The organism is Escherichia sp. MOD1-EC6300 (genome assembly GCF_002965045.1).
Classification (GTDB): Bacteria; Pseudomonadota; Gammaproteobacteria; order Enterobacterales; family Enterobacteriaceae; genus Escherichia; species Escherichia coli_F.
On the sequence record NZ_PTRH01000016.1, the window covers coordinates 1 to 57,671 of the forward strand.

The following is a 57,671-nucleotide window of genomic DNA, read 5'->3' on the forward strand; positions in this document are numbered from 1 at the left end:
GATGGCTGGGGTACCTGGATTCGAACCAGGGAATGCCGGTATCAAAAACCGGTGCCTTACCGCTTGGCGATACCCCATCCGTACAACGCTTTCTGGTGAATGGTGCGGGAGGCGAGACTTGAACTCGCACACCTTGCGGCGCCAGAACCTAAATCTGGTGCGTCTACCAATTTCGCCACTCCCGCAAAAAAGATGGTGGCTACGACGGGATTCGAACCTGTGACCCCATCATTATGAGTGATGTGCTCTAACCAACTGAGCTACGTAGCCATCTTTTTTTCGCGATACCTTATCGGCGTTGCGGGGCGCATTATGCGTATAGAGCCTTGCAGCGTCAACCTCTTTTTCAAGGAAAATTGCTCGAAAGTGACTGTTTGGTTAGGTTGCGAACAGCGTGGCGCTATATTCGTCAATTATTGTTTACTTTGTGTTTTTTCCCCACCCTACAGCCATTCTTTTGTCATACAGGATGAAATTCGGAATTCAACAATAGTGGTAGGAAATTAATCTATGAAATACTGGCCCGTTGCAACAGGACAGGGCAGGGATCGCTACGCCTGCATCTCTGCTACCACTTCAGGCGATTTATTGAGGGAATACTATGCTGCGTTTTATGACGGCGCTGATGGGGGCGTTATTACTCATGCAATCTGCGTTTGCCGATACGGTCAAACCGGAAATCGGGAAATATGTTTTTGGCTATCGTGGGCAGGAAGGCGCTGTGGTGTGGATGATGCGGATAGGGCCGAAAGCCTCTAATGAAGCCCTCATTCAGGTATCGCATGTTGATAATGACATCGATGGCCAGATTTTTCGCTGTAAAGTGAAAGCATTACAGGAAGGTGAAAAATCCTATACCGCCGTAATTAAGGGCAAATCTTTTGAGTTATTACGCCTGAAAGAGGGGAATGGCAGCCTGCATATTCCGGATGAGCAGGCGACCTGGTCGGTGGCCTACAGTGATGAGTTGTCAAACAGTGATGTGGCAAACCCGGAACATTTCCTTACTGCATATCAGAATCAACAAGCAGCTCAATAACTGAAACAGCCCCGGATTTCTCCGGGGCAGTACCGCATTTCTTACTTATACGCCGACTGGTGAACACCAACCGCACGACCAGACGGATCGTCCATTTTCTTGAACGCCTCATCCCATTCAATCGCTTTAGCGGAAGAACACGCGACGGACGGGCCGCCCGGCACGCACTCTGCGGCGCTCGGAAGCGGGAACAGTTCTTCAAAGATCTCCCGGTACAGATACGCTTCTTTGGACGTCGGCGTGTTGTACGGGAAGCGGAAGCGGGCAGTTTCCAGCTGTTGATCAGAAACCTGCTGCGCCGCCACTTCTTTCAGGGTATCGATCCAACTGTAACCGACGCCATCGGAGAACTGCTCTTTCTGCCGCCAGGCCACACTTGCAGGCAGGTACGACTCAAAACATTCACGCAGGATGTGTTTTTCCATCTTGCCGTTACCGCACATTTTATCCTGCGGGTTAATGCGCATCGCCACGTCGAGGAATTTCTTGTCGAGGAACGGAACGCGCGCTTCCACGCCCCAGGCGGACATCGCTTTGTTGGCGCGCGCGCAGTCATACATATGCAGGGCCAACAGTTTGCGCACCGTCTCTTCATGCAGTTCTTTAGCGTTCGGCGCTTTGTGGAAGTAGAGATAACCGCCAAACACTTCATCAGAACCTTCACCGGACAGTACCATTTTAATGCCCATCGCTTTGATCTTACGCGACATTAAATACATCGGTGTTGAAGCGCGAATAGTGGTCACATCATAGGTTTCGATGTGGTAAATCACGTCGCGGATGGCGTCCAGACCTTCCTGTACAGTGAAGTGAATTTCATGATGCACAGTGCCCAGATGGTTTGCCACTTCCTGGGCTGCCTTCAGATCCGGTGAACCCGGCAGACCTACAGCAAAGGAGTGCAGCTGCGGCCACCAGGCTTCAGAGCGTTCCTGATCTTCCACGCGACGGGCGGCGTATTTCTTGGTGATCGCGGAAATAATTGAGGAATCCAGACCACCAGAAAGCAGCACACCGTAAGGCACATCAGACATCAGATGGCTTTTAACGGAATCTTCCAGTGCCTGACGCAGCTCGTTTTTGTCGGTCACGTTATCTTTCACCGCATCGTAGTCGAACCAGTCGCGGTGATAATAAGAACGGATTTCGCCGTCCTGACTCCATAAATAGCTCCCCGCCGGGAACTCTTTAATCGTGCGGCATACTGGCACGAGAGCTTTCATTTCTGAGGCCACATACAGCTGACCGTGTTCGTCATAGCCCATATATAGCGGGATGATCCCCAGATGGTCGCGACCAATCAGATACGCATCTTTTTCGCTGTCGTACAGGGCAAAAGCGAACATGCCCTGCAAATCGTCGAGAAATTCCGGCCCTTTTTCCTGATACAGCGCGAGGATCACTTCACAGTCAGACCCGGTCTGGAACTGGTAACGATCGCCATATTCAGCGCGCAATGCCTGGTGGTTGTAGATTTCACCGTTTACTGCCAGCACATGAGTTTTTTGTTGGTTGTAGAGAGGTTGCGCCCCCGCGTTAACGTCAACAATGGACAGACGTTCGTGGGCGAGAATGGCGTTATCGCTGGCATAAATACCGGACCAGTCCGGGCCACGATGACGCATCAGGCGTGACAGCTCGAGTGCTTTCTTACGCAGCTCAACTGCGTCTGTTTTGATATCGAATACGCCAAAAATTGAACACATAACCTTCTCCGTTAACCTGGTATTTGTTGCTTGTTGTGTTTGCTTGTTTAAAAAAATGCCGCAAAGCAGCACTGTGCGCAAGCGATTTGGCAGGGGGAAAATAAAAAACGTAATGGTGATTGTCGATTGGTGAAAAAAGGTCTGGTGTGAGGATGTATTTATTGATGAATCGATAATTTTTAGCGGGTTTTATTAAATGGTTATATTTTACGGGGGCCAAATTGCTGACAAAGTGCGATTTGTTCATGCCGGATGCGGCGTGAACGCCTTATCCTGCCTACAAAAGCATGAAAATTTAATATATTGCAGGAGCTGCGTAGGCCTGATAAGCGTAGCGCATCAGGCAGTTTGGCGTTTGTCATCAGAGCCAACCACGTCCGCAGACGTGGGTGGTATTCAGATAACGTCGATTTCAGCGACTGACGGGTAAATCCAGCTTGGGCGGAACGGCATACTGTCGATATCGTCGAGCGATGAAACACCAGAAAGCACCAGAATCGTCTCCAGACCGGCCTGGAAGCCCGCCAGAATGTCGGTGCGCAAGTTATCGCCGACAATCACCGTTTCTTCCGAATGCGCCTGCATTTTGTTTAATGCTGCGCGGATGATCCACGGACTCGGCTTACCAACATAGAACGGTTTACGTCCGGAGATTTTTTCGATCCCCGCGCATAGCGCGCCACAGGCCGGATAAAAACCGCGCCCGTGGGTGTCCGGGTTGGTGGCGATAAAGCGTGCACCGTTAGCGACGAAATAGGCTGCTTTATGCATCATGTCCCAGTTGTAGGAACGCGTTTCGCCAACAATCACAAAATCAGGGTTCACATCGGTAATAGTGAAACCGGCTTTGTACAGTTCATGAATCAGTGCGCCTTCGCCCACCACATACGCTTTCTTACCTTCCTGGCGACGCAGGAAATCGGCGGTCGCCATCGCGGAGGTATAAAACACGCTGTCCGGCACATCGACACCCGCAGTGGCAAAGCGGTTCGCCAGATCTTGCCCGGTCTGCGAAGGATAGTTGGTCAGCAACACCAGCGGCAGGCCTTTATCCATAATCCCGTGCAAAAATTCCGCTGCACCCGGTACGGCGACGTTATCGTGCATCAGCACGCCGTCGATATCGCAAATTACATTTTTAATGGTCATGGACTACCCAGAATATTGACAACAATAAGCGCCACTATAAAAGCACATTAATTTTCCAGCAAATGCTGGAGCAAAATACCGTTGAGCATGGCGCGTTTTACCAGCGCAAAAGCGCCGATTGCCGAGCGGTGATCCAGCTCAGAACGTACCACGGGCAGATTGGTGCGAAATGCCTTCAATGCCTGGGTATTAATGCAGCTTTCAATAGCAGGGAGCAGCACTTTATCGGCTTCGGTGATCTCACCAGCGATAACAATTTTTTGCGGATTAAATAAGTTGATAGCAATGGCGATGGTTTTACCCAGATGACGACCAACATATTCAATCACTTCCGACGCCAGACCGTCGCCTTTGTTCGCGGCTTTGCAGATAGTTTTGATGGTGCAGTCGTCCAGTGGCACACGGCTCTGGTAGCCCTGCTTTAACAGATTCAACACCCGTTGTTCAATGGCAGCGTTGGCGGCGATAGTTTCCAGGCAGCCAAAGTTGCCGCAGTGGCAGCGTTCACCCAGCGGTTCGACCTGAATATGGCCAATTTCACCGACGTTGCCGTTGCGGCCAATAAAAATGCGCCCATTAGAGATAATCCCGGCCCCGGTCCCGCGATGGACACGCACCAGAATGGAGTCTTCGCAATCCTGGCTTGCACCGAAGTAGTGCTCTGCCAGTGCCAGACTGCGGATATCGTGGCCGACAAAACAGGTCACTTTAAAACGTTCTTCCAGTGCTTCTACCAGTCCCCAGTTTTCTACCTGAATATGCGGCATGTAATGAATTTTGCCACTGTCCGGGTCAACAAGCCCTGGCAGGATCACGGAAATGGCGATCAGCTCGCGCAGTTTGCGCTGGTAGCTATCAATAAACTGAGCAATGGCATTCAGCAGGGCATGTTCCAGCGTTTGCTGAGTGCGTTCAGGCAACGGGTAATGTTCCTCTGCCAGCACTTTGCTACTGAGATCAAACAGGGTGATGGTGGCGTCATGACGACCAAGCCGTACGCCGATTGCGTGGAAATTGCGGGTTTCGGTGACAATGGAGATAGCGCGGCGGCCCCCGGTGGAGGCCTGCTGATCAACTTCTTTGATCAGCCCGCGTTCGATAAGCTGACGCGTAATCTTGGTTACGCTGGCGGGGGCAAGCTGGCTTTGCTCGGCAATCTGAATCCGCGAGATTGGCCCGTACTGGTCAATCAGGCGATAAACCGCCGCGCTGTTAAGCTGTTTTACGAGATCAACATTACCTATCTGAGCTTGTCCGCCTGGTGTCATACTTTCTCTTATTGAGTTACGACCTCGTTACCGTTAACGATGGTCTTGGTGATTTTAAAATCAGGTGTGAATGCAGTCAGGTTGGCTACTTTACCTGCGGCGAGCGTGCCGAGACGTTTCTCAACGCCAATCGCACGCGCCGGATAGAGCGTCGCCATACGCAGCACTTCATCCAGTGCGATACCACAATGTTCGACCAGATTACGCACGCCTTCAATCATGGTTAAGGATGAACCGCTTAACGTACCGTTCTCATCCACACAAAGTCCGTTACGGTAGTATATTGTTTTACCCGCAAAAATGAACTGTTCAATGTTGGCACCTGCTGGTGCGGTGGCATCGGTAACCAGACACAGTTTGTCGCCTTTCAGACGTTTAGCGTTACGAATATTGGCGTAATCAACATGCAGGCCATCAGCGATAATACCGCAATAAATGTCAGCTTCGTCGAGAATCGCGCCCGCCAGGCCCGGTTCACGACCGGTAATATACGGCATCGCGTTGTACAGATGAGTGGCAAAGGTAATCCCCGCGCGGAAACCGGCTTTCGCTTCTTTTAACGTCGCATTTGAGTGACCAGCAGACACTACAATCCCTGCATTTGCCAGTTTACTGATCACTTCCGCAGGAACCATTTCCGGTGCCAGCGTCACTTTGGTAATGACGTCGGCGTTCCCACACAGGAAATCGACCAGCGCGGCATCAGGCTTACGCACAAAGTTCGGATTATGGGTGCCTTTTTTTACCAGATTCAGCCACGGACCTTCCAGATGCAGACCTAACGCCTGATTCGGATGTTTTGCCAGGTACTCGCGCATAACGCGCACGCCCTGTTTCATCAGCTCGTCGCTGGTGGTGATAAGCGTCGGCAGATAGTTGGTGCAGCCCGATTTCTCATTGGCTTTCTGCATGATTTCCAGCGTTTCTACGCTGACCGCTTCAGCAGTATCGTTAAACTGCACGCCGCCGCAGCCGTTTAACTGCACATCGATAAAACCGGGGGAGAGAATGGCCCCGTTCAGTGAACGTTGTTCAATCTCTGGCGGCAGTTCCGCTACCGGACAGACGCTTTTAATCAGGCCATCAGCGATAACAACCGCGTGGTCATCAAGAAATTCGTGGCCGGTAAAGATTCGGCCCTGGGTTAATGCATACATTCTGACCCCCGATTTAAAAAAAATATTGCCCTGAGCAATGCGTCAGGGCAGGGATAACAATTACAGACCTTTGATATTTTCTGCTTCTAATTCATTGAAATATCTTAAAGTCTTAACTTTCAGCTCCATGGTAGAAGGTTCATCGCACACCATGATGGCTTTCGGATGCAGTTGCAGACAGCTGATGGTCCACATGTGGTTCACGCAACCTTCAACGGCGGCTTGCAGCGCCAGTGCTTTCTGGCTGCCCAGCACCAGAATCATTACTTCTTCGGCATCCAACAATGTACCAACACCGACAGTCAGGGCATATTTTGGCACCTGATTGACATCGTTATCAAAGAAACGAGAGTTCGCGACGCGAGTGTCATGAGTCAGGGTTTTGATACGAGTACGAGAAGCCAGAGAAGACGCTGGTTCGTTAAATGCAATATGACCGTCGTTACCTACACCGCCCATAAACAGATGAATTTTTCCGTAAGAACGGATTTTTTCTTCATACTGGCGGCACTCGGCGTCGATATCCGGGGCGTTGCCGTTGAGAAGGTTGATGTTTTCTGCTGGAATATCAACGTGATCGAAGAAATTACGGTGCATAAAGCTGTAGTAGCTTTCCGGATGCTCTTTCGGCAGACCGACATATTCGTCCATGTTGAAGGTGACAACGTGCTTAAAGCTGACCTGGCCTGCTTTATGCATTTCAACTAACGCTTTGTAGGTGGTCATCGGCGTGCCGCCAGTCGGCAGACCCAGAACAAACGGACGATCGGCTGTCGGTTTGAACGCATTGATACGATTGACGATATGGCGAGCAGCCCATTTGCCGACCTGTTCAGCGGTAGTCAGGGGGATCAGTCTCATTATTCACCTCAGTAAGTAAAAAGTAAGCCGTTGGCGGATTAGGCATCTTTAAGCGTAACCTGGATTTGCGCAGACAGGCGTCAATCCGACCTGATTTTTTGAATGATAAAATAAGTTTTCTGGTTTAGCCAGTAAAAGGGAGTGATGATAACGATATTTGGTGACAAAACTCACAAAAGACACGCGTTTAATTTGCGATACGAATTAAATTTTCACACACTCTGTAGCAGATGATCTAACAATCTGATTACAGAACATCGGCAGTACAATTTGCAGCAAAATAAAAATACGGCTTTAAACGAGCCAAATAGGGTTCTCGTAGGGGGAATAAGATGAATATTTTAGGTTTTTTCCAGCGACTCGGTAGGGCGTTACAGCTCCCTATCGCGGTGCTGCCGGTGGCGGCACTGTTGCTGCGATTCGGTCAGCCAGATTTACTTAACGTTGCGTTTATTGCCCAGGCGGGCGGTGCGATTTTTGATAACCTCGCATTAATCTTCGCCATCGGTGTGGCATCCAGCTGGTCGAAAGACAGCGCAGGTGCGGCGGCGCTGGCGGGTGCGGTCGGTTACTTTGTGTTAACCAAAGCGATGGTGACCATCAACCCAGAAATTAACATGGGTGTACTGGCGGGTATCATTACCGGTCTGGTCGGTGGTGCTGCCTATAACCGTTGGTCCGATATTAAACTGCCGGACTTCCTGAGCTTCTTCGGCGGCAAACGTTTTGTGCCGATCGCCACCGGCTTCTTCTGCCTGGTGCTGGCGGCCATTTTTGGTTACGTCTGGCCACCGGTACAGCACGCTATCCATGCAGGCGGCGAATGGATCGTTTCTGCGGGCGCGCTGGGTTCCGGTATCTTTGGTTTCATCAACCGTCTGCTGATCCCAACCGGTCTGCATCAGGTGCTGAACACCATCGCCTGGTTCCAGATTGGTGAATTCACCAACGCGGCGGGTACGGTTTTCCACGGCGACATTAACCGCTTCTATGCCGGTGACGGCACCGCGGGGATGTTCATGTCCGGCTTCTTCCCGATTATGATGTTCGGTCTGCCGGGCGCGGCGCTGGCGATGTACTTCGCAGCACCGAAAGAGCGTCGTCCGATGGTTGGCGGTATGCTGCTTTCTGTTGCTGTTACTGCGTTCCTGACCGGTGTGACTGAGCCGCTGGAATTCCTGTTCATGTTCCTTGCACCGCTGCTGTACCTCCTGCACGCACTGCTGACGGGTATCAGCCTGTTTGTGGCAACGCTGCTGGGTATCCATGCTGGCTTCTCCTTCTCTGCGGGGGCTATCGACTACGCGTTGATGTATAACCTGCCGGCCGCCAGCCAGAACGTCTGGATGCTGCTGGTGATGGGGGTTGTGTTCTTCGCTATCTACTTCGTGGTGTTCAGTGTGGTTATCCGCATGTTCAATCTGAAAACGCCGGGTCGCGAAGATAAAGAAGACGAGATCGTTACTGAAGAAGCCAACAGCAATACCGAGGAAGGCCTGACTCAACTGGCGACCAACTATATTGCTGCGGTTGGCGGTACTGACAACCTGAAAGCGATTGACGCCTGTATCACCCGTCTGCGTCTGACCGTGGCTGACTCTGCCCGCGTTAACGATACGATGTGTAAACGTCTGGGTGCTTCTGGGGTAGTGAAACTGAACAAACAGACTATTCAGGTGATTGTTGGCGCGAAAGCGGAATCCATTGGCGATGCAATGAAGAAAGTCGTTGCCCGTGGTCCGGTAGCAGCCGCCTCTGCTGAAACTGCGCCTGCAACTACCGTGCCTGTAGCAAAACCGCAGGCCGTACCAAACGCGGTGTCTGTCGCGGAGCTGGTATCGCCGATTACCGGTGATGTTGTGGCGCTGGATCAGGTTCCTGACGAAGCATTTGCCAGCAAAGCGGTGGGTGACGGTGTGGCGGTGAAACCGACGGATAAAATCGTCGTATCGCCAGCCGCAGGGACAATCGTAAAAATCTTCAACACCAATCACGCGTTCTGCCTGGAAACCGAAAAAGGCGCTGAGATTGTCGTCCATATGGGTATCGACACCGTAGCGCTGGAAGGCAAAGGCTTTAAACGTTTGGTGGAAGAGGGGGCGCAAGTAAGCGCAGGGCAACCGATTCTGGAAATGGATCTGGATTACCTGAACGCTAACGCCCGTTCGATGATTAGCCCGGTGGTTTGCAGCAATATCGACGATTTCAGCGGCCTTATCATTAAAGCTCAGGGTCATGTTGTGGCGGGTCAAACGCCGCTGTATGAAATCAAAAAGTAATCTGCTTCATGCCTGATGCGACGCATGACGCGTCTTATCAGGCCTACAAAAGCTCAGTCCAGGTTGGATAAGACGCTTAAGCGTCGCATCCAACAATGACGCAGGACTGGCAAAAGCGGTGGAGATCTTCTCTGCCGCTTTTTTTTTCATCAATCATCCCCATAATCTCAGTGAGATTTTCGATTTTCACTAACTAACAGTTGTCAGCCTGTCCCGCTTATAAGATCATACGCCGTTATACGTTGTTTACGCTTTGAGGAATCCACGATGAGTGAGGCAGAAGCCCGCCCGACTAACTTTATCCGTCAGATCATCGATGAAGATCTGGCCAGTGGTAAGCACACCACAGTACACACCCGTTTCCCGCCGGAGCCGAATGGCTATCTGCATATTGGCCATGCGAAATCTATCTGCCTGAACTTCGGGATCGCCCAGGACTATAAAGGCCAGTGCAACCTGCGTTTCGACGACACTAACCCGGTAAAAGAAGATATCGAGTATGTCGATTCGATCAAAAACGACGTAGAGTGGTTAGGTTTTCACTGGTCTGGTAACGTCCGTTACTCCTCCGATTATTTTGATCAGCTCCACGCCTATGCGATCGAACTGATCAATAAAGGCCTGGCGTATGTTGATGAACTGACACCGGAACAGATCCGCGAATATCGTGGCACCCTGACTCAGCCGGGTAAAAACAGCCCGTACCGCGACCGCAGCGTTGAAGAGAACCTGGCGCTGTTCGAAAAAATGCGTACCGGTGGTTTTGAAGAAGGTAAAGCCTGCCTGCGCGCGAAAATCGACATGGCTTCGCCGTTTATCGTGATGCGCGATCCGGTGCTGTACCGCATTAAGTTTGCTGAACACCACCAGACCGGTAACAAGTGGTGCATCTACCCGATGTACGACTTCACCCACTGCATCAGCGATGCGCTGGAAGGTATTACGCACTCTCTGTGTACGCTGGAATTCCAGGACAACCGTCGCCTGTATGACTGGGTGCTGGATAACATCACCATTCCTGTTCACCCGCGCCAGTACGAATTCTCGCGCCTGAATCTGGAATACACCGTGATGTCCAAGCGTAAGCTGAACCTGCTGGTGACCGACAAGCACGTTGAAGGCTGGGATGATCCTCGTATGCCGACCATTTCCGGTCTGCGTCGTCGTGGTTACACTGCGGCTTCTATTCGTGAGTTCTGCAAACGCATTGGCGTGACCAAGCAGGACAACACCATTGAGATGGCGTCGCTGGAATCCTGCATTCGTGAAGATCTCAACGAAAACGCCCCGCGCGCAATGGCAGTTATCGATCCGGTGAAACTGGTTATCGAAAACTATCAGGGCGAAGGCGAAATGGTCACCATGCCGAACCATCCGAACAAACCGGAAATGGGCAGCCGTCAGGTGCCGTTTAGCGGTGAGATTTGGATCGACCGCGCCGATTTCCGCGAAGAAGCTAACAAGCAGTACAAACGTCTGGTGCTGGGTAAAGAAGTGCGTCTGCGTAATGCTTACGTCATTAAGGCTGAACGCGTGGAGAAAGATGCCGAAGGCAACATCACCACCATCTTCTGTACTTATGACGCCGACACCTTAAGCAAAGATCCGGCAGATGGTCGTAAAGTGAAAGGCGTTATTCACTGGGTGAGCGCGGCACATGCGCTGCCGGTTGAAATCCGCCTGTACGATCGTCTGTTCAGCGTGCCGAACCCAGGTGCTGCGGATGATTTCCTGTCGGTGATTAACCCGGAATCGCTGGTGATCAAACAGGGCTTTGCTGAACCGTCGCTGAAAGACGCGGTAGCGGGCAAAGCATTCCAGTTTGAGCGTGAAGGTTATTTCTGCCTCGACAGCCGCCATTCTACGGCGGAAAAACCGGTATTTAACCGCACCGTTGGGCTGCGTGATACCTGGGCGAAAGTAGGCGAGTAGTTTTAAGTTCTACCAGGCCGGGTGAGGCATTTACGCCACATCCGGCAAGAAACATAGAAACAGTTTCAAACGCTAAATTGCCTGATGCGCTACGCTTATCAGGCCTACATGATCTCTGCCATATATTGAATTTGCGTGCTTTTGTAGGCCGGATAAGGCGTTCACGCCGCATCCGGCAAGAAATAGCAAACAAACCCAAACGCCGCGCTCCGCGGCGTTTTTTTTCTGCTTTTCTTCGCGAATTAATTCCGTTTCACAATTTATCCATAAAACAAATTTAAAATCACAAAGCATAATTAAATAAAATGTAACCGCTTTCATCTTGCTGGAAACTCAGGCTTTTATTCTTTTGTAAACCTTTCAACTACAAACTTAAGCCTTGTAACAAAAATCATCAAAATATGTGCGGTTGCTCATGTTCTTACATTCTGGTTACAGAAAGAGATTGATAATTCGCGTCGCGAAAAATAGTCTGTTCCTGTAGTCAGCGAGACTTTTCTCAACGCTACTTTTTTAATTTTTATTTTTTTCGCTGTTCACCTTTGGTGCAGCAATTTATACGTCAAAGAGGATTAACCCATGCGTACGTTTAGTGGCAAACGTAGTACGCTGGCGCTGGCTATCGCCAGTGTTACAGCAATGTCGGGCTTTATGGCAATGCCGGAGGCTCGCGCCGAAGGATTCATCGACGATTCAACCTTAACCGGCGGTATCTATTACTGGCAGCGTGAACGCGACCGTAAAGACGTTACCGACGGCGACAAATACAAAACCAACCTTTCTCATTCCACCTGGAACGCCAACCTCGATTTTCAGTCTGGTTATGCTGCTGATATGTTCGGCCTTGATATTGCCGCGTTTACGGCGATTGAAATGGCGGAAAACGGCGACAGCTCTCACCCGAACGAAATCGCGTTTTCAAAAAGTAATAAAGCCTATGACGAAGACTGGTCCGGCGATAAAAGCGGTATAAGCCTGTATAAAGCAGCGGCCAAATTTAAATACGGTCCGGTGTGGGCGCGGGCAGGTTATATTCAGCCAACCGGTCAGACGCTGTTAGCGCCGCACTGGAGCTTTATGCCGGGTACTTATCAGGGGGCGGAAGCGGGGGCGAATTTTGATTACGGCGATGCTGGTGCGTTGAGTTTCTCCTACATGTGGACCAACGAATATAAAGCGCCGTGGCATCTGGAAATGGATGAGTTTTATCAGAACGATAAAACCACTAAAGTTGATTATCTACACTCCCTTGGGGCGAAGTACGACTTCAAAAATAACTTCGTACTGGAAGCGGCGTTTGGTCAGGCGGAAGGGTATATTGATCAGTATTTTGCCAAAGCCAGCTATAAATTTGATATCGCCGGTAGCCCGTTAACCACCAGCTACCAGTTCTACGGTACGCGCGATAAAGTTGACGATCGCAGCGTCAACGACCTTTACGACGGCACTGCCTGGCTGCAAGCGTTGACCTTTGGTTACCGGGCGGCTGACGTAGTGGATTTGCGTCTGGAAGGCACCTGGGTTAAAGCCGACGGTCAGCAGGGATACTTCCTGCAACGTATGACTCCAACCTATGCTTCCTCGAACGGTCGCCTGGATATCTGGTGGGATAACCGTTCTGACTTCAACGCCAACGGCGAAAAAGCGGTCTTCTTCGGTGCGATGTATGACCTGAAAAACTGGAATCTTCCAGGCTTCGCCATCGGCGCTTCCTACGTTTACGCATGGGATGCTAAACCCGCTACCTGGCAGAGCAATCCGGATGCGTACTACGACAAGAACCGGACTATTGAAGAGTCTGCATACAGCCTGGATGCGGTCTACACCATTCAGGACGGTCGCGCCAAAGGCACGATGTTCAAACTGCACTTTACCGAATACGACAACCACTCCGACATCCCAAGCTGGGGCGGTGGTTACGGCAACATCTTCCAGGATGAGCGTGACGTGAAATTTATGGTAATCGCACCATTCACCATCTTCTGATGCCCGACGCGGCAGGTTTTGTGCCTGCCGCACGTTTGAGGAATTTGCAATGAAAAAACTGATTCTCATCGCCATGATGGCATCGGGGCTGGTGGCTTGTGCACAATCCACCGCGCCACAGGAAGACAGCCATCTGAAAGAAGCTTACAGCGCCTGTATCAACACCGCGCAAGGTTCGCCGGAAAAAATTGAAGCCTGTCAGAGCGTGTTAAACGTGCTGAAGAAAGAGAAACAACATCAGCAATTTGCCGAGCAGGAAAGTGTCCGTGTGCTGGATTATCAGCAGTGCATTCAGGCAACGCAAACCGGTAATGACCAGGCGGTGAAAACCGATTGTGATAAGGTCTGGCAGGAAATTCGCAGCAATAACAAATAAGTGAGAGCTGTAACTCTCGCTTTTCTTATGTCCCTTGTATAAAAAAGCCAACCCGCAGGTTGGCTTTTCTCGTTCAGACTGGCTTATTTGCCTTCGTGCGCGTGCTCATCTTCGCGGCAATCGCCTTCGGCACAGTGACCGTAAAGATAGAGACTATGGTTAGTCAGGCGAATGCCATGTTTTGCGGCGATTTCACGCTGACGCGCTTCGATGGAATCATCACTAAATTCGATAACCTTACCGCAGTCGAGGCAGATCAGGTGATCGTGGTGATGTTGCTGTGTCAGTTCAAATACGGATTTACCGCCTTCAAAATTGTGGCGGGTGACGATACCAGCATCGTCAAACTGGTTCAGTACGCGATAAACCGTAGCCAGACCAATTTCTTCACCCATATCGATCAGACGTTTGTATAAATCTTCCGCACTGACGTGATGGTTGTCCGGCTCCTGAAGAACTTCCAGGATTTTCAAGCGAGGAAGCGTTACTTTCAGGCCAGCTTTCTTTAGGGCGGTATTGTTATCAGTCATGCGGAATCTGTCCTGTTACTAAGCGGTTCACTTCATTAGAAGAAGTGACAGAATTTGCTCTTGAGATAATGCGTATCATTATAGAATTGCCACGCCTAAATGAAAACCACAAGTCCCTGGCAAATATTGTTAATAAAAACGTGGCTCAGCTTACATTTACAACGGCAAGGCCACTTGAACACCGGAACATTGTACAGGTACCACGGCAAAAGTTACAAATTTGTAGCAATTATTTTGATTGGCATTATCTATTAATACGGCGTAGACATGAGTCTACGCCGTATTACATCAGGCATTGAGAATTTCGTCGAGATGCAGCTCTTCAGAAATCTGTTTAACCCATTTTTCTACACGTTCAGCGGTCAGTTCCGGCTGACGATCTTCGTCGATAGCCAGTCCGACAAAGTGGTCGTCATCTGCCAGACCTTTTGATGCTTCGAAGTGGTAGCCCGCAGTTGGCCAGTGACCAACGATAGTTGCGCCGCGCGGTTCAATGATGTCGCGGATGGTGCCCAATGCGTCACAGAAGTATTCAGCGTAATCTTCCTGGTCACCACAACCAAATAGCGCAACCAGTTTACCATTGAAATCAATCTCTTCGAGAGTCGGGAAGAAGTCATCCCAGTCACACTGCGCTTCGCCGTAATACCAGGTTGGGATGCCCAGCAGCAGAATGTCATATGCTTCCAGATCTTCTTTGCTGCTTTTTGCAATGTCATGGACATCGGCAACGTCTTTACCAAGCTGTTTTTGAATCATTTTTGCGATATTTTCGGTATTACCGGTGTCGCTGCCGAAAAAGATGCCAGTGATAGCCATGAGTGAAATAACCTCTTGAAACTTATTGAAATGGGGGTGGAAAATTGCCCACGGATAAAGGCAATCATAGCAGAACAGGCAGTCTTGCGGAATCAGCAAACGAGCAGGACTGCACACTGTGCTACATGAAAGTGGAAAATTAAACGATGCCCTGGCTACGCAGCGCCGCCAGTTGCTGCATTAACATCTCTTCGATCAGTTCGCTACGGCTCATATTGCGCGATTCCGCCAGCTCGTTCAGCGCCTCGACAGCTTCCGCGTTCAGCTTCAGTTCGACACGCTTAAGGCCACGTACTTTGTCGCGTTTTAGCTGGTTGCGTTTATTAATACGCAGCTGTTCATCGCGCGAAAGCGGATTAGTTTTCGGTCGTCCCGGTCGACGCTCGTGCGCGAACAGATCTAATGTCGTACGGTCCGTTTGTTCTTTGGCCATGATCTTGGTGACTTCGGGGGAAACAATCAGCCAGGCGCCTGCCCGGATGGATAGCGCGCCATAATACATCAGCGCGATGAGTCACGCCAACGCCCACGCGCGGAAAGCGACGCGGACGCTGGGTTTTTAATCAGTTACGTTAATCATTGAGATAGCGACGGATAGCGCGTAATACAGCATCCGGTTTTTCAGCATGGACCCAGTGACCCGCGCCAGCAATCACATGCGCTCGTGCCTGTGGAAATTGTGTCAGTAAATCATCACGATACTGCTCGCTAACATACGGAGAATTGCCGCCTGGGATAAACAGGGCAGGGTGATCCCATGCCGGGATTTTCTCCCAACCCACAATATGCGGATACTGATCCCACAATACCGGCACGTTAAAGCGCCACTCCCCGTCAACAAAAGATTTCAACAGAAACTGAATCACCCCTTCTTCATTAAGATGCTGGCGCATTACTGCCGCTGCTTGCTGGCGAGTTTGCGCGTCGGATTCACTGACTGCGTTGATAGCCGCGAAAATCTCATCATGACGGCGTACGTGATAGTCGACCGGCGCGATATCAATCGCCACCAGTTTATCGATGCGATCGGGGGCCAGTGCAGTCAGTGCCATCACCGCTTTGCCGCCCATTGAGTGTCCAATAAATGTCGCTTTATCGATCTGCAGTGCATCCAGGGTATCAACAAGATCCTGCGCCATCGCCGGGTAATTCATCACCGGATCTCTCGGGGAAAGACCGTGGTTACGCATATCAACCTGGATGATATTGTGATCGTTTACCAGATCGCGAGCCAGTACGCCAAGGTTGTCGAGGCTGCCAAACAGACCATGGACAAGAACGATGGGAGAATTATTGTGCTGGTTTTGTGCAGTTTGCGCGCGGATATTCAATTTCATGGCAAAGTTCTTTTTTTCGCGTTGTCGGGTTAGGGTATTATGTTGACCATTGTGCCACAGGGCTGCAACAAATAAGGTTTAATCCGAGTTTTTCTGCAAGCCAGGCTTGACGCTATCCGCTGCCGGGATTTATTCATATACTCCTGGCGACTTGTATTCAGCTAAGACACTGCACTGGATTAAGATGAAAACGATTGAAGTTGATGATGAACTCTACAGCTATATTGCCAGCCACACTAAGCATATCGGCGAGAGCGCATCCGACATTTTACGGCGTATGTTGAAATTTTCCGCCGCATCACAGCCTGCTGCTCCGGTGACGAAAGAGGTTCGCGTTGCGTCACCTGCTATCGTCGAAGCGAAGCCGGTCAAAACGATTAAAGACAAGGTTCGCGCAATGCGTGAACTTTTGCTTTCAGACGAATACGCAGAGCAAAAGCGAGCGGTCAATCGCTTCATGCTGCTGTTGTCTACACTATATTCTCTTGACGCCCAGGCGTTTGCCGAGGCCACGGAATCGTTGCACGGTCGTACACGCGTTTACTTTGCGGCAGATGAACAAACGCTGCTGAAAAATGGTAATCAGACCAAGCCGAAACATGTGCCAGGCACGCCATATTGGGTGATCACCAACACCAACACCGGCCGTAAATGCAGCATGATCGAACACATCATGCAGTCGATGCAATTCCCGGCGGAATTGATTGAGAAGGTTTGCGGAACTATCTAAAACGTTGCAGACAAAGGACAAAGCAATGGCAATCCACAATCGTGCAGGCCAACCTGCACAACAGAGTGATTTGATTAACGTCGCCCAACTGACGGCGCAATATTATGTACTGAAACCTGAAGCAGGGAATGCGGAGCACGCGGTGAAATTCGGTACTTCCGGTCACCGTGGCAGTGCAGCGCGCCACAGCTTTAACGAGCCGCATATTCTGGCGATCGCTCAGGCAATTGCTGAAGAACGTGCGAAAAACGGCATCACTGGCCCTTGCTATGTGGGTAAAGATACTCACGCCCTGTCCGAGCCTGCGTTCATTTCCGTACTGGAAGTGCTGGCAGCGAACGGCGTAGATGTTATTGTGCAGGAAAACAATGGCTTCACTCCGACGCCTGCCGTTTCCAATGCCATCCTGGTTCACAATAAAAAAGGTGGCCCGCTGGCAGACGGTATCGTGATTACACCGTCCCATAACCCGCCGGAAGATGGTGGTATCAAGTACAATCCGCCAAATGGTGGCCCGGCTGATACTAACGTCACCAAAGTGGTGGAGGACAGGGCCAACGCACTGATGGCCGATGGCCTGAAAGGTGTGAAGCGTATCTCCCTCGACGAAGCGATGGCATCCGGTCATGTGAAAGAGCAGGATCTGGTGCAGCCGTTTGTGGAAGGTCTGGCCGATATCGTTGATATGGCGGCGATTCAGAAAGCGGGCCTGACGCTGGGCGTTGATCCGCTGGGCGGTTCCGGTATCGAATACTGGAAGCGTATTGGCGAGTATTACAACCTTAACCTGACCATCGTTAACGATCAGGTCGATCAAACCTTCCGCTTTATGCACCTCGATAAAGACGGCGCGATCCGTATGGACTGCTCCTCCGAGTGTGCGATGGCGGGCCTGCTGGCACTGCGTGATAAGTTCGATCTGGCATTTGCTAACGACCCGGATTATGACCGTCACGGTATCGTCACTCCGGCAGGTTTGATGAATCCTAACCACTACCTGGCGGTGGCGATCAACTACCTGTTCCAGCATCGTCCGCAGTGGGGCAAAGATGTTGCTGTCGGTAAAACGCTGGTTTCATCTGCGATGATCGACCGTGTGGTCAATGACTTAGGCCGTAAGCTGGTAGAAGTCCCGGTAGGCTTCAAATGGTTTGTGGATGGTCTGTTCGACGGCAGCTTTGGCTTTGGCGGCGAAGAGAGCGCGGGGGCTTCCTTCCTGCGTTTCGACGGTACGCCGTGGTCGACTGATAAAGACGGCATTATCATGTGTCTGCTGGCGGCGGAAATCACCGCTGTCACTGGTAAGAACCCGCAGGAACACTACAACGAACTGGCAAAACGCTTTGGTGCGCCGAGCTATAACCGTTTGCAGGCAGCTGCGACTTCCGCACAAAAAGCGGCGCTGTCTAAGCTGTCTCCGGAAATGGTGAGCGCCAGCACCCTGGCTGGTGACCCGATCACCGCGCGCCTGACGGCGGCACCGGGCAACGGTGCTTCTATTGGCGGTCTGAAAGTGATGACTGACAACGGCTGGTTCGCCGCGCGTCCGTCAGGCACGGAAGACGCATACAAAATCTACTGCGAAAGCTTCCTCGGTGAAGAACATCGCAAGCAGATCGAGAAAGAAGCGGTTGAGATTGTTAGCGAAGTTCTGAAAAACGCGTAAACACATTAAATAAGAAAAAGGGCGGTCGGAAGATCGCCCTTTTTACTTATGATAGCCTGATACGCTACGTTCATCAGGCCTACGAGGATGGTGCAATATATTGAATTTGCACTATTTTGTAGGACGGATAAGGCGTTCACGCCGCATCCGGCATGAACAACGAGTACTTTGCCAACAAACTGAATAGCTCAAGGGAATTCCGAATGAAGACCAAAAGGAGTCTGGTCGTCAGAGTGGCATTAATTACCGCCACACTACTGCTGACAGCATGCGCCCAACCTGAACAATCATCATTAGCTGGTGACTGGTTACTGACCCCTAAAGATAAAACCAGAGGATTAACGGGTAGCATTGCGGTAAATATTGCGCCTTCCCGGTGTAAGACAAATTGCCGTGGCGATAACTTACCTGATAATACCCGCCGCTGGCAGTTGTCAGGCGGGAACGAAAAAGAACTTACTTATCTTCATGATATGTCAGCACAAGAAAAGACCGGTTTAAATCCTGAATGGCAATGCTACACCTCATTTTTTATGGGGATTTGCCAGGGTAAGCCCGGCACTCGACCGATAGTTAATGAGGATTATGTCAGCGAAAGCGGATTTTTTGGCTCGATGATGCATGTCGGGATTATTGAGTTGCGACGCTGTCAGTCAGAAAATTGCCAGCAAGAATTGAAAGCGATAAACACACATTAAAATAGCGAGTCCGGGAATGAAACCCGGACCTGAACATGTCTTATTGCGTGATTGTTTCTTTCATTTGATACTGCATTTCCCAGAGTTCAGTAAGCGAAATAACTTTTCTTGTTCTTGCTTCTTCACTTTGTACCCATAAGAAAGGGTAGAAAGTGAAGGCTTCCGTTGCCGATAATTTTATTACGTCTTCTTGCCATTGCGGCCAGCGTACATTTTCATAGAAGGTATCTAAATCACCGGATAATGCCCACTGAAGAAACTCAGAATATCCAACCTCCAGACTTTCCCAACTCAGCGTATCTGGCGCAAAATAATAAACGCAGCCAGTATCTTCCCCAAGATCGCCACCATTAAGAGCAAAAATTCCCCCTGCGACATCATCGGCGATGGGTAAAGCCCGCACGCTTGCGAATTCAGGGCGTTGTGTCCAACTTGCTGGATCTCGTGGTAACCGGGGGTGACCAGAGCCTGCTATGCGTAACCAACCGTTATCAATCAGCAGACCTCCGGAGCCATAGACAAGCGCACCCATCGGTGATTTTGTTGTAACCTGTAATTGATAAAGTGCGGTTTCGGCTAAATCTTTATTAACCGGTAAGAGTTCGGCATGGTTTGTGGCTTCTTTTAACCAATTCTGGATTATTGTCCAGGCTGAATCTTCAGTATTTACTAACTGACTCACTTCACGCATCGCTACTTGCTCCTTGTGTGCTACGGTGTCATTTATGATGAGGCATTGTATGGGACATTTTTTAAATATTAAGTTCCTTATATTTGAATAAAAAATGACTTTATCCATACATTGCCACTTTTTTCAAAGCATAAACCGATACCCAATACCGGTTTCAGTAATGAAATGGCGGGGCGGACGAGATCCTGTTCCAGTTTTTGTCGCAAATGCCTCATATAATTACGCAAATAGTTGCTGTGTTCGACCGCGTTTGGACCCTACACCTGCCGGATGCGGCATAAATAACGAACTCTTTGTCAACAAACAGAAAGGGCGATCATTCAATCGCCCTTTTTTATTTCGCTTTTTTTAACCGTGTTTGTTTTTCAGTTCAAAGCGTGGTGATACCAGACCATACAGTGTCCAACCAAGGAAAGTCACGATGGAACCGTACAGCATGGCTTCTTCCCCGGATGAGTACAGCGCATAGAAACTGTACATCGCACCAACAAAGGCAACAAAGTTTGCTACTTTCGCTTTTGATGGTGGCACATTGGCGACCTTCTGAATAATGACTAATGCCGCCATCGACAGGATATACGGAATGATATTGGTCACCACGGCCAGGTTAACCAGCACGTTGAACTGGCTGTTCAGTGACGGGCTAATGGTCATCAGTGCCAATCCACTCTGAATAATCACAATGGTCAACATCCCCTGAACCGGTGCATCCACTTTGGTTACACGGGAGAAAATTTTAGGGAAGTAGCCTTCATCAGATGAAGATTTAAACACCTGGGCAATGGTGAACTGCCAGCCAAGCAGTGAACCGCAGCAGGACATCACCATCAGCGCCATAATGACTTTACCCACTTCCGGTGTGAACATTTGCGCGAAGGCCAGACCAAATGGTGCCGTTGAATTTGCCAGCTCCATATTGGGCACAATCCCGGCAATCACGTTGGTGGAGACGATATAAATCACCGCCGCACCTAACGTACCGCCGAGTACCGCGATTGGCACATTACGTTCCGGGTTTTCCACTACATCAGTATTCGCACACGCAGACTCCAGACCAAGAAAAGCCCACAGCGTCATGGCGATGGAAGAACCTACCGCACTGAAGAACGGTGCATGATGCGGATTCCAGGAATCAACGTAAAGTGTCGGGCTAAACCAGAACCAGCCGATAACGCACAGGCCTACCACCGGAATAATGACCCCCCACACGGTAATGCTACTGATTTGCCCGGTAATGCGCGCACCACCAAAGTTAGCCACGGTACAAATCCACAGCACTCCGATGGTTGCCAGACCAATCTGCACTGGTGACAAACTCGCGCCGAGCAGTTCGGTGCCGTAACCAACTGCCGAAATAGCAATCGCCACGTTAGCAATCAGCAGCGAGACGCCGTAGGTATAGTTCGCCATAAAGTTACCGGATTTACCGAAAGCATACTCGGCATAACCGCCCATACCGCCTGATTTACGGCTGAACATACCGCATTTTGCGAATGCCCATGCCAGCGCCATTGAGCCTACGGCTGTCACCAACCAGGAGATTATTGAGATTGTCCCAACTTCGGCAAGCTTTGTCGGCAGCATGATGATGCCGGAGCCCATCATGTTGACCATCGTCAGTATGGTTAACTGAACGACGCCCATTTTGTTCGATTTAGCCTGACTCATAATTTTTCCCCTTTCAACAGGGTGCTTTGCGCATCACGAGGCTTGATGACATAGCACCAAACTTGCTTACGACCATCATGTTCTTCGATATAGACACCCTGCAGCTCCGGTGCAAAACCTGGCAGCAGGTTGATCCCTTCTTCCAGAGCGCTGAAGTAACGCAGAACAGCACCACCCCAGATTTCACCCGGAACAACACACAGCACACCCGGAGGATAAGGAAGCGCACCTTCGGCTGCGATACGGCCTTCTGCATCCGGCAGACGAACCAATTCCACTTCACCGCGTAAGTAGGCATAGTTGGCTTCCTGTGGATTCATGCTGACGCGTGGGAAGTGTTCCTTACGGAACATCTCTTTTTGCAGTTGTTTCACGTTGTGACGGGCATACAAATCATGCATTTCCTGGCACAACTGACGCAGGGTATAACCGGCGTAGCGCTCTTCATGCTGTTTGTAGATGGAAGGCAATACTTCCGCCAGAGGCGCATCAGCTTCCAGTAGTTTTTCGAAGCGTACCAGCAGGGCAACAAGTTGCTGCAGTTTGGCCATATCTTCTGCCGGAGTCAGCAGGAAGAGGATGGAGTTAAGATCGCATTTTTCCGGCACTACGCCATTTTCGCGCAGGAAGTTAGCAAGAATCGTCGCGGGTACACCGAACGCTTCGTATTCGCCGTTACGTGCATCAATACCTGGGGTTGTCAGCAACAGTTTGCACGGATCGACAAAGTATTGATTCTCTGCGTAACCTTCAAAAGAATGCCAGTGCTCACCGGGTACAAATTTAAAGAAGCGCAGATCAACCGCAATTTGCGCTGTTTCATACGATTGCCAGGGTTTACCATCCACCAGTTCAGGAACGAACGGACGAATGTGCTGGCAGTTATCGAGGATCAATTTGCGGGCATTAATACCGTTAACCACACAATCCATCCACATATTACGACCGCTGACACCTTCATGCATTTTGGCGTTAATATCCAGTGCGGCAAACAGCGGATAGAACGGGCTGGTGGAGGCGTGCATCATAAAGGCGTTGTTCATGCGTTTGTGCGGTACATAACGCTGTTGCCCTTTGATATGGCTGTCTTTTTTATGAATTTGTGAAGTCTGAGAAAAACCAGCCTGCTGCTTATGTACAGATTGCGTAACCAGAATACCCGGATCGTTCTCATTAAGCTCCAGTAGCAGCGGCGAACAGTCCGCCATCATCGGAATAAACTGTTCATAGCCGACCCATGCTGAGTCAAACAGGATGTAGTCACACAGATGACCGATTTTATCCACCACCTGGCGGGCGTTATAAATAGTACCGTCGTAGGTGCCTAACTGAATCACAGCGAGGCGGAACGGACGCGCCTCTTTTGCCCGTTGCGGTGCAACTTCTCTAATCAGTTCACGCAGATAACTTTCTTCGAAGCAGTGCGCATCAATACCACCGATAAAACCATACGGGTTACGTGCTGTTTCCAGATAAACCGGTGTTGCACCAGCCTGTAGCAAGGCCCCGTGGTGGTTAGACTTATGGTTATTGCGGTCAAACAGCACCAGATCACCCGGTGTTAGCAGGGCGTTTAAAACCACTTTGTTGGAAGAGGAGGTGCCGTTTAAAACAAAGTACGTTTTATCGGCATTAAACACTTTAGCCGCATGTTGCTGTGCAATGCATGGCGCACCTTCATGAATCAGTAGATCGCCCATTGCTACGTCGGCATTACACAAGTCGGAGCGGAAGAGCATTTCGCCAAAATATTCCACGAACTGATTGCCTGCCGGATGGCGACGGAAAAACTCACCCCCCTGATGACCCGGGCAGTCAAAAGCGCTATTGCCCTGATTGACATAATCGACCAGTGCGCGGAAGAAGGGCGGGCGCAGCTGCGTTTCATAATGGCTGGCGGCGGTTTCTAACTGACGTCCGTAAAATTCTTTCCGTGATTCGCAATGCTCGAAGACACCAGTAATACGTGGCAGATATTCTGCTGGTACACGTTCTTCATTTTCCGTTGCAATAAAAACAGGAATGCCATAGCCAGTAGCGTCTATTTCATCGAGTTTTCCACGTTCAACATCATTGACTGATAAAATAATGGCGGCAACGTCAATATAATTACTTTCGTCAATATTCACGCATGCACGATGAGTGGAAAAACAATCCGGGCAAGAACGACTAACGGCAATTTTTAATTCTGACATTTTGTTCATCTCTTTATTTCAGGTAATAGCAGGTCCTCAATTTCTCAAAGGAGAAATCGATCACGCCGGAAAAAAAGCAAAACTCCACCGCTGATAAATAAATCAGTAGTTTGCTTTTTGCAGATGCAATAACCCAGACCAGCCCGGTAACTGGCTATACTCGTCATACTTCAAGTTGCTAGTGCTGCGACTTGAATTATTTAGAGTTTAAAAGGGTTAGCAGTATATGAGCACCGAGGGATACAGGTATTAACCTGTAATGCTTAAAGTCAGGGAGACCTGTACGCTGGGGTGCCCTTTAGTCAGAAGACTAACGGGCATTAAAGAAATGAAAGTCAAAACTATTACGATGGGCAAACTTCATGATATGGGTTGTCCGCCTTATATGAGGCATTAAGCGGTTATTATTTTCCATTTACCTTTACCTTTTGCTGTGTCAGTTGAAGGTAGAGTTATTCTATCCATGAAAAGGCTATAAACTGTGAAGAAGATCAACAAAAAACGATCACACCCCAAATAATAAATCGTTAATTATGAATAGCGCCATATTAGATGCTGTTTTGTTGTTTAAATGTTGCAATTTCGTAGGTTATATTTTCATTAAGAAATTAAACCTGCCAAATAATAATTTTCGGGGCAGGTTTAATAATAAATTAATAATTAGTTAAGCGTATTTATTGAATAATAATTCATGGCATAAACCGATACCCAATACCGGTTTCAGTAATAAAATGGCGAGGGCGGGCGGGATCTTGCTCCAGTTTTTGTCGCAGATGCCCCATATAAATACGCAAATAGTGGCTGTGTTCGACCGCGTTTGGTCCCCACACCTGGTTGAGAAGCTGGCGCTGGGTGAGCACTTTTCCGGCATTGTTGAGTAGCACCGCCAGCAGGCGGAATTCAATCGGGGTGAGATGCACCTCTTCCTCACTGCGGTGAATCACGCGGGCAGCTAAATCGACGGTAACATCGGAAAATTTCACCAGCGGCTCGGGCGCGGTGGTGGCGGAGTGGCGGCGTAATGCGACGCGCAGACGGGCCTGCAATTCACCAATGCCAAATGGCTTACTCAGGTAATCATCCGCTCCGGCATCCAGCGCGGCGATTTTGTCGCTCTCTTCGCTGCGGGCGGAAAGCACAATTACTGGCACCGCGCTCCACTGGCGCAGGTCGCGGATAAACTCAATCCCATCACCGTCTGGCAGGCCGAGATCGAGAATAATCAAATCTGGCTTACGAGTCGCCGCTTCCAGCAGCCCCCGTTGCAGCGTTTCGGCTTCAAAAACGCGCATACCGTCACCCTCCAGCGCCGTGCGCAGAAAGCGACGAATAGCCTGTTCATCTTCAACAATCAGAACGTTTGTCACATATCCTCATGAAATTCTTCAAGTTCAGGGGCAGTTTGCTGGGGAAGTGTAACACGAAAACAGGCACCACCTTCCGGTCGGTTGAACGCGGTAATGGTGCCGCCGTGTACATCCACAATTGCCCGACAAATTGCCAGCCCAAGCCCTACACCCGGCACTGCCGACTCTTTATTTCCACGAGCAAACTTATCGAATATCGTCTGCTCCTGACCTGGCGGAAGACCGGGGCCGTTATCCCAGACATCCAGTTGTAGATTTTCGCCCTCAACGTGGGCATCGATACCAATTTCGGCCTGCGCACCCGCGTATTTCACCGCGTTCTCCAGCAGATTAATCAGCACCCGTTCAAAGAGTGGCCCGTCAACGTGGATTAAGGTCAGCGGTTCTGGCAGAGAAAGATTGATGGGCGAGGATAAACCCGGTTCCAGCATTTTCAGCGCGCTGCCGACCACTTCTTCCAGCGTTAACCACTCTTTCTTCAAATTAAAGCCGCCGGACTGAATTCGCGCCATATCCAGTAGATTATTCACCAGTCGGGTCGTGTTCAGCACATGCTGACGAATCTCGCTGGCCTGGCGGGCGTGAGGCGATCCTTCGCTTGCCAGATCGAGCGTTAAGATTTCTGCCTGACCGAACAGCACCGTAAGCGGCGTGCGTAAATCATGCGAAAGCGCCGCCAGCAGGGCGTTGCGGATCTGTTCTCGTTCGCTTGCCATCCGCGCCTGTTCTTCGCTGGCGGTCAGCGTCAGGCGTTCCAGGGCATTGGCGACTAACAACGTAAACGTCTCCAGCAGGCGTTGCTGTTCCGGGATCATCAACTGGCGCAGATTCCCCGGTTCCACCACCACCAGCCCGTAGGTTTTCTCGCCGCTTTTTAACGGCAAAATCTGGTATGGCACACCGGGTAACGTGTCGGTGCCCGCGCCCGCAGGCAGGCCTTTATCAAAACTCCACTGCGCGATGGCATCGTCCCACGGCGTCATTCCTTGCGGATGTGTCAACGGCTGCAATTTACCGTTGTCATCGGGCAACAACACCTGGCTGCGGGCATGAAACGTGGAAGCAAAAAATTGTTCGCTGGTGGCGGCGATGTCCTGCGGACTGCGTCCCACAGCCAGAGCTTTCGACATTTCATATAAGTGTCGTGTGCGTTGCTCGCGGTAACGGGCTACCCGCGCCTGATAACGTACGCCAGCAGTAAGATTCCCGATCACCAGCCCGACGGTTAACATCACCGCGAAAGTCAGCAGATACTGCACATCAGAGACGGCGAGCGTGCCGCGTGGGGCGATAAAAAAGAGATCGAAACTCACCACATTAATGACGGTAGCAAGCACCGAAGGCCAGCGTCCATAAAATAGCGCCACCACCACCACGCCAAGCAGATACAGCATCACCAGGTTGGCGGCATCAAACGCCATCAGCCACTGCATGGCAATTAAGGTGATAACGGCACATAATGCGGCGGCAACCACGCACCCCTGAATCTGTACCCGCCACTTGTCTTTAAAAGAGCGGCTATCCGGCGCGTTATTAAGCGGGCGGGCGGGTGGTTCATCAAGCGCGACCAGCACCTGATCGAGATCGGGGGCGATGCGCGCCAGTCGGTCAGCAAACGTTTCCCGACGCCACCAGCGGCGCGAGGCCGGGTGACCGAGAATAATCTTGCCGAGATTATGTTCACGGGCATAACGCACTACGGCTTTTTCTTCCGCCGGATCAGAAAGTGTTGCTGTCTCCGCGCCCAGCTCCTGCGCCAGACGTAAGGCGCTGAGAATTGCCCGACGTTTTTTCTCCGGTAAGCGGTGCAGGGCAGGGGTTTCAACATACACCGCGTGCCAGACGCTCCCCAGCCGTGACGCCAACCGCGCCGCCGCGCGGACCAGTTTTTCGCTGCCGGTGTTATGCCCAATACATAAAAGAATCGCGTCGCGCGTGTGCCAGACTTTCTCTTCGCCAGGATGCCCCCGCCAGGCGCGCATTTGCTCATCTACGCGATCGGCAGTACGGCGCAGTGCCAGTTCGCGCAGGGCGATCAGATTGCCTTTGCGGAAAAAATGTTCAATGGCGCGCTCCGCCTGCCCGGCAATATAGACTTTGCCTTCTTTCAGCCGTTGACGCAGATCGTCCGGGGGCAAGTCCACCAGCACTACGTCGTCGGCAGCATCAAAAAAGGGATCGGGCACGGTTTCCCGCACCTGAATTCCGGTGACGCCGCTGACCACATCGTTCAGGCTTTCCAGATGCTGAACGTTGACGGTCGTGAAAACATCAATGCCCGCTTCCAGCAGCTCTTCGATGTCCTGCCAGCGTTTAGGATGACGAGAACCTGGCGCATTACTGTGCGCCAGTTCGTCCATTAAGATCAGCGCCGGACGGCGGGCGAGGGCGGCATCGAGATCAAACTCGCTGATATGCCGCCCACGGTACGCCTGGCGTTTTAGCGGCAGAACAGCCAGCCCTTCCAGCATTGCGGCGGTATCTTTCCGTCCGTGAGTTTCAACCACGCCAACCACAATATCCAGCCCTTGCGCCCGCAGTCGTTGGGCTTCTGCCAGCATCGCCCAGGTCTTCCCGACGCCTGCACAGGCACCGAAAAAAACTTTCAGCTTCCCCCGATGCGGCGCGGCAGTTTGTTCCAGCAGACGATCGGGGTCGGGACGTAAGGGTTCGTTATTCATCAAGCTTATCCAGCGCCAGATTGAGTTCGACAATGTTGACGACCGGCTGGCCGATATATTTCACCAGCGGTTGTTGGCTGTATTTTGCGATCAGCTGCGTGAGCTGTTCAACGCTGAGATTACGCGCTTTCGCCACGCGAGGAATCTGCCAGACCGCCGCTTGCGGGGTAATATTATTGTCCAGCCCGCTTGCCGACGCCGTCACCAGTTCAACCGGAACGTTCGTGCTGGCATCCGGGTTAGCAGCCCGTAATACGGCAACGCGTGCAGCGATTTGTTTATCCAGCTCAGGGTTACTGACCGCCAGATTGCTCCCGCCAGAAGCCTGTGGATTATAGGGCATTTCTGTCGTTGCCGACGGGCGACCATGAAAATAGCCGTTGCCGGTAAAATTCTGCCCGATTAATGCCGAGCCGCGCACCGTATCACCTTCGCGAATCAACGAACCATTGGCCTGCCAGGGAAACCACCATTGCCCCAGCGCGGTGGTCAGCAGCGGGTAAACACCGCCAGTAATCAGTAACAAAAAGAGAAATGTTGATAATGCCGGACGTAATCCACGCATGGTAAACCTCACACCAGACCGCAAACGGTCAGCAGTAAATCAATGACTTTGATACCAATAAACGGCACCAGCAGCCCACCCAGACCGTAAATCCATAAGTTACGGCGCAACATGGCAGAAGCGGTAAGCGGTTTATAACTCACGCCTTTTAACGCCAGGGGAATCAAAAAGACGATAATCAAGGCGTTGAAAATGACCGCACTGAGAATGGCGGAGTCGGGCGAATGCAGGCGCATGATGTTCAGCGCATTTAACTGCGGATACGTTGCCGCGAACGCCGCCGGAATAATGGCGAAGTATTTCGCCACATCGTTGGCAATGCTGAAGGTGGTCAGCGAGCCACGGGTCATCAGCATCTGTTTGCCAATATGCACCACCTCGATCAACTTGGTCGGGTTAGAGTCGAGATCCACCATATTGCCCGCTTCTTTCGCCGCCTGAGTACCGGAGTTCATCGCTACCGCGACATCTGCCTGCGCCAGCGCCGGAGCATCGTTGGTGCCGTCGCCGGTCATCGCCACCAAACGGCCTTCCGCCTGATACTGACGGATCAATGCCAGCTTGGCCTCCGGTGTCGCTTCAGCGAGAAAATCATCGACGCCCGCTTCCGCGGCAATGGCGGCGGCAGTCAGACGGTTATCGCCAGTAATCATCACCGTTTTTATGCCCATTTGGCGCAGCTGGGCGAAGCGCTCTTTAATGCCGCCTTTGACGATATCTTTCAGCGCAATAACGCCCAGCACGCGGGAATCTTCCACCACTACCAGAGGCGTGGCCCCCTGACGCGCAACCTGATCGACTTTTTGATCGACATCGGCAGGGAAGTGACCACCGTTAGCTTCAATATGGCGGCGAATGGCATCGACAGAACCTTTACGGATCATACGGTTGTCGATATTGATCCCGCTCATTCGACTTTGCGCAGTAAACGGTACAAAAGTGGCGTGAAGCGACTGCACATCGCGCTCGCGCAGGTTAAAACGCTGCTTGGCGAGGATCACAATACTGCGGCCTTCCGGCGTTTCGTCGGCCAGCGAAGCCAGTTGTGCTGCGTCGGCCAGCGTTTTTTCCTCTACGCCCTGCGCAGGGATAAACTCTGATGCCTGACGGTTACCGAGGGTGATGGTACCGGTTTTATCCAGCAGCAGGACGTCCACGTCGCCCGCCGCTTCAACTGCACGCCCGCTGGTGGCAATCACATTCGCGCCCAGCATCCGACTCATCCCGGCGACGCCGATCGCTGACAACAGGCCACCGATGGTGGTTGGAATCAGACAGACCAGCAGCGCCACCAGTACCGTTACACTGACTGCATTACCGCCCCACGCGGAAAACGGCCACAGCGTGGCGGTTGCCAGTAAAAAGACGATAGTCAGGGCAATCAGCAGAATGGTCAGGGCAATCTCGTTCGGCGTTTTACGTCGCTGCGCGCCTTCCACCATCGCGATCATCCGATCCAGAAATGTCTCGCCGGGGTTAACGCTACACTCAATCACCAGCCAGTCAGAAAGAATACGCGTGCCGCCGGTGACGGAGGCAAAATCGCCGCCGGATTCACGGATCACCGGTGCCGATTCCCCGGTGATGGCGCTTTCATCGACCGATGCGCCCCCTTCAATGACTTCGCCATCGCAGGGGATAATATCGCCCGCTTCTACCAGCACGATATCGCCTTTACGCAGCTGATCGGCAGGAGCTTTGTCTGTCGCAGCGCCATATTTCGGTTCGCGCAGTTTGCGGGCAAAGGCGGTTTTTTTCACTCCTTTCAGACTATTAGCCTGCGCTTTACTGCGGCCTTCTGCCAGCGCCTCGGCGAAATTAGCGAACAGTACGGTGACCCACAGCCATGCGCTAATTGCCGCGCCAAACAGCGCATTGCCAGGCATCGCGCCGCTTGCCATTGCAATGCTAATAAAGGTGGTTAACAGACTGCCGATCCAGACGATAAACATCACTGGATTACGCCATTGCGCCTGCGGGTTTAATTTTTTCACCGCTTCTTTCAGCGCCTGAACGACAAGTGTTGGTTCGAATAGCGCCAGTTGTTTACGACTCATATTCAGTGCTCACTCAATATCATCAGGAGAGATATTCCGCCACCGGACCAAGCGCCAGGGCAGGGATAAAGGTCAGTGCGCCAACCAGCAACACGGTGCCGATTAACAGGCCTACAAACAGCGGGCCGTGCGTTGGCAGCGTGCCGGAGCTGGCGGGTTGGCTCTTTTTACTCACCAGCGAACCGGCAATTGCCATCACCGGGATAATCACCCCGAAGCGACCGACAAACATGCAGAACGCCAGTAAACAGTTCCAGAACGGAGAGTTGGCGCTTAATCCGGCAAAGGCGCTGCCGTTGTTGTTAGCGGCGGACGACACGGCGTACAGCACTTCGCTAAAACCATGCGGGCCAGGATTGAGCATGGCGCTACGTCCGGCGTCGGTCATCATCGCCAGTGCTGCGCCCATCAGTACCAGCGTTGGGGTGACCAGAATCGCCAGTGCGGTCAGTTTCATCTCGCGTACGTCGATTTTTTTACCCAGATATTCCGGCGTACGACCAATCATCAGCCCGGCAATAAATACCGCCAGCAGAACAAACAGCATCATGCCGTAAAGACCAGAACCGACACCGCCGAATACCACTTCACCAATTTGCATCAGCCACATCGGCACCATGCCACCGAGAGCGGTAAACGAATCATGCATCGCAATCACCGCGCCACAGGAAGCCGCCGTAGTCACGACCGCAAACAGGCTACTGACCAGCACGCCGAAACGGCTTTCTTTACCTTCCATATTGATGCTGCTGTCCGCACCCAGCGTCAGCAGATGAGGATTACCCTGAACTTCTGCCCACATCACCACGCCTACGCAGATGACAAAAATCACCGACATCGCCCACAGCAACATGCGCCCCTGGCGGCGATCGCCTGCCACTTCACCAAAGGCAAAGCACAGCGCTGTTGGGATCAAGAAGATCGCCAGCATCTGCACGAAGTTGGTCAGTGCGGTTGGGTTTTCAAACGGATGCGACGAGTTGGCATTAAAGAAGCCACCGCCGTTAGTACCGAGCATCTTGATCGCTTCCTGAGAAGCTACAGGCCCCATGGGTAACAGCTGTTGCGCTCCTTCAACGGTATTCACCGCCTGATAGGGCAGAAAGTTTTGCAGCGCACCTTGTTGAATAAAAAACAGTGCGATCAACAACGCCACAGGGACTAGCACCCATAACGTGATGCGTAGCAGATCGACCCAGGCATTGCCGAGTGTGCTCATGCTCTGGCGGGTAAACGCGCGGATGAGGGCAAAAATCACCGCAATCCCGCTGGCGGCAGAAAGAAAGTTTTGTACCGTTAAGCCCGCCATCTGGCTGAAATAGCTCAACGTGGTTTCACCGCTATAAGATTGCCAGTTGGTATTGGTGACAAAGCTGACGGCAGTATTCAGCGCCAGATCCCACGACAGCCCCGGCAGTTGTTGCGGATTAAGCGGCAGATAGTGCTGACCGAGTAACATAAAAAACAGCACTGCCAGCCCCAGCATATTCAGGCCGAGAATGGCACAGAGATATTGCTTCCAGTTCATCTCACGGTCAGACACGCCGAGTACACGAAAGAGTACGCGCTCAACGCCCGTCGTACCAGGAAGAGGAATATCATTAATCAGCCGCGCCAGCCCACTGCCCAAAGGGCGCGCCAGCACCATTAACACCAGTAAAAACGTGGCAATCAGTAAGAACCCTTGCGCAGCCATCAGAACGCCTCCGCATTGATCAGGGCATAAACCAGATAACCCAGTAATAAAAACACCAGCAATACGCCGGTTATCACGCCTGCACTCACAGTGCACCTCCAGTGGCCTAAAAGTGATACCGGAAGGGTAGAATTCTGGCTGCAAAGATTTCGCAAAAATCTGCGGACGGGGTGTAAAAAAAGTATAAAAATGGCAAAAGCCATGATTTAACTAATGTTTAGTATTAATTTAACTTTTATGTAACTTAATTACGGGATGAATGTAAATAAACCATCAATAAGCAAAAATAAGTGGTCGGATGAGTAGTAAAATTACACAAAAGGCGGTACTATTTTCATCAGATAAACAAATTCATTTTTCCGGTGCCATTCACCGGGTAGATACAAAAGGGGGAGAAAAGTATGGAACTTTACAGAGAATATCCTGCATGGCTTATCTTTTTACGCCGTACTTATGCGGTTGCAGCGGGCGTTCTGGCGCTGCCTTTCATGCTTTTCTGGAAAGACCGCGCCCGCTTTTACAGCTACCTGCACCGCGTCTGGTCGAAAACCAGCGATAAACCGGTGTGGATGGATCAGGCCGAAAAGGCAACCGGTGATTTTTACTGATTGCTGAGTTTTGAAAACATTGAAAACCGCTAGTGGAAACGCTGGCGGTTTTTTTATAATGCGCGATGTAGTATATGGTTCACCATCTGGTCAGAAAGTGTCTTTCTAAAACACTACGGCGTAATGAATTCATTGATTGATTGTCTGGCGGAAGTCAGGTTCATAACGTATTATTAGCGCTTGTCTACAAGGCAATGTGTATTTCCGCGATGAGTAAATGAAAATAAAAAGTGAAGATATATTCATCAAGATAATCAATAAATAATCTTTCAGGTATTCTTAACATGAATAAAATTATAGAATATATAAATAAAATTGAATTTGACATGTCAATCAAGTTTCCTCCAGTGTATAAACGTTTTTTGATAGAAGAAATTAAAGATAGTGAGACCTATGAAATAACTAATAAGAAGCACGAAACATTATATTTATATAACTATTCTGATCTTATTGAAAGAAATGAAACATATGATATTCAACAAGTGGAACCTGACTATTTTTTGATAGGTCAAGACGGAGATTTAGGCTATTTTATCTATGTTGGGAGTGCTAAGGAAAGTGATACTATATTTAGTATTGATTTAGGTGCCTTAGGAGCCATGGAGTTTTCGGTAGAAGCTGATGATGTATATTTTTGATTTTCATATTGTAATAAATTTATGAATGTTAATTTCATCTTTTTTTGATAGACGATTTACTACTGAAATTTAACTGAATGATATGGAAATTAAAATGCAAGATGTTATTCTTAAATTGATTGCCAGAGGATTGATTGATATCAGAATTGCAGCTAACTCTGGAAATTCAAAGGCTTGTTTTATATTGTCTGATTTTATACATGTTCTGCCTCATACAGCTAATTGTATGGTCAATGATGGACAGAGTTATGAGGATGTTATGAATGATTTATATGCGCGGGCTAAAATTAAAAACATGGAAGATTGGCTTGATAATGCTTTAAATGATATATACACGTGATCATTGACACTGCTTGATTTGATTCTGTCAGGGGATAATGCTCAAACTATGAACATCAGACTATCACCTGAACTTTAGTTTCAACACCGTCAAGGCTGTGACTGCCGCGTCTGCAACCTGAGTGGTGGCAGGATACGTAACGGTGAGCGCAAATCTGTTAAAACCACTGGCAGTCGTACCCGGATGAATATTATTGCCGGAGCTGTCGCAGGCGGCGCGATGGCAGGATTGGTGTGTGGTCCAGGTGCACCTGTTTGCGTACTTATTGGCGGCTTTGTCGGCGGTGCACTTGCCGCATGGGAAATGGGGCGCTTGTGGAATTGATTATGCAACAGGTTAATTCGATATCGTTGGTCAAGGTTCACAAAGCGACTGATTTATCTCAGGCTCAGTCTGACGTTGTGCTCAATGGCAATAACACAGGTATTATTGTACCAGGGCAAATACTGGAAGCGGCAATTCAGGTTAATGACCAGCGTTATATCCTTTTTCTGACGGATGACGTTATTTTTGAGGAATCACTGACAATTGTCCTTATCGATGTTAACGATGGAGTTAAAGAGACCGTACGTTTGGGTAATGAGTATGCGACGGGAAGTTTTGAGGGATTATCCGTTACAGCGGATAGCATCAATTTCAGATTCATTGGTGATTCTCTCTGGACAATCCAAACCGTTGACTCACCATGCTTGACGCTTCCTTTTGGTTCAGATCCGAAAGGTGTGAAACGAGAAGCCAGACTGAAAAAATACATGACAATTTCGGTCATCCCTGCACCTGAGCAAACTCGCTGATGTTATTTCAGAAAAATTATAGCAAACAAAGGCACTATAAATTGAAAAATAAAGAAACCCTAAAACAGATTTATCACCTGCAATATGATTCGTTCGCTTTCAAAAGTGGTTTAATAAACTGGTATAATTCTTTATTAGATAAAACACCCGATGAACTGGATGAAAATGATATTGCCAAAATGCTTCGTCAGAATATCTTACCGGCGCTTGCTGTACAAAAAGCAATTGAGATGATAGAGATTAATCTTATGGTGGGCTATTTATATGATGGGGAGCTATTGCTGGTATTGAGTAATCTCATCGGGAGTGACTATTTTTCTCCTTTGCAGTTACTGAAATTAAAAAATATCATCAATAATTTTGATGACAACATGTTAAACGTTGCTGCCATGAGTGATGAAGAAAAGAAACTATTTCTTGCCACCATGAAATTTATTATGAATAATTGAATTTTTTTACTGTTATCATTTATTCGTTTCGTTTTTTCAGTACCGCCGTCTACACTTACTCCTGTAAACCGCCCAGGAGTAGTAATGAATCAACAACTTTTTGATGACAGCACCCTTATCCGCATTTTTGCTTTGCATGAGTTACACCGTCTTAAAGAGCGAGGCTTAACGCGCGGGGCGCTTCTCGATTATCACAGCCGCTATAAACTCGTCTTTCTGGCTCATTCCCAGCCGGAATACCGCAAACTTGGCCCGTTTGTGGCTGATATTCACCAGTGGCAAAATCTGGGTGACTATTACAACCAGTACCGCCAACGCGTAATTGTTTTGCTTTCTCATCCCGCCAACCCGCGCGATCACACCAACGTTTTGATGCACGTTCAGGGTTATTTTCGCCCACATATTGATTCCACAGAACGCCAGCAGCTGGCGGCGCTTATCGACAGTTATCGCCGTGGCGAGCAACCGCTTCTTGCGCCGCTGATGCGTATCAAACACTATATGGCGCTTTATCCTGACGCCTGGCTTTCAGAGCAGCGTTATTTCGAACTTTGGCCGCGGGTGATTAACTTGCGCCATGCAGGAGTTTTATGACTACCCATCTGGTCTGGTTTCGCCAGGATTTACGTCTGCACGACAATCTCGCGCTTGCTGCCGCCTGCCGCAATTCGTCTGCACGCGTGCTGGCGTTGTATATCGCTACACCACGCCAGTGGGCGGCGCATAATATGTCGCCGCGTCAGGCTGAATTTATCAATGCACAACTGAACGGGCTACAAATCGCGCTGGCGGAAAAAGGCATTCCTTTGCTGTTTCATGAAGTGGATGACTTTGCCGCCAGCGTCGAAATAGTTAAACAGGTGTGCGCGGAAAACCGTGTTACCCATCTGTTTTATAACTATCAGTATGAGGTGAATGAGCGGGCGCGGGATGTGCAGGTTGAGAGAACGCTGCGTAACGTGGTGTGTGAAGGATTTGATGACAGCGTGATCCTGCCGCCGGGGGCGGTGATGACTGGCAATCATGAGATGTACAAAGTCTTTACGCCATTTAAAAACGCCTGGCTGAAACGGCTGCGGGAAGGGATGCCGGAGTGCGTCGCTGCGCCAAAAGTTCGGAGTAGCGGATCATTAGATCCCGCGCCATCTATTACGCTGAATTACCCTCGTCAGTCATTCGATACCGCGCATTTCCCGGTGGAAGAAAAAGCGGCGATTGCGCAATTACGCCAGTTTTGCCAGAACGGTGCGAGTCAGTACGATCAGCAGCGTGATTTTCCGGCAGTGGAAGGCACCAGCCGTTTGTCTGCAAGCCTTGCAACGGGTAGGTTATCGCCTCGCCAGTGTCTGCATCGCCTGTTGGCGGAACAGCCGCATGCGCTGGATGGCGGGGCTGGTAGCGTCTGGCTTAATGAGCTGATCTGGCGCGAGTTCTACCGTCATTTGATGACGTATCACCCGTCACTGTGTAAGCATCGCCCCTTTATTGCCTGGACCGATCGCGTACAGTGGCAAAGTAATCCCGCGCATTTAAAGGCCTGGCAGGAAGGCAAAACGGGATACCCGATTGTTGATGCGGCCATGCGTCAGCTTAACAGCACTGGCTGGATGCATAATCGGCTACGGATGATTACAGCAAGCTTTTTGGTGAAAGATTTGTTGATCGACTGGCGCGAAGGCGAGCGGTATTTCATGTCGCAGCTGATTGATGGTGATTTGGCAGCCAATAACGGTGGCTGGCAGTGGGCGGCTTCTACGGGTACTGATGCAGCGCCGTATTTTCGTATTTTCAACCCGACAACCCAGGGCGAGAAATTTGACCGCGAGGGCGAGTTTATTCGCCGGTGGCTACCAGAGTTGCGCGATGTACCAGGGAAAGCGGTGCATGAACCGTGGAAGTGGGCAGAGAAAGCAGGTGTGAAGCTGGATTATCCGCAACCGATAGTTGACCACAAAGAGGCAAGGCTGCGAACGCTGGCAGCGTATGAAGAAGCGAAGAAAGGTGCCTGATAAAACGCATTAAGCGTCTTATCAGGCATCGGTGCTGGCCTGTTAAGACTCCAGCGCCAGCGCGCGGTTTCTGAACTTAAGCGCCTGATACAGCCAAATCATCAGTACCAGTCCTACACACGCCAGTGCGCCCCATGTAATTTGATCAAATACTTCAATATATGCATTGATGGAGTAGTTGATCGCCCCGGAAGCATCAAACGAAGCTTGCGATGTCTGATCGGCAATCACGCCCGCCAGATAGTTCGCAATCGCGCCGGAAAGCAGCATATAAATACCGGTTAATACGCCGGTCACGCCGGGGATTTCAATGCGCGTAATCTGCGACATAGCAACCGGGTCGATAAACAGTTCCGCAAATCCCATCACCGCCAGGCCTAACACCATCAGTGGCAGAGAAGAGTGACCATACATAGCGGACCAGCGGGCGCTTAAGGTCAGAATGCAGAATCCGGCGCTCATCAGGCCGAGGCCAAGAGCAAATTTTCCCCAGATGCGCACGGTACGATTACCTGCGACGCTCTCTTTAACCACCCACGCCAGGAACACACCACACAGCATGACCGCGAAAGCATTAATCGACTGGAACATAGCGGTCGGAACGGTATAACCAAACATATCGCGGTTAACGAAGCGATCAATATAAAGGCTAATCGAGCTACCGCCCTGTTGTGCGAAGGCCCAGAACAACATACTGAAGAAGGTGAGCGTCACAATCAGCCCCAGCTCTTTACGCTGTTTCTGGTTTTCTGCTTTGCGATAAATTTTTGCCAGAACGCCAAGGCCAATGATAGTCGCGACAATCAAGGCGTATACCGACCACTCTTTCCAGAACAGTAGGGTAATCAACGCAGGCGTTGCGACCAGTAGAACCAGCAGCCATCCCCAGTTGGGCAGGAGAAAGTTTGTCGCACGCAGTACGTCTTTGTTAACACCGCGGGTATGAGCAAAATGACGATTGCCACATAAGAAGATAACCAGACCCGCGATCATGCCAACCGCCGCCAGACCAAAGCCCATCGCCCAACTGTACTCCTCCTGGGCGTAGCCACAGGCGATAGGTGCGATAATAGACCCCACGTTACCCGCTGCATACATCAGCGAGAAACCGCCATCACGACGCGGATCGGTTGGCTCATACAGCTCGCCGAGCAGGCAACTGACATTGGATTTAAACAGACCATAGCCACAAACGATAATCGCCAGGGACAGATAGAGGAATGACGGATGGATCTCACTGGCACCCAGCACCACATGTCCGATCGCCATCAATAACGCCCCCAGCATCACCGCCATACGGTTGCCGAGAACTTTATCCGCCAAAAAGCCACCGAGGATTGGCGTGACATACACCAGCGAACAGTAGGCGCTAAATAACGCGTAGGCGTGAGTATCGTTGTATTTTAGTTGATTAGTGAGATAGAGAATCAGCAGGGCACGCATGCCGTAAAAGCTAAAATATTCCCAGATTTGCAGCGCAACGACATAGTAAATAGCGCGCGGCTGTGATGCGTGTTTATTCATAATAATTCCACAATTAACTGCAACGTCACGTAATAGTTGCGCGGCGTGCTTGTGTTTCCTTAAAGTTAAAACTTTGATACAGATCTGATTATTTGTGCAATATGCTGTCTGATTGCATAAATATACATTAGCTGAAGCGTGATGATATAAACAATTTGCGTCTTTTGGCGTCGGGTTTGTTTCTTAATATGTCAAAAGATTGGCTATCGACGAACAGGCGAGGTAACGCTATGTTAACGGTGTAGCTATCAGAATACGGAAGGCGCGAAGATGAAAAACACCGAACTGGAACAACTGATTAACGAAAAACTGAACAGCGCGGCGATTAGTGATTACGCGCCGAATGGTTTGCAGGTGGAAGGCAAAGAGACGGTGCAAAAAATTGTTACCGGTGTCACCGCCAGCCAGGCTTTGCTCGATGAGGCAGTGCGTCTGGGCGCGGATGCGGTCATTGTGCATCATGGCTACTTCTGGAAAGGCGAATCTCCGGTCATTCGCGGCATGAAGCGTAACCGTTTAAAAACCTTGCTGGCGAATGATATCAACCTGTATGGCTGGCATTTGCCGCTTGACGCACATCCTGAGCTGGGCAATAACGCACAGCTGGCGGCGTTACTGGGGATCACGGTCATGGGCGAAATTGAGCCGTTGGTGCCGTGGGGCGAGCTGACCATGCCTGTGCCGGGACTGGAACTAGCCTCCTGGATTGAAGCGCGTCTGGGACGTAAGCCGTTATGGTGTGGAGATACCGGACCTGAGGTGATTCAGCGCGTTGCCTGGTGCACGGGCGGCGGGCAAAGTTTTATCGATAGCGCCGCGCGTTTTGGCGTGGATGCTTTTATTACTGGCGAAGTTTCTGAACAGACCATTCATTCAGCCCGCGAGCAGGGATTGCATTTTTATGCTGCGGGTCACCATGCCACTGAACGCGGTGGTATTCGCGCATTGAGTGAGTGGCTGAATGAAAATACCGATCTTGATGTGACCTTTATTGATATTCCTAATCCTGCATAACGAATAATCAGAGGGATCGAAAGTGCAACGAGCGCGTTGTTATCTGATAGGTGAAACGGCGGTAGTGCTGGAACTGGAACCGCCGGTGACGCTGGCTAGCCAGAAACGGATCTGGCGACTGGCGCAGCGTCTGGTGGATATGCCGAATGTGGTTGAAGCCATTCCCGGCATGAACAATATCACGGTGATTTTGCGTAATCCTGAGTCGCTGGCGCTGGATGCCATAGAGCGTTTGCAACGCTGGTGGGAGGAGAGTGAGGCGCTGGAGCCGGAGTCTCGTTTTATTGAAATTCCGGTAGTTTACGGTGGCGCAGGCGGACCGGATTTGGCGGTGGTCGCGGCGCATTGTGGATTGAGCGAAAAACAGGTTGTTGAATTGCACTCCTCTGTGGAATACGTGGTCTGGTTTTTAGGTTTTCAACCGGGCTTCCCGTATCTCGGGAGTTTGCCGGAACAACTACACACGCCACGGCGCGCTGAACCGCGCTTGCTCGTTCCGGCAGGTTCTGTCGGGATCGGCGGGCCGCAGACCGGTGTTTATCCGCTGGCAACGCCGGGCGGCTGGCAGTTGATTGGTCATACCTCACTCAGCCTGTTTGATCCGGCGCGTGACGAACCCATCTTATTACGTCCGGGAGACAGCGTGCGCTTTGTACCGCAGAAGGAGGGAGTATGCTGAAGATTATTCGTGCGGGCATGTATACCACTGTGCAGGATGGCGGTCGTCACGGTTTTCGCCAGTCGGGTATCAGCCACTGCGGCGCACTGGATATGCCTGCGTTACGCATTGCTAACCTGCTGGTGGGTAATGACGCCAATGCCCCCGCGCTGGAGATAACGCTCGGTCAGTTAACGGTAGAGTTCGAAACTGATGGTTGGTTTGCCCTGACGGGGGCAGGTTGCGAAGCGCGGCTGGATGATAATGCCGTCTGGACTGGCTGGCGATTGCCGATGAAAGCAGGCCAGCGTTTAACGCTTAAACGCCCGCAGCACGGGATGCGCAGTTATCTGGCGGTCGCGGGTGGTATTGATGTTCCGCCGGTAATGGGGTCATGCAGTACCGATCTCAAAGTGGGGATTGGTGGGCTGGAAGGCCGTTTACTGAAGGATGGTGACCGACTCCCGATGGGTAAATCGAAGCGTGATTTTATGGAAGCGCAGGGCGTTAAACAGCTGCTGTGGGGCAACCGCATTCGCGCCTTGCCGGGGCCGGAATATCATGAGTTCGATCGCGCCTCGCAGGATGCATTCTGGCGTTCGCCGTGGCAGCTTAGTCCGCAAAGTAACCGTATGGGCTATCGCTTACAGGGGCAAATTTTAAAACGCACCACCGATCGCGAACTGTTATCTCATGGTTTGTTGCCGGGCGTGGTGCAGGTGCCGCATAACGGCCAGCCGATTGTATTGATGAACGACGCACAGACCACCGGTGGTTATCCGCGTATTGCCTGTATCATTGAGGCTGATATGTACCATCTGGCGCAAATTCCGCTCGGTCAGCCGATTCATTTTGTCCAGTGTTCACTGGAAGAGGCACTGAAAGCGCGGCAAGATCAGCAACGTTATTTCGAACAATTAGCGTGGCGGCTGCACAATGAAAATTGACCTGAACGCCGATCTGGGCGAAGGCTGTGCCAGCGACGCAGAGCTATTAACGCTGGTTTCCTCTGCCAATATTGCCTGTGGATTTCATGCAGGCGATGCACAAACCATGCAGGCTTGTGTGCGTGACGCCATACAAAATGGTGTCGCCATTGGCGCTCACCCGAGCTTTCCGGACAGGGAACATTTTGGCCGTAGCGCCATGCAATTGCCGCCGGAAACCGTTTACGCCCAAACGCTGTATCAAATTGGTGCGCTGGCCGCTATTGCTCGCGCGCAAGGCGGCGTGATGCGTCACGTCAAACCGCACGGCATGTTATACAACCAGGCGGCGAAAGAGGCACAACTGGCAGACGCCATTGCCAGAGCAGTTTACGCTTGCGATCCGGCGTTGATTCTCGTTGGGCTGGCGGGAAGCGAGCTGATTCGTGCAGGCAAGCAATATGGCCTGACAACGCGCGAGGAAGTATTTGCCGATCGCGGATATCAGGCTGACGGCTCACTGGTACCGCGAAGTCAGCCTGGCGCGTTGATTGAAAACGAAGAACAGGCGCTGGCGCAGACGCTGGAGATGGTGCAACACGGCAGAGTCAAAAGTATCAACGGCGAATGGGCAACGGTCACGGCGCAAACGGTCTGCCTGCATGGCGATGGAGAACACGCACTGGCGTTCGCCCGCCGACTACGCTCTACATTTGCCGAAAAGGGGATTGTTGTCGCAGCATAACCCCGCTTAATAAAGAATGAAAAAAGGATATCACCATGCCTGAAGGCCCGGAGATCCGCCGTGCAGCGGATAACCTGGAGGCGGCGATCAAAGGCAAACCTCTAACTGATGTCTGGTTTGCCTTCCCGCAGTTAAAACCTTATCAATCACAACTTATCGGTCAACACGTTACCCATGTGGAAACGCGAGGTAAGGCGTTGTTAACTCATTTTTCCAACGGGTTAACGCTCTACAGCCATAATCAGCTTTACGGCGTCTGGCGCGTGGTTGATACCGGCGAAGAGCCGCAGACCACGCGAGTATTGCGGGTAAAACTGCAAACTGTCGACAAAACCATTCTACTTTATAGCGCCTCGGATATTGAGATGTTGACTCCGGAACAACTGACCACGCATCCGTTTTTACAACGCGTTGGCCCCGATGTACTCGACCCGAATCTGACGCCGGAAATGGTGAAAGAACGGTTATTGTCGCCGCGCTTTCGTAACCGTCAGTTTGCTGGATTACTACTCGATCAGGCGTTTCTGGCTGGGCTTGGCAATTATTTGCGGGTGGAGATCCTCTGGCAGGTGGGGTTAACCGGCAATCATAAAGCGAAAGATCTCAATGCGGCGCAACTGGATGCACTCGCACACGCGTTACTGGAGATTCCTCGACTTTCTTACGCTACGCGGGGGCAGGTGGATGAGAATAAACATCATGGGGCGCTGTTTCGCTTTAAGGTTTTTCATCGTGATGGCGAACCGTGCGAACGTTGTGGCAGCATCATTGAGAAAACCACGTTGTCCTCGCGCCCGTTTTACTGGTGTCCAGGCTGCCAGCACTAGGCCGACCGCTTCGGCGCATAGGTTGAAATAAACCGCGCAATGGCTGGCCCCGTCAGCAAAATACTGAACAGGCGTAGGGTTTGCATCGCCATAATAAGCGCCATATCGGCATTGCTCCCTGCGGCGATGACCGCCACGGTATCAAGCCCGCCGGGACTGGTGGCGAGGTAGGCAGTCATAAAATCAATATGCATAAACCGGGTCAGCCCCCACGCCATACCCGCACAAATAGCCAGCAGAGCAAAAATCGACAGCAGGATTTGTGGCAGTGGACGCAATGCTCGCAGTAATATTTGTTTATCGAAACCAAGACCAATCCGCCAGCCAATTGCCATATAGGCTATCGCCAGAAGCCATTCCGGTAGTTCGATGGTTATGTACTCACCAGACTGGAGCAGCGCGCCTGCCAGCATCGGGATGAGCATCGTGCCGGAAGGAAGACGTAGCAAGCATCCCGCCGTACCGGCAACGACCGCGAGCAAAATCGTAAGCAGGAGATTAATGCTCATTGGCGGGAACCAGACGATCTGCTGGTTAACCGCTTCAGCGTTATCACCCAACATCATCCGCGTAACCAGTACCGCCGCCCCCGCGACGAACAGCACTCGTAGGTATTGCATAAACGCCACCAGACGAATATCTGCGCCGTAATCCTGTGCCATAGCAACCATCGCAGCCGCGCCGCCTGGCGAAGAACCCCAGGCACCGGTATTTCCAGGCAGTGAGCTATAGCGCACCAGTAACCAGCCCACGATGGCACTGGAAAGCAGCGTCACGAGTAAAATGGCTAGCACAATCGGCCAGTTAACGGCTAGCGTGGTGAGAATCGAACCAGTGAGGTTTTGCGCAATCATGCAACCAAGAATGGCTTGGGCGGCGAGAAAAGCGGATCGGGGAAGTTGCAGAGTAATTCCGCGCATACTAAAGATGATTCCGGCGATCATTGGCCCAAGTAATAGTGCCGCCGGAAGATGTACCGCGAGGAAGCCAATAGAAAGGAGAAGTGAAAGCACACATAACATTCCCCACTGCAAAACTGGCATCCTTCGCTTCCTCATTATTTTCTCTTTGGTGTATCGATACAGCATAAAGAAAGCCGGGCCAGGAAAAAATAACAGCAATCAAGGAAAAGGGGAAAATCAGCAATTTTCTGAAAGAGATGCCCTTTCGGTTGCAAAGGGCATCATGGGAAATTAGTTATAGTTAATCTTAAAAAGCACCACGGTATCGAAGGAGCCAGCCTCAATGGGAGTGCCGGGAATAGACGAAAGTTCAGCCGTATAGGTTTTTTCGTAGATCAGCATGTCACTGGTGAAGTCGGCATATTCGCTGTATTTGTTGAAGGTATAGGGCGAGGCGTTTTCATCCAGTAAACGTAGCTTCAGACCATTACCAATCAGCAATGCTTTATCTTCTTCAACCAACGTTTCTTCGGTATAAAACGAGGAGCTGACTTTGAATCCGTCGGTACATTGATCGTTTTGTGATTTTGTCGTTTTAATACCGAATGTTTTTGTCATGTTGTGTCGCCGGATATCCAGTACATTAAATTTACCAAAATCAATGACCTGGTTGGCTGGGGTAATAGAAAAATTGACGCTGCAATCCAATACCCGAATGTTTTCCAGACCGGTAATATGATATTTCAGGTTTTGGGCGGTAGGGTCCTCATTAACGCTTCCTTCGCCATCAAATTGCACCACAATGTAATCGCTGAGCGTGCTTTGATAATCATGCGGCGGTATCTCTCGTATCTTGACGTATAACCGCATGCGAGCGAGAAACGTACGCGACATATGAATATTATTGGGATCACCAGAGCAAATTTTGTTCTGCCATCCCATCGCGATGATCTGCTCAGGGGTATAAATATTAATGTTTTTGCTGTCGATGCACTGGTTAGTGTCGATGCGGCTTTTTCCCTGGTTAGCATCATAATCAACACCATTGTAAGTTACGCCGAGTTGATAATAGCGATCCTGAATTCCCGGGTACGGGTTTACCCAGGCGTAGACATGCTCGCTCTCAAAGTTGCCGTTGGTATTGTTGTCACAATAGACGGGAATTTTAATATCGTCAGACTCCCAGATCTTATCGCCGGGTTTGGCATTCCCTGGTACAGCAAATGGTTGAATAGATTCCGATTTTTCTACCGAACCACCGGATGAACCAAAGTAACAGTTCAGGGCAAGCGCAGATTTTAACGGTAGAAATAACAGACAGATGATGAGCAACAATCCCTTGCCAGCACTCATTTCTTCGCCTCCACAGCCTGTAAACGGCATTGCCCGTTACAGTTGAGCGTTGTCATGCGTAATGCGCCATAATCATCCATATAACCGAGATAAAACTGGCTGCCACTATAATTTCCAGTGGTTGTGCTTACTGTACTAAAAGGCGCAATCATCACAGTTTTGAAGCCCGGGAGAACGCTTTGCTCATTTCGCCCAAGATACGCGATGGTCAGATAATAGCCAGTAGGGTTTTTTAAGCTAAGCTGATTGCCCTGCTGGCTGACCTGTAACTGCAGTTCGACCTTTTCTCCTGCTTTCTTGCGTAATGCAGACGGTCGCCAGAACACCTTGATACGGCTCTGGATGGCGACTTGCAGAACGGCATGGTCGCTGTTTTTTTCCGGGGCGGGAGGAATTTCACGCATATTGTAGAAAAATAGCGTTTCGCGATCGCCCGGTAATTTCGCGGTCGAGGCTTGCTTGACTATCCGCACCTGCGTTGTTGCTTTCGGTTCCAGACGTTGTATCGGTGGCAGGGCGACCAGAAGATCGTCGCTTTTCTCCCCTTTTTCATTTTCGAGCCAGGAATAAGCGAGGTAGGGGAGTTTATCGCTACGATTATCTACTCGCAGGCTGGTGGCTTTATCATTAGCGTTAAACACAATGCGAGTGCGATCGGGTTGTAGTGCAGCGTGGCTACACAGACTGGTAACCAACAACAAAAGGGGAAGTCCTTTCATAAATGTCATTTTCATTTCCTTAATTAATGACAAGGTAAAATCAGGCGATTTGCGGTGTCTTCCATATGTTCAGGAAGATGGATCGAGCAACGCTGACTATCACCCCAGACCACGGTAAACTTTTGATTCTCAGCGACTCCGCTTAACCAGGCGTGTCCTTCCTCGCCAACCATCCCCACGCTAATGCTGCTGCCATCCTGACGGATATCCGCACCGAGGGGAGGGAACTGACCGCTGGCGTTGCGAATGATGACGTTAATGTCTTTACCGGAACGGGATGCCAGTGATTTGTAACCTATTGCGCCTTCAATCCACGTTTCTTTGATGACGTTTTCTGTCACCGTCACGCCGTCGGGTAAGTCGTTCATGTTCACGGCCACGGTGGAAGGTTGATAACTGGAAACCAGCGGTACCACTGCAATGCCAAAATGGTTGGTGTAGTCGAGATTGCCCTGAACCGGAATATCTGCCACGCCATCGGTGCTGACCATCAGGCGTGGTTCATTGGTGGAGCTGCGGCGATGGAAGGCTGCACCATATTGCGTCGCCGTGAAAGAACCACTCCAGCTGCTGCTAACAGAACTGTAGTCATTGGCAGCATAAGTACCAGAAAGATCCCACTCACCCGCTGAACTCAGGTGCTGATAGTTACCGCTCACCTGGGCTCCATTGTCCGGACGGTCGGATTGTAGTCCAGCAGACATCCCCCAGCTATTTCGTTCATCCAGCGTATCGTTCCACGACATGCGGTGTGTGGTGCTGTGGCTACTGTTTTGCATGTCATAACCGACCCGACCACCGTTACCGAAGGGAAGCGAAATCGACAGGTAAATCTGGTTGTCGCGATCTTTATCTTCGTAATGGGTTGTATTGAATGACGTCGAGATCGAGATATCTCTCCAGTTACCAATATCAACATTAAAACCCGCCGTGATGTTGGCGGTCGTGGAGGCGTCTGCATTCCACCAGGTTTGATGCAGCAGGTTGGCGTACAGATTGAGGTTCAGTGGGGTAATTGGTTGCCCCACGGATAAGCTGATCGTCTGTTTTTCGTCCTGCGCATCGTTGTCGTTGTATTTGTGATCCAGATAGTTGGCGTAGCTGTGAAAATGACGATCTGAGAAGCGATAAGCGGCGAGCGAAATCGTGCTGTTAGTGGCATCCACTTGTTTGCTGTAATTAAAGCGGTAACTTAAGCCCCGCTCGTCCTGCTGAGTATCAAACTGACTACTGGCCCAGGTGACATCAAACGACAATGCACCAAGCCAGAGCATATTTTGCCCGATACCCATTGCGGCAGAATGGTAGTCGTCACCCGAAATCAGCAGGCCGCCGTACAGCGAGGTATTTGACAGCATCCCCCAGGAAACTTCATTGCTAAAAAAGGTTTCATTTTCAGTTTGATGAGACATAGATGTTCGCGGCTGACCGGCAGCAAGTTTATAGCGAACCTGCCCCTGGCGCGTAAGGAAAGGCGTCGATGCTGCCGAAACCTGGAAATTGTTCACCCGACCATCTTCTTCCGTCACTTTGACATCCAGCGTCCCCTGGACGGACTGATTCAGATCATCAATGATAAACGGGCCTGGCGGGACTTTTTTCTGGTAAATAACTCGCCCTGAGTGACTCACGGTGACGGTGGCATTGGTTTGTGCAATACCGCTAATTTGTGGAGCGTAGCCGCGCAGTTCCCACGGTAACATCCGGTCGTCACTCGCCAGTGCCGCGCCGGTATAAGAAAAACCGTCGAAAATATTGGAACTAAAATCCGTTTCGCCGAGGGTTAATTTTGAACCTAATTGCGGTAGCGGGCGAAAAAGATAGGTACGTGATATTTCGCCTGACTGCTCATGGTTATCATCGCCATCATTTTGATTCAACTGATAGTCACTGCGTAAGCGCCATGCCCCCGCGTTAATTCCGGCTGTTCCGTAGGCGTTAAGATTAGTGCTGCTGCTGCCATCCTGTGGGCGGTAGCTGCTGGCAAACAAGTTGTAATCCATCAGGACACCGGGGACACCTTCTTTCCATGTGGAGGGTGGAGTCCAGTTATCTGAGTGCCACGCCAGCCAGGCCTGTGGGATGGTGATATTCAGTTGCTGACTGGCCTGATCAAAATTGAAGAGCATTTCTGGTCGGGAGCTAAAATCGACGCACTGATTAATCAGGGGTAACGACTGACGGACTTCAGGTTTTAAGCCAAATTTATCGACCAATAAATCATTGATGCACGGAATGGTATTGTCACCCTTTTTTTGCCAGTTAATTTTTTGCCCATTACTGATTTGGTTATTATTTACCGCAATGCTGACAAAATATTCACCGGGAGCAATGACACCTTTTTCCTTTAATAATGAAATATCAATGCGCTCACGCATCGATTTGTCGAGGACATTCAGGTTGAATTCAACCGCCATGGCGGAAGGCATCGCCATGACCAGGCAGGATACAAAAGAGAGTCGATAAATATTCACGGTGTCCATACCAGATAAATATTTTAAGAAAGGCGGCAGTGATGCCGCCCAATAACGCTTATTTATAATCCAGTACGTAGGTTGCATTCGCTGTAACAGCCCCTGCCGTTACTGGTGTCGCTTGATCAATTTGTTCCATCCAGGCAAAGAAGTTCAGTGTTTGTTCACTGGACGTTGGTGCGAGGTCGATATCCGGAGAAGCAGTGCCTAAAATGATATTGCTTTGATCCTTATTCATTAAACGCACGCCGACACCGGTGGCTTCGCCAGTGCTGGTATTGTTGAGTATCGGATCTGCGCCAGTAGTTTTCGCTGAGCTATCGAAGGTGACCGCAACTTTGGAAATCTTACCACCGGAACCGTTATTAGAGTTTTCCAGGTCGCAGTTGATTAAACGCAGGTCGACAGCAACCGCATCGCTGTGATGAGACTGATTAATGTGGCTGGTGGTCACCTGACCTAGCTCAATTTCTTTATCAATATCATCATGATGTATTTCACATGGTGCTTCTATAACTTCACCTTTAAAGTGAATTTCACCAGAACCTTCATCAGCTGCATAAACCGGTGCAGTGAATAACAGAGATACGGCCAATGCGGCCAATGTTTTTTGTCCTTTAAACATAACTGAGTCCTTTACAGAAATAGAAAAAGTATAGCGATATCAGAATATCTTATTTGATTGTCGAATGTTTTTAGTTTTACTTAAAAATATTATTAATTATATTAAATGCAAGGTTAACTAATTGATGTGATGAATTAATAATTTAATGAATGTTATCGGGGGGAATGAGAGAGATATACCTCATTTTCATGAGGTTATAAATGTAACTAAAAGCAGATACCTTAATTAAAATTTATTATTTTGCCGATAAAATGAACAATTCTATTATTTTGCAATATTAATGTCAGCCGGTTAATTAATTTTATTTTTACATTTTTTTGTGTTTAGGTAGATAAAAATTAACCCGCCTTTTAAAGGCGGGTTAACAGAATTTACTGCTTAGGAATCAGCAGTTAACGTTTGATGTCGCTTTTAAAATCGCGTTTTTCATAGCCGGTATACAGCTGACGTGGACGGGCAATCTTCATGCCGTCACTGTGCATTTCGCTCCAGTGGGCGATCCAGCCAACTGTACGTGCCATAGCGAAGATCACGGTGAACATGGAAGACGGAATACCCATCGCTTTCAGGATGATACCAGAGTAGAAATCGACGTTCGGGTACAGTTTCTTCTCGATAAAGTACGGGTCGTTCAGCGCGATGTTTTCCAGCTCCATAGCCACTTCCAGCAGGTCATCCTTCGTGCCCAGCTCTTTCAGGACTTCGTGGCAGGTTTCACGCATGACGGTGGCGCGCGGGTCGTAGTTTTTGTACACGCGGTGACCGAAGCCCATCAGGCGGAAAGAGTCATTCTTGTCTTTCGCACGACGAACAAATTCCGGAATGTGTTTAACGGAGCTGATTTCTTCCAGCATTTTCAGAGCCGCTTCGTTAGCACCACCGTGCGCTGGTCCCCACAGTGAAGCAATACCTGCTGCGATACAGGCAAACGGGTTCGCCCCCGAAGAGCCAGCGGTACGCACGGTGGAGGTAGAGGCGTTCTGTTCATGGTCAGCGTGCAGGATCAGAATACGGTCCATCGCGCGTTCCAGAATCGGATTAACTTCATACGGTTCGCACGGCGTGGAGAACATCATATTCAGGAAGTTACCGGCATAGGAGAGATCGTTGCGCGGGTAAACGAATGGCTGACCAATGGAATACTTGTAACACATCGCGGCCATGGTCGGCATTTTTGACAGCAGGCGGAACGCGGCAATTTCACGATGACGAGGATTGTTAACATCCAGCGAGTCGTGATAGAACGCCGCCAGCGCGCCGGTAATACCACACATGACTGCCATTGGATGCGAGTCGCGACGGAAAGCATGGAACAGACGGGTAATCTGCTCGTGGATCATGGTATGACGGGTCACCGTCGTTTTAAATTCGTCATACTGTTCCTGAGTTGGTTTTTCACCATTCAGCAGGATGTAACAAACTTCCAGGTAGTTAGAATCGGTCGCCAGCTGATCGATCGGGAAACCGCGGTGCAGCAAAATACCTTCATCACCATCAATAAAAGTAATTTTAGATTCGCAGGATGCGGTTGAAGTGAAGCCTGGGTCAAAGGTGAACACACCTTTTGAACCGAGAGTACGGATATCAATAACATCTTGACCCAGCGTGCCTTTCAGCACATCCAGTTCAACAGCTGTATCCCCGTTGAGGGTGAGTTTTGCTTTTGTATCAGCCATTTAAGGTCTCCTTAGCGCCTTATTGCGTAAGACTGCCGGAACTTAAATTTGCCTTCGCACATCAACCTGGCTTTACCCGTTTGTTATTTGGCTCGCCGCTCTGTGAAAGAGGGGAAAACCTGGGTACAGAGCTCTGGGCGCTTGCAGGTAAAGGATCCATTGATGACGAATAAATGGCGAATCAAGTACTTAGCAATCCGAATTATTAAACTTGTCTACCACTAATAACTGTCCCGAATGAATTGGTCAATACTTCCACACTGTTACATAAGTTAATCTTAGGTGAAATACTGACTTCATAACTTTTACGCATTATATGCTTTTCCTAGTGATGTTTGTAACAACTTTGTTGAATGATTGTCAAATTAGATGATTAAAAATTAAATAAATGTTGTTATCGTGACCCAGATCACTGTTCGGGATAAAACCCGACAAACTATATGTAGGTTAATTGTAATGATTTTGTGAACGGCCTATACTGCCGCCAGGTCTCCGGAACACCCTGCAATCCCGAGCCACCCAGCGTTGTAACGTGTCGTTTTCGCATCTGGAAGCAGTGTTTTGCATGACGCGCAGTTATAGAAAGGACGCTGTCTGACCCGCAAGCAGACCGGAGGAAGGAAATCCCGACGTCTCCAGGTAACAGAAAGTTAACCTCTGTGCCCGTAGTCCCCAGGGAATAATAAGAACAGCATGTGGGCGTTATTCATGATAAGAAATGTGAAAAAACAAAGACCTGTTAATCTGGACCTACAGACCATCCGGTTCCCCGTCACGGCGATAGCGTCCATTCTCCATCGCGTTTCCGGTGTGATCACCTTTGTTGCAGTGGGCATCCTGCTGTGGCTTCTGGGTACCAGCCTCTCTTCCCCTGAAGGTTTCGAGCAAGCTTCCGCGATTATGGGCAGCTTCTTCGTCAAATTTATCATGTGGGGCATCCTTACCGCTCTGGCGTATCACGTCGTCGTAGGTATTCGCCACATGATGATGGATTTTGGCTATCTGGAAGAAACATTCGAAGCGGGTAAACGCTCCGCCAAAATCTCCTTTGTTATTACTGTCGTGCTTTCACTTCTCGCAGGAGTCCTCGTATGGTAAGCAACGCCTCCGCATTAGGACGCAATGGCGTACATGATTTCATCCTCGTTCGCGCTACCGCTATCGTCCTGACGCTTTACATCATTTATATGGTCGGTTTTTTCGCTACCACTGGCGAGCTGACATATGAAGTCTGGATTGGTTTCTTCGCCTCTGCGTTCACCAAAGTGTTCACCCTGCTGGCGCTGTTTTCTATCTTGATCCATGCCTGGATCGGCATGTGGCAGGTGTTGACCGACTACGTTAAACCACTGGCTTTGCGCCTGATGCTGCAACTGGTGATTGTCGTTGCACTGGTGGTTTACGTGATTTATGGATTCGTTGTGGTGTGGGGTGTGTGATGAAATTGCCAGTCAGAGAATTTGATGCAGTTGTGATTGGTGCCGGTGGCGCAGGTATGCGCGCGGCGCTGCAAATTTCCCAGAGCGGCCAAACCTGTGCGCTGCTCTCCAAAGTCTTCCCGACCCGTTCCCATACCGTTTCTGCGCAAGGCGGCATTACCGTTGCGCTGGGTAATACCCATGAAGATAACTGGGAATGGCATATGTACGACACCGTAAAAGGGTCGGACTATATCGGTGACCAGGACGCGATTGAATATATGTGTAAAACCGGGCCGGAAGCGATTCTGGAACTGGAACACATGGGCCTGCCGTTCTCGCGCCTTGATGATGGTCGTATCTATCAACGTCCGTTTGGCGGCCAGTCGAAAAACTTCGGTGGCGAGCAAGCGGCACGTACTGCGGCGGCAGCTGACCGTACCGGTCACGCACTGTTGCACACGCTTTATCAGCAGAACCTGAAAAACCACACCACCATTTTCTCCGAGTGGTATGCGCTGGATCTGGTGAAGAACCAGGATGGCGCGGTAGTTGGTTGTACCGCACTGTGCATCGAAACCGGTGAAGTGGTTTACTTCAAAGCCCGTGCGACTGTGCTGGCAACCGGCGGGGCAGGGCGTATTTATCAGTCCACCACCAACGCGCACATTAACACCGGAGATGGCGTCGGCATGGCTATCCGTGCAGGTGTACCGGTGCAGGATATGGAAATGTGGCAGTTCCACCCGACCGGTATAGCAGGTGCGGGCGTACTGGTCACCGAAGGTTGCCGTGGTGAAGGCGGTTATCTGCTGAACAAACATGGCGAACGCTTTATGGAGCGTTATGCGCCGAATGCCAAAGATCTGGCGGGCCGTGACGTGGTGGCGCGTTCCATCATGATCGAAATCCGTGAAGGTCGCGGCTGTGATGGTCCATGGGGGCCACATGCAAAACTGAAACTCGACCACCTGGGTAAAGAAGTTCTCGAATCCCGTCTGCCGGGTATCCTTGAACTCTCCCGTACCTTCGCACACGTCGATCCGGTGAAAGAGCCGATTCCGGTTATCCCAACCTGTCACTACATGATGGGCGGTATTCCGACCAAAGTGACCGGTCAGGCGCTGACGGTGAACGAGAAAGGCGAAGATGTGGTTGTTCCGGGGCTGTTCGCGGTAGGTGAAATCGCTTGTGTATCGGTACACGGCGCTAACCGTCTTGGCGGCAACTCGCTGCTGGACCTGGTGGTCTTTGGTCGCGCAGCGGGCCTGCATCTGCAAGAGTCTATTGCCGAGCAGGGCGCACTGCGCGATGCCAGCGAGTCTGATGTTGAAGCGTCTCTGGATCGTCTGAATCGCTGGAACAACAACCGTAATGGTGAAGATCCAGTGGCGATTCGTAAAGCACTGCAAGAATGTATGCAGCATAACTTCTCGGTCTTCCGTGAAGGTGATGCGATGGCAAAAGGGCTTGAGCAGTTGAAAGTGATCCGCGAGCGTTTGAAAAATGCCCGTCTGGATGACACTTCCAGCGAGTTCAACACCCAGCGCGTTGAATGCCTGGAACTGGATAACCTGATGGAAACGGCGTATGCAACGGCTGTTTCTGCCAACTTCCGTACCGAAAGCCGTGGCGCGCATAGCCGCTTCGACTTCCCGGATCGTGATGATGAAAACTGGCTGTGCCACTCCCTGTATCTGCCAGAGTCGGAATCCATGACGCGCCGAAGCGTCAACATGGAACCGAAACTGCGCCCGGCATTCCCGCCGAAGATTCGTACTTACTAATGCGGAGACAGGAAAATGAGACTCGAGTTTTCAATTTATCGCTATAACCCGGATGTTGATGATGCTCCGCGTATGCAGGATTACACCCTGGAAGCGGAAGAAGGTCGCGACATGATGCTGCTGGATGCGCTTATCCAGTTGAAAGAGAAAGATCCCAGCCTGTCGTTCCGTCGCTCCTGCCGTGAAGGTGTGTGCGGTTCCGACGGTCTGAACATGAACGGCAAGAATGGTCTGGCCTGTATTACCCCGATTTCGGCACTCAACCAGCCGGGCAAGAAGATTGTGATTCGCCCGCTGCCAAGTTTACCAGTGATCCGCGATTTGGTGGTAGACATGGGACAATTCTATGCGCAATATGAGAAAATTAAGCCTTACCTGTTGAATAATGGACAAAATCCGCCAGCTCGTGAGCATTTACAGATGCCAGAGCAGCGCGAAAAAATCGACGGGCTGTATGAATGTATTCTCTGCGCATGTTGTTCAACCTCTTGTCCGTCTTTCTGGTGGAATCCCGATAAGTTTATCGGCCCGGCAGGCTTGTTAGCGGCATATCGTTTCCTGATCGATAGCCGTGATACCGAGACTGACAGCCGCCTCGACGGTTTGAGCGATGCATTCAGCGTATTCCGCTGTCACAGCATCATGAACTGCGTCAGTGTATGTCCGAAGGGGCTGAACCCGACGCGCGCCATCGGCCATATCAAGTCGATGTTGTTGCAGCGTAATGCGTAAACCCAGGCCTGATAAGACGCACAAGCGTCGCATCAGGCAACCAGTGCCGGATGCGGCGTGAACGCCTTATCCGGCCTACAAAAGAAATGCAGAAATCGTAGGCTTGATAAGACGCGCAAGCGTCGCATCAGGCAACCAGGGCCGGATGCGGCGTGAATGCGTTATCCGGCCTACAAAAGAAATGCAGGAATCGTAGGCCTGATAAGACGCGCAAGCGTCGCATCAGGCAAACAGCGCCGGATGCAGCGTGAATGCGTTATCCGGCCTACAAAAGAAATGCAGGAAATCTTTAAAAACTGCCCCTGACACTAAGACAGTTTTTAAAGGTTCCTTCGCGAGCCACTACGTAGACAAGAGCTCGCAAGTGAACCCCGGCACGCACATCACTGTGCGTGGTAGTATCCACGGCGAAGTAAGCATAAAAAAGATGCTTAAGGGATCACGATGCAGAACAGCGCTTTGAAAGCCTGGTTGGACTCTTCTTACCTCTCTGGCGCAAACCAGAGCTGGATAGAACAGCTCTATGAAGACTTCTTAACCGATCCTGACTCGGTTGACGCTAACTGGCGTTCGACGTTCCAGCAGTTACCTGGTACGGGAGTCAAACCGGATCAATTCCACTCTCAAACGCGTGAATATTTCCGCCGCCTGGCGAAAGACGCTTCACGTTACTCTTCAACGATCTCCGACCCTGACACCAATGTGAAGCAGGTTAAAGTCCTGCAGCTCATTAACGCATACCGCTTCCGCGGTCACCAGCATGCGAATCTCGATCCGCTGGGACTGTGGCAGCAAGATAAAGTGGCCGATCTGGATCCGTCTTTCCACGATCTGACCGAAGCAGACTTCCAGGAGACCTTCAACGTCGGTTCATTTGCCAGCGGCAAAGAAACCATGAAACTCGGCGAGCTGCTGGAAGCCCTCAAGCAAACCTACTGCGGCCCGATTGGTGCCGAGTACATGCACATTACCAGCACCGAAGAAAAACGCTGGATCCAACAGCGTATCGAGTCTGGTCGCGCGACTTTCAATAGCGAAGAGAAAAAACGCTTCTTAAGCGAACTGACCGCCGCTGAAGGCCTTGAACGTTACCTCGGCGCAAAATTCCCTGGCGCAAAACGCTTCTCGCTGGAAGGCGGTGATGCGTTAATCCCGATGCTTAAAGAGATGATCCGCCATGCTGGCAACAGCGGCACCCGTGAAGTGGTTCTTGGGATGGCGCACCGTGGTCGTCTGAACGTGCTGGTTAACGTGCTGGGTAAAAAACCGCAAGATTTGTTCGACGAATTTGCCGGTAAACATAAAGAACACCTCGGCACGGGCGACGTGAAATACCACATGGGCTTCTCGTCTGACTTCCAGACCGATGGCGGCCTGGTTCACCTGGCGCTGGCGTTTAACCCGTCTCACCTTGAGATTGTAAGCCCGGTAGTTATCGGTTCTGTTCGCGCCCGTCTGGACAGACTCGATGAGCCGAGCAGCAACAAAGTGCTGCCAATCACCATCCACGGTGATGCCGCAGTGACCGGGCAGGGCGTGGTTCAGGAAACCCTGAACATGTCGAAAGCGCGTGGTTATGAAGTTGGCGGTACGGTACGTATCGTTATCAACAACCAGGTCGGTTTCACTACCTCTAACCCGCTGGATGCCCGTTCTACGCCGTACTGTACTGATATCGGCAAGATGGTACAGGCACCGATTTTCCACGTTAATGCGGATGATCCGGAAGCCGTTGCCTTTGTGACCCGTCTGGCGCTCGATTTCCGTAACACCTTTAAACGTGATGTCTTCATCGACCTGGTGTGCTACCGCCGTCACGGCCACAACGAAGCCGACGAGCCGAGTGCAACTCAGCCGCTGATGTATCAGAAAATCAAAAAACATCCGACGCCGCGCAAAATCTACGCTGACAAGCTGGAGCAGGAAAAAGTCGCGACGCTGGAAGATGCCACCGAGATGGTTAACCTGTACCGCGATGCGCTGGATGCTGGCGATTGCGTGGTAGCAGAGTGGCGTCCGATGAACATGCACTCTTTCACCTGGTCGCCGTACCTCAACCACGAATGGGACGAAGAGTACCCGAACAAAGTTGAGATGAAGCGCCTGCAGGAACTGGCGAAACGTATCAGTACGGTGCCGGAAGCGGTTGAAATGCAGTCTCGCGTTGCCAAGATTTATGGCGATCGCCAGGCAATGGCTGCCGGTGAGAAACTGTTCGACTGGGGCGGCGCGGAAAACCTCGCTTACGCCACGCTGGTTGATGAAGGCATTCCGGTCCGCCTGTCGGGTGAAGACTCCGGTCGCGGTACCTTCTTCCATCGCCATGCGGTGATCCACAACCAGTCCAACGGTTCCACTTACACGCCGCTGCAACATATCCATAATGGCCAGGGCGCGTTCCGCGTCTGGGACTCCGTACTGTCTGAAGAAGCAGTGCTGGCGTTTGAATACGGTTATGCCACCGCAGAGCCGCGTACGCTGACCATCTGGGAAGCGCAGTTTGGTGACTTCGCTAACGGTGCGCAGGTGGTTATCGACCAGTTCATCTCCTCTGGCGAACAGAAATGGGGCCGGATGTGTGGTCTGGTAATGCTGCTGCCGCACGGGTATGAAGGGCAGGGGCCGGAGCACTCCTCCGCGCGTCTGGAACGTTATCTGCAACTTTGTGCTGAACAAAACATGCAGGTGTGCGTACCGTCTACCCCGGCACAGGTTTACCATATGCTGCGTCGTCAGGCGCTGCGCGGGATGCGTCGTCCGCTGGTGGTGATGTCGCCGAAATCCCTGCTGCGTCATCCGCTGGCGGTTTCCAGCCTCGAAGAACTGGCGAACGGCACCTTCCTGCCTGCCATTGGTGAAATCGACGAGCTTGATCCTAAGGGTGTGAAGCGCGTAGTGATGTGTTCTGGTAAGGTTTATTACGACCTGTTGGAACAACGCCGTAAGAACAATCAACACGATGTCGCCATTGTGCGTATCGAGCAACTCTACCCGTTCCCG

55 protein-coding genes, 3 tRNA genes and 1 pseudogene (1 of these 59 running past the window's edge) are annotated in these 57,671 nt (G+C 50.7%); 26 read left to right on the forward strand and 33 right to left on the reverse strand.

Annotation, left to right across the window (positions count from 1 at the left end; all coding sequences use genetic code 11):
- Positions 1-2: 2 nt before the first annotated feature.
- The 3 genes from BGE37_RS19830 to BGE37_RS19840 all read right to left on the reverse strand — a co-directional run bounded on the left by BGE37_RS19830 (position 3) and on the right by BGE37_RS19840 (position 270).
- Positions 3-77: transfer RNA gene (locus BGE37_RS19830), tRNA-Gln, on the reverse strand.
- Between the two features lie 23 nt (positions 78-100).
- Positions 101-185, reverse strand: a tRNA-Leu gene (locus tag BGE37_RS19835).
- Between the two features lie 8 nt (positions 186-193).
- Positions 194-270 (reverse strand) — tRNA-Met (locus BGE37_RS19840).
- Positions 271-601: 331 nt separating this feature from the next.
- Here BGE37_RS19840 and BGE37_RS25215 point away from each other — a divergent pair.
- Positions 602-1,039 (forward strand): hypothetical protein, encoded by a 438-nt coding sequence (locus tag BGE37_RS25215; protein WP_000943486.1) that lies wholly within the window; start codon positions 602-604, stop codon positions 1,037-1,039.
- 41 nt (positions 1,040-1,080) lie between these two features.
- Here the strand turns inward: BGE37_RS25215 and asnB are convergent, their stop codons facing one another.
- From asnB to nagB, 5 genes are all read right to left on the reverse strand, one after another.
- Positions 1,081-2,745 (reverse strand): asparagine synthase B, encoded by a 1,665-nt coding sequence (asnB, locus tag BGE37_RS19855; RefSeq protein ID WP_000337081.1) that lies wholly within the window; start codon positions 2,743-2,745, stop codon positions 1,081-1,083.
- Positions 2,746-3,141: 396 nt separating this feature from the next.
- Complete coding sequence (gene nagD, locus BGE37_RS19865) at positions 3,142-3,894, reverse strand: ribonucleotide monophosphatase NagD (protein ID WP_000153129.1); 753 nt, start codon at positions 3,892-3,894, stop codon at positions 3,142-3,144.
- A gap of 47 nt (positions 3,895-3,941) precedes the next feature.
- Positions 3,942-5,162, reverse strand: coding sequence for a DNA-binding transcriptional regulator NagC (gene nagC / locus BGE37_RS19870; protein WP_000187590.1), 1,221 nt, complete (start codon positions 5,160-5,162; stop codon positions 3,942-3,944).
- Positions 5,163-5,170: 8 nt separating this feature from the next.
- Complete coding sequence (nagA, locus tag BGE37_RS19875) at positions 5,171-6,319, reverse strand: N-acetylglucosamine-6-phosphate deacetylase (RefSeq protein WP_105277486.1); 1,149 nt, start codon at positions 6,317-6,319, stop codon at positions 5,171-5,173.
- Positions 6,320-6,379: 60 nt separating this feature from the next.
- Entirely contained in the window at positions 6,380-7,180 is an 801-nt protein-coding gene (gene nagB, locus BGE37_RS19880; protein WP_001237072.1) for a glucosamine-6-phosphate deaminase, read from the reverse strand.
- Positions 7,181-7,512: 332 nt separating this feature from the next.
- Here nagB and nagE point away from each other — a divergent pair, with 332 nt between their 5' ends.
- The 4 genes from nagE (at position 7,513) to chiQ (ending at position 13,753) form a co-directional block, all read left to right on the forward strand.
- Positions 7,513-9,459, forward strand: a complete 1,947-nt coding sequence (gene nagE / locus BGE37_RS19885; RefSeq protein WP_105277487.1) for a PTS N-acetyl glucosamine transporter subunit IIABC — start codon at positions 7,513-7,515, stop codon at positions 9,457-9,459.
- A 267-nt stretch (positions 9,460-9,726) separates the two neighbouring features.
- The gene (gene glnS, locus BGE37_RS19890; RefSeq protein ID WP_001287134.1) at positions 9,727-11,391 is read left to right on the forward strand and encodes a glutamine--tRNA ligase; all 1,665 of its coding nucleotides are present in this window, start codon (positions 9,727-9,729) and stop codon (positions 11,389-11,391) included.
- A 579-nt stretch (positions 11,392-11,970) separates the two neighbouring features.
- Positions 11,971-13,377, forward strand: a complete 1,407-nt coding sequence (chiP, locus tag BGE37_RS19900) for a chitoporin ChiP (protein ID WP_001258860.1) — start codon at positions 11,971-11,973, stop codon at positions 13,375-13,377.
- Positions 13,378-13,426: 49 nt separating this feature from the next.
- Positions 13,427-13,753: a ChiQ/YbfN family lipoprotein gene (chiQ, locus tag BGE37_RS19905; RefSeq protein ID WP_000733584.1), complete on the forward strand. Its 327-nt coding sequence runs from the start codon at positions 13,427-13,429 to the stop codon at positions 13,751-13,753.
- Between the two features lie 83 nt (positions 13,754-13,836).
- Here chiQ and fur read toward each other — a convergent pair whose 3' ends face one another.
- The 5 genes from fur to ybfF form a co-directional block, all read right to left on the reverse strand.
- Complete coding sequence (gene fur / locus BGE37_RS19910; protein ID WP_000131702.1) at positions 13,837-14,283, reverse strand: ferric iron uptake transcriptional regulator; 447 nt, start codon at positions 14,281-14,283, stop codon at positions 13,837-13,839.
- Positions 14,276-14,362 (reverse strand): fur leader peptide, encoded by an 87-nt coding sequence (gene uof, locus BGE37_RS19915; protein WP_001406816.1) that lies wholly within the window; start codon positions 14,360-14,362, stop codon positions 14,276-14,278. Before uof ends, fur begins: the two co-directional genes overlap by 8 nt.
- 209 nt (positions 14,363-14,571) lie before the next feature.
- The gene (fldA, locus tag BGE37_RS19920) at positions 14,572-15,102 is read right to left on the reverse strand and encodes a flavodoxin FldA (protein WP_001018618.1); all 531 of its coding nucleotides are present in this window, start codon (positions 15,100-15,102) and stop codon (positions 14,572-14,574) included.
- Between the two features lie 139 nt (positions 15,103-15,241).
- Entirely contained in the window at positions 15,242-15,535 is a 294-nt protein-coding gene (gene ybfE, locus BGE37_RS19925) for a LexA regulated protein (protein ID WP_001300829.1), read from the reverse strand.
- Between the two features lie 139 nt (positions 15,536-15,674).
- Positions 15,675-16,439 carry an esterase gene (ybfF, locus tag BGE37_RS19930; protein WP_105271851.1) on the reverse strand — a complete coding sequence of 255 codons (765 nt, stop codon included), beginning with the start codon at positions 16,437-16,439 and terminating at the stop codon, positions 15,675-15,677.
- Between the two features lie 184 nt (positions 16,440-16,623).
- Here ybfF and seqA point away from each other — a divergent pair, with 184 nt between their 5' ends.
- From seqA to BGE37_RS19945, 3 genes are all read left to right on the forward strand, one after another.
- The gene (gene seqA, locus BGE37_RS19935; RefSeq protein WP_000848387.1) at positions 16,624-17,169 is read left to right on the forward strand and encodes a replication initiation negative regulator SeqA; all 546 of its coding nucleotides are present in this window, start codon (positions 16,624-16,626) and stop codon (positions 17,167-17,169) included.
- A 25-nt stretch (positions 17,170-17,194) separates the two neighbouring features.
- The gene (gene pgm / locus BGE37_RS19940) at positions 17,195-18,835 is read left to right on the forward strand and encodes a phosphoglucomutase (alpha-D-glucose-1,6-bisphosphate-dependent) (RefSeq protein ID WP_001295675.1); all 1,641 of its coding nucleotides are present in this window, start codon (positions 17,195-17,197) and stop codon (positions 18,833-18,835) included.
- A gap of 203 nt (positions 18,836-19,038) precedes the next feature.
- Positions 19,039-19,533: a hypothetical protein gene (locus tag BGE37_RS19945; protein WP_000851056.1), complete on the forward strand. Its 495-nt coding sequence runs from the start codon at positions 19,039-19,041 to the stop codon at positions 19,531-19,533.
- A gap of 40 nt (positions 19,534-19,573) precedes the next feature.
- Here BGE37_RS19945 and BGE37_RS19950 read toward each other — a convergent pair whose 3' ends face one another.
- The 12 genes and pseudogenes from BGE37_RS19950 to kdpF form a co-directional block, all read right to left on the reverse strand.
- Positions 19,574-20,224, reverse strand: a complete 651-nt coding sequence (locus tag BGE37_RS19950) for a DUF2625 domain-containing protein (RefSeq protein ID WP_105277490.1) — start codon at positions 20,222-20,224, stop codon at positions 19,574-19,576.
- Between the two features lie 123 nt (positions 20,225-20,347).
- Positions 20,348-20,481: pseudogene (locus tag BGE37_RS25665) on the reverse strand (winged helix-turn-helix domain-containing protein); the annotation flags it as partial.
- A 91-nt stretch (positions 20,482-20,572) separates the two neighbouring features.
- Positions 20,573-21,892: a putrescine-ornithine antiporter gene (gene potE, locus BGE37_RS19960; RefSeq protein ID WP_000075850.1), complete on the reverse strand. Its 1,320-nt coding sequence runs from the start codon at positions 21,890-21,892 to the stop codon at positions 20,573-20,575.
- Positions 21,889-24,087 (reverse strand): ornithine decarboxylase SpeF, encoded by a 2,199-nt coding sequence (speF, locus tag BGE37_RS19965; protein ID WP_032183711.1) that lies wholly within the window; start codon positions 24,085-24,087, stop codon positions 21,889-21,891. The genes potE and speF overlap by 4 nt, the downstream gene beginning before the upstream one ends.
- Before the next feature lie 310 nt (positions 24,088-24,397).
- Positions 24,398-24,502: a leader peptide SpeFL gene (gene speFL / locus BGE37_RS25220; RefSeq protein WP_001312672.1), complete on the reverse strand. Its 105-nt coding sequence runs from the start codon at positions 24,500-24,502 to the stop codon at positions 24,398-24,400.
- Positions 24,481-24,612, reverse strand: coding sequence for a TonB-dependent receptor (locus BGE37_RS25910; RefSeq protein WP_103253904.1), 132 nt, complete (start codon positions 24,610-24,612; stop codon positions 24,481-24,483). Before BGE37_RS25910 ends, speFL begins: the two co-directional genes overlap by 22 nt.
- A gap of 164 nt (positions 24,613-24,776) precedes the next feature.
- On the reverse strand, positions 24,777-25,454 hold the full coding sequence (gene kdpE / locus BGE37_RS19975) for a two-component system response regulator KdpE (protein ID WP_000186081.1): 678 nt from the start codon (positions 25,452-25,454) through the stop codon (positions 24,777-24,779).
- Positions 25,451-28,135, reverse strand: a complete 2,685-nt coding sequence (kdpD, locus tag BGE37_RS19980) for a two-component system sensor histidine kinase KdpD (protein WP_105288368.1) — start codon at positions 28,133-28,135, stop codon at positions 25,451-25,453. Before kdpD ends, kdpE begins: the two co-directional genes overlap by 4 nt.
- Positions 28,128-28,700 carry a K(+)-transporting ATPase subunit C gene (kdpC, locus tag BGE37_RS19985; protein ID WP_088542191.1) on the reverse strand — a complete coding sequence of 191 codons (573 nt, stop codon included), beginning with the start codon at positions 28,698-28,700 and terminating at the stop codon, positions 28,128-28,130. The genes kdpD and kdpC overlap by 8 nt, the downstream gene beginning before the upstream one ends.
- A gap of 8 nt (positions 28,701-28,708) precedes the next feature.
- Entirely contained in the window at positions 28,709-30,757 is a 2,049-nt protein-coding gene (gene kdpB / locus BGE37_RS19990; RefSeq protein WP_032183672.1) for a potassium-transporting ATPase subunit KdpB, read from the reverse strand.
- 22 nt (positions 30,758-30,779) lie between these two features.
- The gene (gene kdpA / locus BGE37_RS19995) at positions 30,780-32,453 is read right to left on the reverse strand and encodes a potassium-transporting ATPase subunit KdpA (RefSeq protein ID WP_032183673.1); all 1,674 of its coding nucleotides are present in this window, start codon (positions 32,451-32,453) and stop codon (positions 30,780-30,782) included.
- Complete coding sequence (gene kdpF, locus BGE37_RS20000) at positions 32,453-32,542, reverse strand: K(+)-transporting ATPase subunit F (RefSeq protein WP_001272653.1); 90 nt, start codon at positions 32,540-32,542, stop codon at positions 32,453-32,455. The genes kdpA and kdpF overlap by 1 nt, the downstream gene beginning before the upstream one ends.
- Before the next feature lie 312 nt (positions 32,543-32,854).
- Here kdpF and BGE37_RS20005 point away from each other — a divergent pair, with 312 nt between their 5' ends.
- From BGE37_RS20005 to phrB, 8 genes are all read left to right on the forward strand, one after another.
- Positions 32,855-33,061, forward strand: coding sequence for a YbfA family protein (locus BGE37_RS20005; protein ID WP_000424924.1), 207 nt, complete (start codon positions 32,855-32,857; stop codon positions 33,059-33,061).
- Between the two features lie 284 nt (positions 33,062-33,345).
- Positions 33,346-33,699: a hypothetical protein gene (locus BGE37_RS20010; protein WP_001033417.1), complete on the forward strand. Its 354-nt coding sequence runs from the start codon at positions 33,346-33,348 to the stop codon at positions 33,697-33,699.
- Positions 33,700-33,781: 82 nt separating this feature from the next.
- The gene (locus BGE37_RS20015; RefSeq protein WP_002431428.1) at positions 33,782-34,039 is read left to right on the forward strand and encodes a hypothetical protein; all 258 of its coding nucleotides are present in this window, start codon (positions 33,782-33,784) and stop codon (positions 34,037-34,039) included.
- Positions 34,040-34,222: 183 nt separating this feature from the next.
- Positions 34,223-34,363, forward strand: a complete 141-nt coding sequence (locus BGE37_RS25340) for a hypothetical protein (protein WP_157943798.1) — start codon at positions 34,223-34,225, stop codon at positions 34,361-34,363.
- A gap of 2 nt (positions 34,364-34,365) precedes the next feature.
- Positions 34,366-34,833, forward strand: coding sequence for a hypothetical protein (locus BGE37_RS20020; protein WP_001188052.1), 468 nt, complete (start codon positions 34,366-34,368; stop codon positions 34,831-34,833).
- A 41-nt stretch (positions 34,834-34,874) separates the two neighbouring features.
- A complete protein-coding gene (locus BGE37_RS20025; protein WP_039021242.1) occupies positions 34,875-35,282 on the forward strand; it encodes a contact-dependent growth inhibition system immunity protein in 408 nt (135 codons plus the stop codon).
- Positions 35,283-35,366: 84 nt separating this feature from the next.
- Positions 35,367-35,876 (forward strand): YbgA family protein, encoded by a 510-nt coding sequence (locus BGE37_RS20030; RefSeq protein ID WP_105277494.1) that lies wholly within the window; start codon positions 35,367-35,369, stop codon positions 35,874-35,876.
- Positions 35,873-37,291: a deoxyribodipyrimidine photo-lyase gene (gene phrB, locus BGE37_RS20035; protein WP_105277495.1), complete on the forward strand. Its 1,419-nt coding sequence runs from the start codon at positions 35,873-35,875 to the stop codon at positions 37,289-37,291. Before BGE37_RS20030 ends, phrB begins: the two co-directional genes overlap by 4 nt.
- Before the next feature lie 42 nt (positions 37,292-37,333).
- Here the strand turns inward: phrB and dtpD are convergent, their stop codons facing one another.
- Positions 37,334-38,815, reverse strand: coding sequence for a dipeptide permease DtpD (gene dtpD / locus BGE37_RS20040; RefSeq protein ID WP_105277496.1), 1,482 nt, complete (start codon positions 38,813-38,815; stop codon positions 37,334-37,336).
- Between the two features lie 270 nt (positions 38,816-39,085).
- Between dtpD and ybgI the strand changes: the two genes are divergently transcribed.
- The 5 genes from ybgI to nei are packed head-to-tail and all read left to right on the forward strand — an operon-like array spanning position 39,086 to position 42,985.
- Entirely contained in the window at positions 39,086-39,829 is a 744-nt protein-coding gene (gene ybgI, locus BGE37_RS20045) for a radiation resistance protein YbgI (protein WP_024230019.1), read from the forward strand.
- Between the two features lie 22 nt (positions 39,830-39,851).
- Entirely contained in the window at positions 39,852-40,508 is a 657-nt protein-coding gene (pxpB, locus tag BGE37_RS20050; RefSeq protein WP_001188343.1) for a 5-oxoprolinase subunit PxpB, read from the forward strand.
- Complete coding sequence (gene pxpC, locus BGE37_RS20055) at positions 40,502-41,434, forward strand: 5-oxoprolinase subunit PxpC (RefSeq protein ID WP_000912727.1); 933 nt, start codon at positions 40,502-40,504, stop codon at positions 41,432-41,434. Before pxpB ends, pxpC begins: the two co-directional genes overlap by 7 nt.
- A complete protein-coding gene (gene pxpA / locus BGE37_RS20060) occupies positions 41,424-42,158 on the forward strand; it encodes a 5-oxoprolinase subunit PxpA (RefSeq protein ID WP_105277497.1) in 735 nt (244 codons plus the stop codon). Before pxpC ends, pxpA begins: the two co-directional genes overlap by 11 nt.
- Positions 42,159-42,193: 35 nt before the next feature.
- Positions 42,194-42,985, forward strand: a complete 792-nt coding sequence (gene nei / locus BGE37_RS20065) for an endonuclease VIII (RefSeq protein WP_105277498.1) — start codon at positions 42,194-42,196, stop codon at positions 42,983-42,985.
- Here nei and BGE37_RS20070 read toward each other — a convergent pair.
- The 7 genes from BGE37_RS20070 to BGE37_RS25225 form a co-directional block, all read right to left on the reverse strand.
- On the reverse strand, positions 42,982-44,028 hold the full coding sequence (locus tag BGE37_RS20070; protein ID WP_105288369.1) for an AbrB family transcriptional regulator: 1,047 nt from the start codon (positions 44,026-44,028) through the stop codon (positions 42,982-42,984). The genes nei and BGE37_RS20070 overlap by 4 nt on opposite strands.
- A gap of 150 nt (positions 44,029-44,178) precedes the next feature.
- Entirely contained in the window at positions 44,179-45,240 is a 1,062-nt protein-coding gene (locus BGE37_RS20075; protein WP_088541579.1) for a fimbrial protein, read from the reverse strand.
- On the reverse strand, positions 45,237-45,968 hold the full coding sequence (locus BGE37_RS20080; RefSeq protein WP_000143540.1) for a fimbrial biogenesis chaperone: 732 nt from the start codon (positions 45,966-45,968) through the stop codon (positions 45,237-45,239). Before BGE37_RS20080 ends, BGE37_RS20075 begins: the two co-directional genes overlap by 4 nt.
- A 14-nt stretch (positions 45,969-45,982) precedes the next feature.
- Positions 45,983-48,442, reverse strand: coding sequence for a fimbria/pilus outer membrane usher protein (locus BGE37_RS20085; RefSeq protein ID WP_161397376.1), 2,460 nt, complete (start codon positions 48,440-48,442; stop codon positions 45,983-45,985).
- A 49-nt stretch (positions 48,443-48,491) separates the two neighbouring features.
- Positions 48,492-49,058, reverse strand: coding sequence for a fimbrial protein (locus BGE37_RS20090; RefSeq protein ID WP_000472411.1), 567 nt, complete (start codon positions 49,056-49,058; stop codon positions 48,492-48,494).
- Between the two features lie 392 nt (positions 49,059-49,450).
- Positions 49,451-50,734 carry a citrate synthase gene (gltA, locus tag BGE37_RS20095; protein WP_000785834.1) on the reverse strand — a complete coding sequence of 428 codons (1,284 nt, stop codon included), beginning with the start codon at positions 50,732-50,734 and terminating at the stop codon, positions 49,451-49,453.
- Positions 50,735-50,939: 205 nt separating this feature from the next.
- Positions 50,940-51,047 carry a hypothetical protein gene (locus BGE37_RS25225; RefSeq protein ID WP_123057340.1) on the reverse strand — a complete coding sequence of 36 codons (108 nt, stop codon included), beginning with the start codon at positions 51,045-51,047 and terminating at the stop codon, positions 50,940-50,942.
- A 380-nt stretch (positions 51,048-51,427) separates the two neighbouring features.
- Here BGE37_RS25225 and sdhC point away from each other — a divergent pair, with 380 nt between their 5' ends.
- The 5 genes from sdhC to sucA form a co-directional block, all read left to right on the forward strand.
- Positions 51,428-51,832: a succinate dehydrogenase cytochrome b556 subunit gene (sdhC, locus tag BGE37_RS20105; protein ID WP_000263355.1), complete on the forward strand. Its 405-nt coding sequence runs from the start codon at positions 51,428-51,430 to the stop codon at positions 51,830-51,832.
- Positions 51,826-52,173 (forward strand): succinate dehydrogenase membrane anchor subunit, encoded by a 348-nt coding sequence (sdhD, locus tag BGE37_RS20110; RefSeq protein WP_000254368.1) that lies wholly within the window; start codon positions 51,826-51,828, stop codon positions 52,171-52,173. Before sdhC ends, sdhD begins: the two co-directional genes overlap by 7 nt.
- Positions 52,173-53,939, forward strand: a complete 1,767-nt coding sequence (gene sdhA, locus BGE37_RS20115) for a succinate dehydrogenase flavoprotein subunit (RefSeq protein ID WP_000775540.1) — start codon at positions 52,173-52,175, stop codon at positions 53,937-53,939. The genes sdhD and sdhA overlap by 1 nt, the downstream gene beginning before the upstream one ends.
- 15 nt (positions 53,940-53,954) lie before the next feature.
- A complete protein-coding gene (sdhB, locus tag BGE37_RS20120) occupies positions 53,955-54,671 on the forward strand; it encodes a succinate dehydrogenase iron-sulfur subunit SdhB (protein WP_105288370.1) in 717 nt (238 codons plus the stop codon).
- 444 nt (positions 54,672-55,115) lie between these two features.
- Positions 55,116-57,671 carry the 5' portion of a 2-oxoglutarate dehydrogenase E1 component gene (gene sucA / locus BGE37_RS20125; RefSeq protein WP_001181473.1) on the forward strand. It continues 246 nt past the right edge of the window, so the window shows 2,556 of its 2,802 coding nt (coding positions 1-2,556); the start codon lies at positions 55,116-55,118; its stop codon lies beyond the right edge, outside the window.

Coding starts and splice junctions, on each gene's coding strand:
- BGE37_RS20090 (WP_000472411.1), bottom strand. CDS start 49,058: ATGTTTAAAGGACAAAAAACATTGGCCGCATTGGCCGTATCTCTGTTA.
- speFL (WP_001312672.1), bottom strand. CDS start 24,502: ATGGAAAATAATAACCGCTTAATGCCTCATATAAGGCGGACAACCCAT.
- phrB (WP_105277495.1), top strand. CDS start 35,873: ATGACTACCCATCTGGTCTGGTTTCGCCAGGATTTACGTCTGCACGAC.
- pxpC (WP_000912727.1), top strand. CDS start 40,502: ATGCTGAAGATTATTCGTGCGGGCATGTATACCACTGTGCAGGATGGC.
- nagE (WP_105277487.1), top strand. CDS start 7,513: ATGAATATTTTAGGTTTTTTCCAGCGACTCGGTAGGGCGTTACAGCTC.
- sdhA (WP_000775540.1), top strand. CDS start 52,173: ATGAAATTGCCAGTCAGAGAATTTGATGCAGTTGTGATTGGTGCCGGT.
- chiP (WP_001258860.1), top strand. CDS start 11,971: ATGCGTACGTTTAGTGGCAAACGTAGTACGCTGGCGCTGGCTATCGCC.
- potE (WP_000075850.1), bottom strand. CDS start 21,892: ATGAGTCAGGCTAAATCGAACAAAATGGGCGTCGTTCAGTTAACCATA.
- kdpA (WP_032183673.1), bottom strand. CDS start 32,453: ATGGCTGCGCAAGGGTTCTTACTGATTGCCACGTTTTTACTGGTGTTA.
- pxpA (WP_105277497.1), top strand. CDS start 41,424: ATGAAAATTGACCTGAACGCCGATCTGGGCGAAGGCTGTGCCAGCGAC.
- glnS (WP_001287134.1), top strand. CDS start 9,727: ATGAGTGAGGCAGAAGCCCGCCCGACTAACTTTATCCGTCAGATCATC.
- pgm (WP_001295675.1), top strand. CDS start 17,195: ATGGCAATCCACAATCGTGCAGGCCAACCTGCACAACAGAGTGATTTG.
- nagC (WP_000187590.1), bottom strand. CDS start 5,162: ATGACACCAGGCGGACAAGCTCAGATAGGTAATGTTGATCTCGTAAAA.
- BGE37_RS20085 (WP_161397376.1), bottom strand. CDS start 48,442: ATGGACACCGTGAATATTTATCGACTCTCTTTTGTATCCTGCCTGGTC.
- uof (WP_001406816.1), bottom strand. CDS start 14,362: ATGATACGCATTATCTCAAGAGCAAATTCTGTCACTTCTTCTAATGAA.
- asnB (WP_000337081.1), bottom strand. CDS start 2,745: ATGTGTTCAATTTTTGGCGTATTCGATATCAAAACAGACGCAGTTGAG.
- BGE37_RS25215 (WP_000943486.1), top strand. CDS start 602: ATGCTGCGTTTTATGACGGCGCTGATGGGGGCGTTATTACTCATGCAA.
- BGE37_RS20015 (WP_002431428.1), top strand. CDS start 33,782: ATGGAAATTAAAATGCAAGATGTTATTCTTAAATTGATTGCCAGAGGA.
- sdhB (WP_105288370.1), top strand. CDS start 53,955: ATGAGACTCGAGTTTTCAATTTATCGCTATAACCCGGATGTTGATGAT.
- ybgI (WP_024230019.1), top strand. CDS start 39,086: ATGAAAAACACCGAACTGGAACAACTGATTAACGAAAAACTGAACAGC.
- kdpC (WP_088542191.1), bottom strand. CDS start 28,700: ATGCGTGGATTACGTCCGGCATTATCAACATTTCTCTTTTTGTTACTG.
- BGE37_RS20075 (WP_088541579.1), bottom strand. CDS start 45,240: ATGAGTGCTGGCAAGGGATTGTTGCTCATCATCTGTCTGTTATTTCTA.
- fur (WP_000131702.1), bottom strand. CDS start 14,283: ATGACTGATAACAATACCGCCCTAAAGAAAGCTGGCCTGAAAGTAACG.
- speF (WP_032183711.1), bottom strand. CDS start 24,087: ATGTCAGAATTAAAAATTGCCGTTAGTCGTTCTTGCCCGGATTGTTTT.
- sdhD (WP_000254368.1), top strand. CDS start 51,826: ATGGTAAGCAACGCCTCCGCATTAGGACGCAATGGCGTACATGATTTC.
- BGE37_RS20005 (WP_000424924.1), top strand. CDS start 32,855: ATGGAACTTTACAGAGAATATCCTGCATGGCTTATCTTTTTACGCCGT.
- dtpD (WP_105277496.1), bottom strand. CDS start 38,815: ATGAATAAACACGCATCACAGCCGCGCGCTATTTACTATGTCGTTGCG.
- kdpD (WP_105288368.1), bottom strand. CDS start 28,135: ATGAATAACGAACCCTTACGTCCCGACCCCGATCGTCTGCTGGAACAA.
- BGE37_RS19945 (WP_000851056.1), top strand. CDS start 19,039: ATGAAGACCAAAAGGAGTCTGGTCGTCAGAGTGGCATTAATTACCGCC.
- nei (WP_105277498.1), top strand. CDS start 42,194: ATGCCTGAAGGCCCGGAGATCCGCCGTGCAGCGGATAACCTGGAGGCG.
- ybfE (WP_001300829.1), bottom strand. CDS start 15,535: ATGGCCAAAGAACAAACGGACCGTACGACATTAGATCTGTTCGCGCAC.
- BGE37_RS20010 (WP_001033417.1), top strand. CDS start 33,346: ATGAATAAAATTATAGAATATATAAATAAAATTGAATTTGACATGTCA.
- nagD (WP_000153129.1), bottom strand. CDS start 3,894: ATGACCATTAAAAATGTAATTTGCGATATCGACGGCGTGCTGATGCAC.
- gltA (WP_000785834.1), bottom strand. CDS start 50,734: ATGGCTGATACAAAAGCAAAACTCACCCTCAACGGGGATACAGCTGTT.
- kdpB (WP_032183672.1), bottom strand. CDS start 30,757: ATGAGTCGTAAACAACTGGCGCTATTCGAACCAACACTTGTCGTTCAG.
- seqA (WP_000848387.1), top strand. CDS start 16,624: ATGAAAACGATTGAAGTTGATGATGAACTCTACAGCTATATTGCCAGC.
- ybfF (WP_105271851.1), bottom strand. CDS start 16,439: ATGAAATTGAATATCCGCGCGCAAACTGCACAAAACCAGCACAATAAT.
- nagB (WP_001237072.1), bottom strand. CDS start 7,180: ATGAGACTGATCCCCCTGACTACCGCTGAACAGGTCGGCAAATGGGCT.
- BGE37_RS20030 (WP_105277494.1), top strand. CDS start 35,367: ATGAATCAACAACTTTTTGATGACAGCACCCTTATCCGCATTTTTGCT.
- BGE37_RS20080 (WP_000143540.1), bottom strand. CDS start 45,968: ATGACATTTATGAAAGGACTTCCCCTTTTGTTGTTGGTTACCAGTCTG.
- BGE37_RS19950 (WP_105277490.1), bottom strand. CDS start 20,224: ATGCGTGAAGTGAGTCAGTTAGTAAATACTGAAGATTCAGCCTGGACA.
- BGE37_RS20070 (WP_105288369.1), bottom strand. CDS start 44,028: ATGCCAGTTTTGCAGTGGGGAATGTTATGTGTGCTTTCACTTCTCCTT.
- BGE37_RS25225 (WP_123057340.1), bottom strand. CDS start 51,047: ATGCGTAAAAGTTATGAAGTCAGTATTTCACCTAAGATTAACTTATGT.
- nagA (WP_105277486.1), bottom strand. CDS start 6,319: ATGTATGCATTAACCCAGGGCCGAATCTTTACCGGCCACGAATTTCTT.
- fldA (WP_001018618.1), bottom strand. CDS start 15,102: ATGGCTATCACTGGCATCTTTTTCGGCAGCGACACCGGTAATACCGAA.
- chiQ (WP_000733584.1), top strand. CDS start 13,427: ATGAAAAAACTGATTCTCATCGCCATGATGGCATCGGGGCTGGTGGCT.
- BGE37_RS25340 (WP_157943798.1), top strand. CDS start 34,223: ATGAATATTATTGCCGGAGCTGTCGCAGGCGGCGCGATGGCAGGATTG.
- sdhC (WP_000263355.1), top strand. CDS start 51,428: ATGTGGGCGTTATTCATGATAAGAAATGTGAAAAAACAAAGACCTGTT.
- BGE37_RS20020 (WP_001188052.1), top strand. CDS start 34,366: ATGCAACAGGTTAATTCGATATCGTTGGTCAAGGTTCACAAAGCGACT.